The sequence below is a fragment of the Escherichia sp. 93.0816 genome (assembly GCF_013368855.2).
Taxonomy (GTDB): domain Bacteria; phylum Pseudomonadota; class Gammaproteobacteria; order Enterobacterales; family Enterobacteriaceae; genus Escherichia; species Escherichia ruysiae.
This window is the reverse complement of record NZ_JABWNC020000002.1, coordinates 57,672-115,342: the sequence shown is the minus strand read 5'-3', so window position 1 is coordinate 115,342 and position 57,671 is coordinate 57,672. Positions and strand designations below refer to the sequence as shown.

The following is a 57,671-nucleotide window of genomic DNA, read 5'->3' as shown; positions in this document are numbered from 1 at the left end:
ATGGCCTGCACCAGGCCGTTGAAGCGAAAGAAGGTGTGCAGATCCAGAACGAAAACCAGACGCTGGCTTCGATCACCTTCCAGAACTACTTCCGTCTGTATGAAAAACTGGCGGGGATGACTGGTACTGCTGATACCGAAGCATTCGAATTCAGCTCAATTTACAAGCTGGATACCGTAGTCGTTCCGACCAACCGTCCGATGATTCGTAAAGATCTGCCAGACCTGGTCTACATGACTGAAGCGGAAAAAATTCAGGCGATCATTGAAGATATCAAAGAACGTACTGCGAAAGGCCAGCCGGTACTGGTGGGTACTATCTCCATCGAAAAATCGGAGCTGGTGTCAAACGAACTGACCAAAGCCGGTATTAAGCACAACGTCCTGAACGCCAAATTCCACGCCAACGAAGCGGCGATTGTTGCTCAGGCAGGTTATCCGGCTGCGGTGACTATCGCAACCAACATGGCGGGTCGTGGTACTGACATTGTGCTCGGTGGTAGCTGGCAGGCAGAAGTTGCCGCGCTGGAAAACCCGACCGCAGAGCAAATTGAAAAAATCAAAGCCGACTGGCAGGTACGTCACGACGCGGTACTGGCGGCAGGTGGTCTGCATATCATCGGCACCGAACGTCACGAATCTCGTCGTATCGATAACCAGCTGCGCGGTCGTTCTGGTCGTCAGGGGGATGCCGGTTCTTCCCGTTTCTACCTGTCGATGGAAGATGCGCTGATGCGTATTTTCGCCTCTGATCGCGTTTCCGGCATGATGCGTAAACTCGGGATGAAACCAGGCGAAGCCATTGAGCACCCGTGGGTGACCAAAGCGATTGCTAACGCCCAGCGTAAAGTTGAAAGCCGTAACTTCGATATTCGTAAGCAACTGCTGGAATATGATGACGTGGCTAACGACCAGCGTCGCGCCATTTACTCCCAGCGTAACGAACTGCTGGATGTCAGCGATGTGAGCGAAACCATCAACAGCATTCGTGAAGATGTGTTCAAAGCGACCATCGATGCCTACATTCCGCCACAGTCACTGGAAGAAATGTGGGATATTCCGGGTCTGCAGGAACGTCTGAAAAACGATTTCGACCTCGATTTGCCAATTGCCGAGTGGCTGGACAAAGAGCCTGAACTGCATGAAGAGACGTTGCGTGAACGTATTCTGACGCAATCCATTGAAGTGTATCAGCGTAAAGAAGAAGTGGTCGGCGCTGAGATGATGCGTCATTTCGAGAAAGGCGTGATGTTGCAAACGCTCGACTCCCTGTGGAAAGAGCACCTGGCGGCGATGGATTATCTGCGTCAGGGTATCCACCTGCGTGGCTATGCGCAGAAAGATCCGAAGCAGGAATACAAACGTGAATCGTTCTCCATGTTTGCAGCGATGCTGGAATCGCTGAAATATGAAGTTATCAGCACGCTGAGCAAAGTCCAGGTGCGTATGCCGGAAGAAGTTGAAGAGCTGGAACAACAGCGTCGTATGGAAGCCGAGCGTTTAGCGCAAATGCAGCAGCTTAGCCATCAGGATGACGACTCTGCAGCCGCAGCTGCGCTGGCGGCGCAAACTGGCGAGCGCAAAGTAGGACGTAACGATCCTTGCCCGTGCGGTTCTGGTAAAAAATATAAGCAGTGCCATGGTCGCCTGCAATAAAAGCTAACAGTTGACATAAAAGGCGCAGGATTCTGCGCCTTTTTTATAGGTTTAAGACAATGAAAAAGCTGCAAATTGCGGTGGGTATCATTCGCAATAAAAACAACGAAATTTTTATTACTCGTCGTGCCGCAGATGCGCACATGGCGAATAAGCTGGAGTTTCCTGGCGGTAAAATTGAAATGGGTGAAACACCGGAACAAGCGGTGGTGCGTGAACTTCAGGAAGAAGTCGGGATTACCCCACAACATTTTTCGCTATTTGAACAACTGGAATATGAATTCCCGGACAGGCATATCACTCTGTGGTTCTGGCTGGTCGAAAGCTGGGAAGGGGAGCCGTGGGGTAAAGAAGGGCAACCCGGTGAGTGGATGTCGCTAGTCGGTCTTAATGCCGATGATTTTCCTCCAGCCAATGAACCGGTAATTGCGAAGCTTAAGCGTCTGTAGGTCGGATAAGGCGTCACGCCGCATCCGACATTTGCACAAGATGCCTGATGCGACGCTGGCGCGTCTTATCAGGCCTACGTGCGGCATCAGACAAAATGTTACTGCTTTGGCTCTTCGCTCCAGTCATCACTCTCAGAAAGATCGCCGCTGCTGGGGATCCGTTTTTCTTCAGCAGCCCATTCTCCGAGGTCGATCAACTGACAACGTTTGCAACAAAATGGCCGAAACGGGCTGATTTCACCCCACACCACAGTTTTCCCGCAGGTTGGGCAATTCACCGTAATAGTTTCTGACATCGTAACTCCTTAGCAGCAAGCCAGTTCAAAATCCAGGCGCTCTGGCACCAGACCATTTTCACTGTCCAGCGGCATAAAACGAATCGCAAAACGGCTTTTATGACCGGAAATTTGCGGATAAAGCTGTGAATCAAGCGCCAGATTCAGCCGCAGCAGATCAGCGTCTTCGCCATTATCCTGATAAAAACCGTTCAGGCTGGTTTGTTTACGAAAAGGAGCCGACTGGCGAATCAGATCCAGCACCATGGTAAGTGCCTGGGTGAGTGGATTCAGGCTGGCAATCCAGGTTTCTACCTGGTTGTCACGCTGTGACTGAGGTAAATGTAGCCAAATATGCAAAGTGGGCAAATCAAAGCTACAACAGCCGCCAGGTATGCTCAGACGCTGACGCACTAAGGCAATCAGCCTGTCTTCACGCAGAAATTGCCCGATACGCGGCGCAGAAATCAACACGCTACCCGCTGCTTTTAACTGCTGAATTAATGCTTCAATACGGCTCTGATCAACGCCTGGCACGCCAATCCAGGTTTGAAGTTTACGTTGCTGGCGGTCAAGCTCTTTCAATAGCTCAGTGCGCACTTCTCCGCGCTCGAAAACATCCAGCAATTCACTGACATTACGGAAGAAATGCAGAGCGCCAGCGTAGTCAACAATGGGTAAATTTACGGTGAGTTGTTGAATTAAAAACTCAATGCGCAGCCATGTACGCATTTTTTCATTTAGTGGATGTTCAAAAAGGACCTGGGTCTGCATTACGGTTTTTCCTGTGAGACAAACTGCGACGCAAGCTGCAAATAGTGTGCGTGCAGGCGGGCAACATCCGATGCAATAGCATCCGGTGCGCCGTTATTATCAATGACGTCATCTGCCACGGCAAGACGGGCTTCGCGCGTTGCCTGGGCAGCAAGAATTTGTTCGACATGCTCGCGAGTAACATCATCGCGCTGCATGGTACGCTTAAGTTGCGTTTCTGGGCTGACATCCACCACCAGCACACGATTCGCTTTTTTATACAGTGAGTTTTCTACCAGCAATGGCACAACCCACAGTATATAGGGGGAGGTTGCCTGCTGGATCTGACGTTGCGTCTCCTGCTGAATCAGCGGATGCAGCAGGGCGTTAAGCCAGTTTTTCTCTTTCGGGTTGGCGAAGATCCGCTCGCGCAAGACCCGGCGCTGCAATGATCCATCAGCAGCAATCATGTCAGCGCCAAAGTGTTCAGCAATGGCACGTAGCGCAGGTGCACCTGGTTCAACCACCTGACGCGCAATAATATCGGCATCAATGACGTTAATTCCGAGGTCTGCAAACGCATTTGCAACGGTACTCTTGCCACTGCCAATGCCTCCCGTTAAGGCAACTATATACCTCATAATTTATATTCCCGGGAATTCATCATGATTATCAAAACGTTAAAAATGAGCGTACAAAAGCGAAATTGATGGAACGTTCGCTCATTATTTACCAGGTAAATTTATGGGATTGTAGCGTAAAAAAAGACAATTTCGCAGTCTTGCGCCACATCGATTAGTGCGTATGATAGCGTCACTGGAGTTGCGCTCTTATCCTTATAGCCATTAACCCCAGGAATCCGCACATGCGTATTGAAGAAGATCTGAAGTTAGGTTTTAAAGACGTCCTCATCCGTCCTAAACGTTCTACTCTTAAAAGTCGTTCCGATGTTGAACTGGAGCGTCAATTCACCTTCAAACATTCAGGTCAGAGCTGGTCCGGCGTGCCGATTATCGCCGCGAATATGGACACCGTAGGCACTTTTTCCATGGCCTCTGCGCTGGCTTCTTTTGATATTCTTACCGCTGTGCATAAACACTATTCTGTCGAAGAGTGGCAAGCGTTTATCAACAATTCTTCCGCTGATGTGCTGAAACATGTGATGGTTTCTACCGGCACGTCTGATGCGGATTTCGAAAAAACCAAACAAATTCTCGACCTGAACCCGGCATTAAACTTCGTTTGTATTGACGTGGCGAATGGTTATTCCGAACACTTCGTGCAGTTCGTTGCGAAAGCGCGTGAAGCGTGGCCGACCAAAACCATTTGTGCTGGCAACGTAGTGACTGGAGAAATGTGTGAGGAGCTTATCCTCTCCGGTGCCGATATCGTTAAAGTTGGTATTGGCCCAGGTTCTGTCTGTACAACTCGCGTCAAAACAGGCGTCGGTTATCCGCAACTTTCTGCGGTAATCGAATGTGCCGATGCTGCGCACGGTCTGGGCGGGATGATCGTCAGCGATGGTGGCTGCACCACACCGGGCGATGTCGCGAAAGCCTTTGGCGGCGGTGCTGATTTCGTGATGCTCGGCGGTATGCTGGCAGGCCACGAAGAGAGTGGTGGTCGCATTGTAGAAGAGAACGGTGAGAAATTTATGCTGTTCTACGGCATGAGCTCCGAGTCTGCGATGAAACGCCACGTTGGCGGCGTTGCAGAATATCGCGCTGCAGAAGGTAAAACCGTTAAGCTGCCGCTGCGTGGCCCGGTTGAAAATACCGCGCGTGATATTTTAGGCGGTCTGCGTTCAGCTTGTACATACGTTGGGGCTTCACGCCTGAAAGAGCTGACCAAGCGCACCACGTTTATCCGTGTGCAGGAACAAGAAAACCGCATCTTCAATAACCTGTAATCTCCCAATGCTGGCGTGGATCACCACGCCAGCGTTATCCCATCCCACTCATCGCATCGCCTAAATGGAAAATTGGCAGATACATTGCCACCACCAGCGTACCGATAATTCCTCCTGTAATGACCAGCAACGCCGGCTCCAGTAAGGCTGCAAGATTATCTGCCAGCGCCAGCGTGTTATCCCGATGATGGTGGGCGAGATTCTCCAGCATGAGATCCAGCGAGCCGGATGACTCTCCTGTTCTCACTAATTGCAAACAGAGTGGGCTAAACTCACCGGCATTTTTTAGCGCCAGCCAGATGGGCTGACCGTTACTGATATCGTGCTGGATTTGTGTCAGAAGTTGCGCCCAGTACGGGCAGCGCATTGTTTCTCTGACGCTCTCAACCCCTTGTAAAAAAGTAATTCCTGCACTTTGTGTCAGCGCCAGAATCGTAAAAATCTGCGTGAGTTTTTGTCCCCGCATCAGGGAACCCATAATTGGGATGCGTAACAGCAATTTCTGTCGCACGATAAGCCAGGCCGGGCGACGTATCAGCAACTTATTGGCTATCGTCAGCAGAAAGCCGAACAACACCAGCAACCAGCCCCATTCACTACTAAAGTCTGCCAGCGTCATGATCCCCTGCGTTAGCGCCGGTAGTGGGGTATTAAAGGTCTTATAGATAGCGGCAAACTCCGGCAGAACAAAATGCAGCATTGCCATAACCACCATGATTGCCATCGCTAAAATGATGATGGGATAACGCAATGCTGATTTCACTTTGTCGGCCAGCTGACGCTGGGCTTTTTGCTGACGCGCCAGTTCAAAGCAGCATTCATCCAGCTTGCCGGTCAGTTCACCCGTGCGGATCATCGCCTGATAGAGCGGCGGGAAAACTTCTGACCAGGGTAATAAGGCATTGGAAAAGGCAACGCCCTGTTCGAGATCGTGCGCCAGCGATTGCAGCAATACTTGCCATTGCTTACTGGGATGCTGTTCCGCCAGCAGCGCCAGCCCTTCAGAAAGGGTTAACCCGGCTTTGAGTAGCGTCGCCAGTTGATGAATGACTTCCGCGCTTTTATCTCCTCGCCACTGTGCAGGATTGATGGCGATTCGCTTCAGACGCAGTGGGGTAACCGTCTGTTGCTGTAGCGCAAAAATCAACAAAGTACGGCTTTCTGCCCATAGCATCCCATCTTGCATATTGCCGTCGCCGGTTATGCCATGCCAGCGCCAGAGTTGCTTACTCGCCATGCGGCATCCCCAATACGCGGATTAACTCTTCAAAGGTGGTTAAGCCTTGCTCCACGGCCAGGCAGCCGTTTTCAAAAAGCGTGCGCATACCCGCCTGTCGGGCGTGTGTTTCCAGCGATTCAACGTCGGTATTAGCGGAAATAAGCTGACGTATGACCGGTGTTATAGGCAGAACTTCAAACAAGGCCGTGCGACCATAAAAACCGTGGTAGCAGTGTCTACAACCGGGTGCTTGCCAGCGGGGTAGCGGCGATGTCCATACATTGTCCGGAAGACGGAGCGGTTCTTCTGGCTGCTGGCGACAATGCGGGCAAAGTTTGCGTACCAGCCGCTGGGCTATCACCAGCGTGAGCGCCGATGAAAGCATCCAGCGAGTAACGCCCATTTGCTGTAAACGCACCAGAGTTTCGCAGGTGGAATTAGTGTGTAGCGTGGACAATACCAGATGACCCGTTTGCGCGGCTTTAATGGCGATTTCTGCCGTTTCGCCATCGCGGATCTCTCCGATCATGATGACATCGGGATCCTGGCGTAATAACGCGCGCAAAACGCCCTGAAAGGTAAGACCGGCACGTGGATGGATTTGCGTCTGGTTTAGCCCGGCGATGGGGATCTCAACGGGATCTTCGACGCTACAAATATTAATATCAGCGGTATTCAGCGTTTGCAGGGCGCTATAAAGCGTGACGGTTTTTCCGCTTCCGGTTGGCCCAGTTACCAGTACCAGTCCCTGTGGTTGCTGTAGGGCATGAGTAAAGTCCGCCAGTTGTAACGGCTGCATTCCTAGCGTGTTGACATCCAGCGCCTGGTTTACCTGCTGTAACAACCGTAATACCACCTTTTCACCGCCCCGACATGGCAATGTCGCAATACGAAATGAGACGGCGTTCCCTGCCAGTTCGACAGTGAATTGCCCGTCCTGCGGCAGGCGATGTTCCGCAATATCCAGGCTTCCCAGCACTTTTAATCTGGCGATTAATGCGGCTCCGGCATCCCGTGGAACATCTGGTAAAGGATGCAGCACGCCGTCGATACGCAAGCGGATACGGTAGGCGCTGTTCGCTGGTTCGATATGAATATCAGAAGCGCGTTGTTCCAGCGCAGATTGTAACGTTTGGGTCAGCAACTCTGCCTTGAGCTGATGCTTCTCCTGAACGGCTACGGGCAATGTCTGTTGTGAGCGACTGGCATGGCCTTCCATTTGCTGGCGCGTCCAGCAGGTGATCTCAATGCGTTTAGTGGTGGCAAAATGTAAGGCATCGAGGAATTCATGCGAAGGCGCATCGACCACCGCCACATGAACCACCTCTTCGCTGGCATCCAGCAAGACTCCCTGATAACGCAGACACAGGGCGGTGAGCTGTGAAATATTCATTGCCGCTCCTTAGTTAGCGTCATCAAAACGGAAGACATCTTCGCAGGCTTGCTGTAATGCGCTGTCACTTTGAATATTGCAGTTGCGCGTCCAGCCGGTGACGCCGTTTGCGTTATCCCAACCCGGTGTCATGACGATGCTTAGCCCATTGAGGCTCTCTTGCCCGGTCAGCGACACCACGCCCTTCGCCACGCTCATGGCAGAGACATAGCGAGTGGTGGTGGGCGAGGGGATGCCATTGCTACCGCCGTCACAGGTATCTAATCCACCATGTTCCAGCGCGCACAATTCTACGGCAGTACGGTAAGGCACAAAGGTTTGTAGCATGTCGGTGAGTGCTGCTTTGCGCAGGTAGTTCTGATAAGCGGGAATGCCGATGGCGCTTAAAATGGCAATAATGCCAATAACCACCATCAGTTCGATAAGTGTAAAACCGCGTTGCTTGTCCATCTGTTTCGCTCCTTGATTTCGTTGGCGCTACTTTGGCAAACGCCATCGGTACAGGCGAGGGGCAAAAAACGAAACGGGAAGGCGGCTTCCGGGGTTTTTTATTACGTTGCAGCGAAAGACAAGAAATTTGCGAGGCGTTACGAAGAAAGTTGGGGAAGGGAAGATTATCCGCCCGCTACGGAGCGGATAAATCTGTCAGGAATTAGCGAAAACGCATTGAGAGATCGAGTGCCTGTACGTGTTTAGTTAGCGCACCGACGGAGATAAAGTCCACGCCCGTTTCGGCAAATTCGCGCAGTGTTTTGTCGGTGACGTTGCCAGACACTTCCAGTAGCGCCTTGCCGTTGGTGCGTTTGACGGCTTCGCGCATCTGTTCTGTTTCGAAGTTATCAAGCATGATGATATCGGCACCTGCTTTCAGGGCTTCCTCAAGTTCTTCCAGATTTTCTACTTCGACTTCTACTGGCGCATCAGGGTGCAGCCAGGACGCTTTTTCGACCGCCTGACGCACTGAGCCGGAGGCAATAATATGGTTTTCTTTGATCAGGAAGGCGTCAGAAAGCCCCAGACGGTGATTCGCTCCGCCGCCGCAAAGTACCGCGTATTTCAGAGCCGAACGCAGACCCGGCAAGGTTTTGCGCGTATCCAACAACTGCGTGTTGGTGCCTTCCAGTAATTCGACATAGTGGCGAACCTTACTGGCAACCCCGGAAAGAGTTTGCACAAAATTGAGCGCCGTGCGTTCGCCCGTTAACAGCACGCGGGATGGGCCTTCAAGTTCGAACAAGGGTTGATTGGCGTGGATGAGTTCGCCGTCATCCACATGCCAGATAATGGTGACATCGTCGCCTGCCAGTTGAATAAACACCTCTTCAACCCAGCGTTTGCCGCAAAATACGCCATTTTCGCGGGTGATCACCGTGGCATGAGAGCGAGAATTTTCCGGTAAAAGTTTTGCCGTAATGTCGTTGTTGGCATCGACTGTTCCGCCTAAATCTTCTCGCAGCGCCTGAGCCACCGCGCCGGGGATATCGAGATTAATGCGTTCCAGCAGCTCGTCACGTCGGGTGTCAGGGTTATAGCGGCGAGGCGGCATGTTAAAACTCCAGATAGCTAACGAATCATAAGGTAGAAACATGCTACTCTGAACCGGGTATTAGCACCACATATAAGGAGATCCCGCATGTTGTTAGAACAGGGGTGGCTGGTCGGCGCGCGCCGCGTTCCCTCACCACATTACGATTGCCGCCCGGATGACGAAACACCCACCCTGCTGGTGGTGCACAATATTAGCCTGCCGCCAGGTGAGTTTGGCGGTCCGTGGATTGATGCATTATTCACCGGAGCTATTGATCCGCAGGCACATCCCTTCTTTGCTGAGATCGCCCATTTGCGCGTTTCCGCCCACTGTTTGATTCGCCGTGATGGTGAAATTGTCCAGTATGTTCCTTTCGATAAACGCGCCTGGCACGCGGGGATATCTCAGTATCAAGGTCGCGAACGCTGTAATGATTTTTCTATTGGGATTGAGCTGGAAGGCACCGACACGCTGGCTTATACCGATGCGCAGTATCAGCAACTGGCGGCGGTTACGCGGGCGCTGATTCATCGCTATCCAGATATCGCTAATAACATGACGGGGCATTGCGATATTGCGCCGGATCGTAAAACCGATCCTGGTCCTGCATTTGATTGGGCACGGTTTCGTGCGCTGGTCAGCAAGGAGACAACATGACGCTATTCACAACCTTACTGGTGTTAATTTTTGAGCGCCTGTTTAAGTTGGGCGAGCACTGGCAGCTTGATCACCGTCTTGAAGCGTTCTTTCGGCGGGTGAAGCATTTTTCGCTGGGGCGCACGTTAGGTATGACCATGATTGCGATGGGGGGGACTTTTTTGCTGTTGCGCGCGTTGCATGGGTTATTGTTCAACGTCCCGACGCTGCTGGTATGGCTGTTGCTTGGTTTACTGTGTATTGGCGCGGGTAAAGTGCGTCTCCATTATCATGCATATCTGGCAGCCGCTTCACGTAACGATAACCATGCCCGCTCCACGATGGCTGGCGAACTCACTATGATTCACGGCGTCCCAGCAGGCTGCGATGAACGTGAATACTTGCGTGAACTGCAAAATGCACTGCTGTGGATTAACTTTCGTTTTTACCTGGCACCGCTGTTCTGGTTGATTGTAGGGGGAACCTGGGGGCCAGTTACGCTGATGGGTTATGCGTTTTTGCGTGCATGGCAATACTGGCTGGCGCGTTACCAGACGCCGCATCATCGTTTACAGTCCGGTATTGATGCCGTGCTTCATGTGCTGGATTGGGTGCCGGTTCGCCTTGCGGGCGTGGTATATGCCTTGATCGGTCACGGAGAGAAAGCATTACCAGCCTGGTTTGCTTCGCTGGGTGATTTCCATACTTCGCAATATCAGGTGTTAACGCGTCTGGCGCAGTTCTCTCTGGCGCGTGAACCGCATGTTGATAAGGTGGAGACGCCGAAAGCAGCGGTTTCAATGGCGAAGAAAACTTCGTTCGTGGTTGTGGTGGTGATTGCGCTACTGACGATTTACGGAGCGTTAGTGTAAAAATTGTAGCCCTCACCCAGCGCGGGTGAGGGCGTAGAGAAATTAATGCGCTTTTACGGCTTTTGCGGTTTTCTCTTTAAACAGATAGCCGATGCCTAACACGAGCAGCCATACCGGGATCAGATAAACCGAAATCGCCATTCCCGGCGTCATCAGCATAATCACCAGAACCGCCGCCATAAACAGCAGGCAGATCCAGTTACCCAGCGGATAGAGCAGAGCAGGGAAGCGGGTAGCCACACCTTGTGCTTGTTTGGCGCGACGGAATTTCATATGCGCCAGGCTAATCATCGCCCAGTTGATCACTAGTGCAGATACCACCAGCGCCATTAACAGTCCGAATGCGGACTCTGGGGCAAGGTAGTTAATCAGTACGCACAATGCCGTAACCAGCGCAGAGACCAGAATGGTGTTTACCGGTACGCCGCGTTTATCGACGGAAGCGAGTATTTTCGGTGCGTTCCCCTGTTGTGCCAGACCGAACAGCATACGGCTGTTGCAGTAGACGCAACTGTTGTAAACCGAAAGCGCCGCCGTCAACACCACGATATTCAGGGCGTTAGCGACAAAAGTATCGCCCAACTCGTGGAAGATCAGCACAAACGGACTGGTATCGGCGGTAACGCGCGTCCACGGCATCAGGGAGAGCAGAACGGCTAAGGAACCAATGTAGAAAATCAGGATGCGGTAGATAACCTGGTTAGTCGCTTTGGGAATACTTTGCTCCGGGTTATCTGCTTCTGCTGCGGTGATGCCCACCAGTTCCAGACCGCCGAACGAGAACATGATAATCGCCATCATCATTACCAGCCCGGTGAAGCCGTGCGGCAGGAAGCCACCTTGATCCCACAGGTTGCTAACGCTCGCCTGCGGGCCACCGTTGCCGCTGAACAGCAGCCAGCCACCGAAGATGATCATCGCCACCACCGCGATAACTTTGATAATGGCAAACCAGAACTCCATCTCGCCAAACACTTTAACGTTGGTCAGGTTGATGGCGTTGATCACCACAAAGAATACGGCGGCCGAAGCCCAGGTGGGGATTTCCGGATACCAGAACTGAATGTATTTGCCGACGGCAGTAAGCTCTGCCATGGCAACTAAAACGTACAGTACCCAGTAGTTCCAGCCAGAGGCGAAACCAGCAAAACTGCCCCAGTATTTATAAGCAAAGTGGCTGAAGGAGCCTGCTACCGGTTCTTCGACCACCATTTCACCTAACTGACGCATGATCAGAAAGGCGATAAAACCGGCAATAGCGTAACCCAGGATAATCCCTGGCCCTGCGGACTGTATTACGGAGGCGCTTCCCAGGAATAGTCCTGTCCCTATCGCGCCACCCAGCGCGATAAGCTGGATATGGCGGTTTTTAAGGCCGCGCTTTAGCTGCTCGCCGTGCTGTTGACCTTCCATCATGAAACCTCGTGCGGTGATTGTTTTTTTGATCTACGCAGTGATGCGTGTGTAAGTTTGCAATTCCGTTTGTTGTATTAATTTGTTTACATCAAAGGTGTTTGAATTGTTACAAAGGGACTTCCGTCAGATCAAGAATAATGGTATGTGCCAGTGAATGCACTCGCTTTATGCCAGGTTGAAGATGAGTTGCCTAAAAAGAAATCGTTTGTAAAGGAAAGCCCCGAAACACCCCATCGCAATAAATGAATATAAATTCATTTTAATGGCATTAAAAATCGAAAAATTGGTAAGTGAATCGGTTCAATTTGGATTTTTATAGTTTAATAAACGTTAAAAAAACCATTGCTCACGTAAAGTCTACATTTGTGCATAGTTACAACTTTGAAACGTCATATGTGTCAAGTTGTTAAAATGTGCACAGTTTCATGATTTCAATCAAAACCTGTATGGACATAAGGTGAATACTTTGTTACTTTAGCGTCACAGACATGAAATTGGTAAGACCAATTGACTTCGGCAAGTGGCTTAAGACAGGAACTCATGGCCTACAGCAAAATCCGCCAACCAAAACTCTCCGATGTGATTGAGCAGCAACTGGAGTTTTTGATCCTCGAAGGCACACTTCGTCCGGGCGAAAAACTCCCACCGGAACGCGAACTGGCGAAACAGTTCGACGTCTCCCGTCCCTCCTTGCGTGAGGCGATTCAACGTCTCGAAGCGAAGGGCTTGTTGCTTCGTCGCCAGGGTGGCGGCACTTTTGTCCAGAGCAGCCTCTGGCAAAGTTTCAGCGATCCGCTGGTGGAGCTGCTCTCCGACCATCCTGAATCACAGTATGACTTGCTCGAAACACGACACGCCCTGGAAGGTATCGCCGCTTATTACGCCGCGCTGCGTAGTACCGATGAAGACAAGGAACGCATCCGTGAACTCCATCACGCCATAGAGCTGGCGCAGCTGTCTGGCGATCTGGACGCGGAATCAAACGCCGTACTCCAGTATCAGATTGCCGTCACCGAAGCGGCCCACAATGTGGTTTTGCTTCATCTGCTAAGGTGTATGGAGCCGATGTTGGCTCAGAATGTCCGTCAGAACTTCGAATTGCTCTATTCGCGTCGCGAGATGCTGCCGCTGGTGAGTAGTCACCGCACCCGCATATTCGAAGCGATTATGGCCGGTAAGCCGGAAGAAGCGCGCGAAGCATCACATCGCCATCTGGCCTTTATCGAAGAAATTTTGCTCGACAGAAGCCGTGAAGAGAGTCGCCGTGAGCGTTCTCTGCGCCGTCTGGAGCAACGAAAGAATTAGTGATTTTTCTGGTGAAAATTAGCCAGAAGATGTTGTAAATCAAGCGCATATAAAAGCGCGGCAACTAAACGTAGAACCTGTCTTATTGAGCTTTCCTGCGAGAGTTCAATGGGACAGGTTCCAGAAAACTCAACGTTATTAGATAGATAAGGAATAACCCATGTCAGAACGTTTCCCAAATGACGTGGATCCGATCGAAACTCGCGACTGGCTCCAGGCGATCGAATCGGTCATCCGTGAAGAAGGTGTTGAGCGTGCTCAGTATCTGATCGACCAACTGCTTGCTGAAGCCCGCAAAGGCGGAGTCAACGTAGCCGCAGGCACCGGCGTCAGCAACTACATCAACACCATCCCCGTTGAAGAACAACCGGAGTATCCGGGTAATCTGGAACTGGAACGCCGTATTCGTTCAGCTATCCGCTGGAACGCCATCATGACGGTTCTGCGTGCATCCAAAAAAGATCTGGAACTGGGCGGCCACATGGCATCCTTCCAGTCTTCCGCAACCATTTATGATGTGTGCTTTAACCACTTCTTCCGTGCACGCAACGAGCAGGATGGCGGCGACCTGGTTTACTTCCAGGGTCACATCTCTCCGGGCGTTTACGCACGTGCTTTCCTGGAAGGTCGTCTGACTCAGGAGCAGCTCGATAACTTCCGTCAGGAAGTTCACGGCAATGGCCTCTCTTCCTATCCGCATCCGAAACTGATGCCGGAATTCTGGCAGTTCCCGACTGTATCTATGGGTCTGGGTCCGATTGGTGCTATTTACCAGGCTAAATTCCTGAAATATCTGGAACACCGTGGCCTGAAAGATACCTCTAAACAGACCGTTTACGCGTTCCTCGGCGACGGTGAAATGGACGAACCGGAATCCAAAGGTGCGATCACCATCGCTACCCGTGAAAAACTGGATAACCTGGTCTTCGTTATCAACTGTAACCTGCAGCGTCTTGACGGCCCGGTCACCGGTAACGGCAAGATCATCAACGAACTGGAAGGCATCTTCGAAGGTGCTGGCTGGAACGTGATCAAAGTGATGTGGGGTAGCCGTTGGGATGAACTGCTGCGTAAAGATACCAGCGGTAAACTGATCCAACTGATGAACGAAACCGTTGACGGCGACTACCAGACCTTCAAATCGAAAGATGGTGCGTATGTTCGTGAACATTTCTTCGGTAAATATCCGGAAACCGCAGCACTGGTTGCAGACTGGACTGACGAGCAGATCTGGGCACTGAACCGTGGCGGTCACGATCCGAAGAAAATCTACGCTGCATTCAAGAAAGCGCAGGAAACCAAAGGCAAAGCGACGGTAATCCTTGCTCATACCATTAAAGGTTACGGCATGGGCGACGCGGCTGAAGGTAAAAACATCGCGCACCAGGTTAAGAAAATGAACATGGACGGCGTGCGTCACATCCGCGACCGTTTCAATGTGCCGGTGTCTGATGCAGATATCGAAAAACTGCCGTACATCACCTTCCCGGAAGGTTCTGAAGAGCATACCTATCTGCACGCTCAGCGTCAGAAACTGCACGGTTATCTGCCAAGCCGCCAGCCGAACTTCACCGAGAAGCTGGAGCTGCCGAGCCTGCAAGACTTCGGCGCGCTGCTGGAAGAGCAGAGCAAAGAGATCTCTACCACTATCGCTTTCGTTCGTGCCCTGAACGTGATGCTGAAGAACAAGTCGATCAAAGATCGTCTGGTGCCGATCATCGCCGACGAAGCGCGTACTTTCGGTATGGAAGGTCTGTTCCGTCAGATTGGTATCTACAGCCCGAACGGTCAGCAGTACACCCCGCAGGACCGCGAGCAGGTTGCTTACTATAAAGAAGACGAGAAAGGTCAGATTCTGCAGGAAGGGATCAACGAGCTGGGCGCAGGTTGTTCCTGGCTGGCAGCGGCGACCTCTTACAGCACCAACAACCTGCCGATGATTCCGTTCTACATCTATTACTCGATGTTCGGCTTCCAGCGTATCGGCGATCTGTGCTGGGCGGCTGGCGACCAGCAAGCGCGTGGCTTCCTGATCGGCGGTACTTCCGGTCGTACTACCCTGAACGGCGAAGGTCTGCAGCACGAAGATGGTCACAGCCACATTCAGTCGCTGACTATCCCGAACTGTATCTCTTACGACCCGGCTTACGCTTACGAAGTTGCTGTCATTATGCATGACGGTCTGGAGCGTATGTACGGTGAAAAACAAGAGAACGTTTACTACTACATCACTACGCTGAACGAAAACTACCACATGCCGGCAATGCCGGAAGGTGCTGAGGAAGGTATCCGTAAAGGTATCTACAAACTCGAAACCCTTGAAGGTAGCAAAGGTAAAGTTCAGCTGCTGGGCTCCGGTTCTATTCTGCGTCACGTCCGTGAAGCAGCACAGATCCTGGCGAAAGATTACGGCGTAGGTTCTGACGTATATAGCGTGACCTCCTTCACCGAACTGGCGCGTGATGGTCAGGATTGTGAACGCTGGAACATGCTGCACCCGCTGGAAACTCCGCGCGTTCCGTACATCGCTCAGGTGATGAACGACGCTCCGGCAGTGGCATCTACCGACTATATGAAACTGTTCGCTGAGCAGGTCCGTACTTACGTACCGGCTGACGACTACCGCGTCCTGGGTACTGATGGCTTCGGTCGTTCCGACAGCCGCGAGAACCTGCGTCACCACTTCGAAGTTGATGCTTCCTATGTAGTGGTTGCGGCGCTGGGCGAACTGGCTAAACGTGGCGAAATCGATAAGAAAGTGGTTGCTGACGCAATCGCCAAATTCAACATCGATGCAGAAAAAGTTAACCCGCGTCTGGCGTAAGAGGTAAAAGAATAATGGCTATCGAAATCAAAGTACCGGACATCGGGGCTGATGAAGTTGAAATCACCGAGATCCTGGTCAAAGTGGGCGACAAAGTTGAAGCCGAACAGTCGCTGATCACCGTAGAAGGCGACAAAGCCTCTATGGAAGTTCCGTCTCCGCAGGCGGGTATCGTTAAAGAGATCAAAGTCTCTGTTGGCGACAAAACCCAGACCGGCGCACTGATTATGATTTTCGATTCCGCCGACGGTGCAGCTGACGCTGCACCTGCTCAGGCAGAAGAGAAGAAAGAAGCAGCTCCGGCAGCAGCACCAGCGGCAGCGGCGGCAAAAGACGTTAACGTTCCGGATATCGGCAGCGACGAAGTCGAAGTGACCGAAATCCTGGTGAAAGTGGGCGATAAAGTTGAAGCTGAACAGTCGCTGATCACCGTAGAAGGCGACAAGGCTTCTATGGAAGTTCCGGCGCCGTTTGCGGGCACCGTTAAAGAGATCAAAGTGAATGTTGGCGACAAAGTGTCTACCGGCTCGCTGATCATGGTCTTCGAAGTTGCGGGTGAAGCAGGTGCGGCAGCTCCGGCTCCGGCGGCTAAACAGGAAGCAGCTCCGGCAGCAGCACCTGCGCCAGCGGCTGGCGTGAAAGAAGTTAACGTTCCGGATATCGGCGGTGACGAAGTTGAAGTGACCGAAGTGATGGTGAAAGTGGGCGACAAAGTTGCCGCTGAACAATCACTGATCACCGTAGAAGGCGACAAAGCCTCTATGGAAGTTCCGGCTCCGTTTGCAGGTGTTGTGAAGGAACTGAAAGTCAACGTTGGCGATAAAGTGAAAACTGGCTCGCTGATTATGATCTTCGAAGTTGAAGGCGCAGCGCCTGCGGCGGCTCCGGCGAAACAGGAAGCGGCAGCGCCGGCTCCGGCAGCAAAAGCTGAAGCTCCGGCAGCAGCGCCGGCTGCGAAAGCCGAAGGCAAATCTGAATTTGCTGAAAACGATGCTTACGTTCACGCGACTCCGCTGATCCGTCGTCTGGCACGCGAGTTTGGCGTTAACCTGGCGAAAGTGAAGGGCACAGGCCGTAAAGGTCGTATCCTGCGCGAAGACGTTCAGGCTTACGTGAAAGAAGCTATCAAACGTGCAGAAGCGGCTCCGGCTGCGGCTGGCGGCGGTATCCCGGGCATGTTGCCGTGGCCGAAGGTGGACTTCAGCAAGTTTGGTGAAATCGAAGAAGTGGAACTGGGCCGTATCCAGAAAATCTCTGGTGCGAACCTGAGCCGTAACTGGGTGATGATCCCGCATGTTACCCACTTCGACAAAACCGATATCACCGAGCTGGAAGCGTTCCGTAAACAGCAGAACGAAGAAGCAGCGAAACGTAAGCTGGATGTGAAGATAACCCCAGTTGTCTTCATCATGAAAGCCGTTGCTGCGGCACTTGAGCAGATGCCTCGCTTCAACAGTTCTCTGTCGGAAGACGGTCAGCGTCTGACCCTGAAGAAATACATCAACATCGGTGTGGCGGTGGATACCCCGAACGGTCTGGTTGTTCCGGTATTCAAAGACGTCAACAAGAAAGGCATCATCGAGCTGTCTCGCGAGCTGATGACCATTTCCAAGAAAGCGCGTGACGGTAAGCTGACTGCGGGCGAAATGCAGGGCGGTTGCTTTACCATCTCCAGCATCGGTGGCCTGGGTACTACCCACTTCGCGCCGATTGTGAACGCACCGGAAGTGGCTATCCTCGGCGTTTCCAAGTCCGCGATGGAGCCGGTGTGGAATGGTAAAGAGTTCGTGCCGCGTCTGATGCTGCCGATTTCTCTCTCCTTCGACCACCGCGTGATCGACGGTGCTGATGGTGCCCGTTTCATTACCATCATTAACAACACGCTGTCTGATATTCGCCGTCTGGTGATGTAAATAAAAGAGCCGGCCCAACGGCCGGCTTTTTTCTGGTAATCTCATGAATGTATTGAGATTATTAGCGAATAGACAAATCGGTTGCCGTTTGTTGTTTAAAAATTGTTAACAATTTTGTAAAATACCGACGGATAGAACGACCCGGTGGATAATGGGCGTCATAAAAAAAACGTCAGACCCGCCGGAGATAAATATATAGAGGTCATGATGAGTACTGAAATCAAAACTCAGGTCGTGGTACTTGGGGCAGGCCCCGCAGGTTACTCTGCTGCCTTCCGTTGCGCTGATTTAGGTCTGGAAACCGTAATCGTAGAACGCTACAACACCCTCGGCGGTGTTTGCCTGAACGTCGGCTGTATCCCTTCTAAAGCACTGCTGCACGTAGCAAAAGTTATCGAAGAAGCCAAAGCTCTGGCTGAACACGGTATCGTCTTCGGTGAACCGAAAACCGATATCGACAAGATTCGTACCTGGAAAGAGAAAGTGATCAATCAGCTGACCGGTGGTCTGGCTGGTATGGCGAAAGGCCGCAAAGTAAAAGTGGTCAACGGTCTGGGTAAATTCACCGGGGCAAACACCCTGGAAGTTGAAGGTGAGAACGGTAAAACCGTGATCAACTTCGACAACGCGATCATCGCAGCGGGTTCTCGCCCGATCCAACTGCCGTTTATTCCGCATGAAGATCCGCGTATCTGGGACTCCACTGACGCGCTGGAACTGAAAGAAGTACCAGAACGCCTGCTGGTTATGGGTGGCGGTATCATCGGTCTGGAAATGGGAACCGTATACCACGCGCTGGGTTCACAGATTGACGTAGTTGAAATGTTCGACCAGGTTATCCCGGCTGCTGACAAAGACATCGTTAAAGTCTTCACTAAGCGTATCAGCAAGAAATTCAACCTGATGCTGGAAACCAAAGTTACTGCCGTTGAAGCGAAAGAAGACGGTATTTATGTGACGATGGAAGGCAAAAAAGCACCGGCTGAACCGCAGCGTTACGACGCCGTGCTGGTAGCGATTGGTCGTGTGCCGAACGGTAAAAACCTCGACGCAGGCAAAGCTGGCGTGGAAGTTGACGACCGTGGCTTCATCCGCGTTGATAAACAACTGCGTACCAACGTACCGCACATCTTTGCTATCGGCGATATCGTCGGTCAGCCGATGCTGGCACACAAAGGTGTTCACGAAGGTCACGTTGCCGCTGAAGTTATTGCCGGTAAGAAACACTATTTCGATCCGAAAGTTATCCCGTCCATCGCTTATACCGAACCAGAAGTTGCATGGGTGGGTCTGACCGAGAAAGAAGCGAAAGAGAAAGGCATCAGCTACGAAACCGCTACCTTCCCGTGGGCTGCTTCTGGCCGTGCTATCGCTTCCGACTGCGCAGACGGTATGACCAAACTGATTTTCGACAAAGAGTCTCACCGTGTGATCGGTGGTGCAATTGTCGGTACTAACGGCGGTGAGCTGCTGGGTGAAATCGGTCTGGCAATCGAAATGGGTTGTGATGCTGAAGACATCGCACTGACCATCCACGCGCACCCGACTCTGCACGAGTCTGTGGGTCTGGCGGCAGAAATATTCGAAGGTAGCATCACCGACCTGCCGAACCCGAAAGCGAAGAAGAAGTAATTCTTCGTGTGCCGGAACATCCGGCAAATTAAGAAGCGGCTATTCTGGCCGCTTCAGATTGTTGACAAAGTGCTCGTTGTTGATGCCGGATGCGGCGTAAATGCCTTATCCGGCCTACAAAATCATGCAAATTCAATACATTGCAGGTGCCGTGTAGGCCCGATAAGCTTGCGCATCGGGCGATTCGATGTTTGTCATCAGTCTTAAGCGGCTAACAACGCCGCTTTTTTTACGCCTGCAATTTACCTTTCCAGTCTTCTTGCTCCACGCTCAGACAACCGTTCACGTACCGCTGACCGCTGCTCGTTATTCAGCCTGGCAGTATGGTTACTGTCGTTTAGACGTTGCGGGCGGTTCTCCTGAACTTTCTCCCGAAAAACCTGACGTTGTTCAGGAGATGCCGATTGAATACGCTGGCGGGCGTTATCACGCTGTTGTTGGTTCAATGGGCGCTGCTCAGGTGAAGCAGAGTCAATACGCTCACGCGCTGCATCTCTTCGCTGCTGGTTCTGCGGGTTAGTCTGCATTTTCTCGCGGACTGCCTGGCGCTGCTCAGGTGAAGCGGACTGAATACGCTGACGCGCCGCCTCTCTTCGCTGCTGGTTCTGCGGGTTGGTTCGCATTTTCTCGCGTACCGCCTGGCGCTGCTCAGGTGACGCAGACTGAATACGCTCACGCGCCGCCTCTCTTCGCTGCTGGTTCTGCGGGTTAGTCTGTATTTTCTCGCGGACAGCCTGGCGCTGCTCAGGTGAAGCGGACTGATAACGCTGACGAGCGGCATCCTTTTGCTGCTGGGTCATTGGTTGGCGACGGCTGAAGTCGCGGAAGTCGTCATAGCTCCCATAGTGTTCAGCTTCATTAAACTGCTGTGCCGCTGCCTGACGTTGGGTAACTCGTGTAATGACTGGTGCGGCGTGTGTTCGTTGCTGAAACTGGCTTGCCGCCGCCTGACGCTGACTGTCGCGCGACGGTGCAGGAAGCGGCGTGGCGCTCATGCCGCCACTGACATCGGTTTGATGAAACCGCTTTGCCATATCCCTGTCATGATAAGGCACACCATCTCGATAGTTTGGGTTGTGCCGCCATGCCATATTCTTATCAGTAAGATGCTCACCGGTGATACGGTTGAAATTGTTGACGTCAATATTGATGTTGTCACCGTTGTGTTGCCAGCCGTTGCCGTCACGATGACCGCCATCGTGATGGTAATCATCATCGTCATGATGATGATGGTCATGATCGTCGTCATCCCAGTCGATGCTGCTGAATAACGCGTATGTAGTGGCGACGCCCATACTGTAGCCGAAACCGCGCACAAAGCTGTCAACAAAAGGTTCTCCGGCTGGCGGCGGCAGGTAAACCGGCGGATACGCGGTATTGGCCCAGTTCCCGTAAACCACGGTCGGATTATAGTTGGGAATATAAACCACATCCGGATTGGCGGGTTCAATGGAAATGACGGTTGGTGCAGGCTCTGCAATGACGGGGCTGGCTGTTGAAACGGTATTGGATTGTATGACGGGAGCCGTGACAGCCTGTTTTACCGGTACAGCTTTCTTCGTTGTCGTAATGACTTTCTGTTCGGTTGATGACTTCAGCGATCCGGTTTGTTGCGCCAGTTGACGCAAACGCTGTACCGAGTCCATCACGTCCTGCGGCTGCGCCAGAAACGCATCGCCGAGGTTTTGTACCCACTGCGGGTTTTCGCCCATCAATGCCATCAGCTGTGGAAACGCCACCAGTGATTTGACGCTGGCATCCCACGGCTGGTCAGCTACTGCCTGAATTGCAGCGTCACCTTGTTTAAGTGGATTATCGTGCGACCATTGCACTGCTTGCGCAACGTTTGCCGGATAGGTTGATGCCATTAACACTTGTGAAAGCAGAGAATCGGGGTACAGCGCGACAGGCGCGACCCATTGATCAATTTGTGCAGTACTGAAGGTAGATTTGACGACGGCGGGCGTTACTGGCGGCGCGGAAACCGTTGCAGGAAGCGTAGTTGTAGTGACAACAGGCACAGTTTGCGCTTCTACAGGCGTTTCCACAGAGCGGCTTTTTACATACAAAGCACCGGAAGCGGCACAAAACCCGGCACTGCAAATTAGCGCCAGCACATGGGGTTTAAACGGCAAAGTCATTTTCATAATTCGGATCTCAAGGAAATCGCAATGGTCGGCGAACTGCCACCCGCAGGTGCTGTGAATCCGAGTATAAAGAGGCGGTAGTTTAAATTTTGACTAATCTTGGGATTCGTTGAGAAAGGTGATTATCACCATGCGAATTAACGAGGTTTTTACGGAGGGAAACAATCTCTAGACCATCCTTAACGATTCAGCCACTTTTTTATGTTGCTTTTTTGTAAACGGATTAACACATCGTCAAAATCCTGCTATTCTGCCCGTTGCGGTACTGGGCATTTACCCTACAAACTGCTGTCTCACAGGAGCGTGAAGAGAATCGCCTGCCGCACTATGACAATGAGAGCGAGGAGAACCGTCGTGCTAGAAGAATACCGTAAGCACGTAGCTGAGCGTGCCGCTGAGGGGATTGCGCCCAAGCCCCTGGATGCAAACCAAATGGCCGCGCTTGTAGAGCTGCTGAAAAACCCGCCTGCGGGCGAAGAAGAATTCCTGTTAGATCTGTTAACCAACCGTGTTCCCCCTGGCGTCGATGAAGCCGCCTATGTAAAAGCTGGTTTCCTTGCTGCTGTCGCGAAAGGCGAAGCCAAATCCCCACTGTTGACTCCAGAAAAAGCCATTGAACTGCTGGGCACCATGCAGGGTGGTTACAACATTCATCCGCTGATCGATGCGCTGGACGATGCCAAACTGGCGCCAATTGCCGCCAAAGCACTGTCTCATACGCTGCTGATGTTCGATAACTTCTATGACGTAGAAGAAAAAGCCAAAGCAGGCAACGAATATGCGAAGCAGGTAATGCAGTCCTGGGCGGATGCCGAATGGTTCCTGAATCGCCCGGCGCTGGCTGAAAAACTGACCGTTACCGTTTTCAAAGTGACCGGCGAAACCAACACCGATGACCTCTCTCCGGCACCGGATGCGTGGTCACGCCCGGATATCCCACTGCACGCGCTGGCGATGTTGAAAAACGCCCGTGAAGGTATCGAGCCAGATCAGCCAGGCGTTGTTGGCCCGATCAAGCAAATCGAAGCTCTGCAACAAAAAGGTTTCCCGCTGGCTTACGTCGGTGACGTTGTGGGGACTGGTTCTTCGCGTAAATCCGCCACTAACTCCGTACTGTGGTTTATGGGCGATGATATTCCACATGTGCCGAACAAACGCGGTGGCGGACTGTGCCTCGGCGGCAAAATTGCACCAATCTTCTTTAACACGATGGAAGATGCCGGCGCACTGCCAATTGAAGTGGATGTTTCTAACCTGAATATGGGCGACGTGATTGACGTTTACCCTTACAAAGGTGAAGTACGTAACCACGAAACCAACGAACTGCTGGCGACCTTCGAACTGAAAACTGACGTACTGATCGATGAAGTACGTGCGGGTGGTCGTATTCCGCTGATTATCGGTCGTGGCCTGACCACCAAAGCGCGTGAAGCACTTGGTCTGCCGCACAGCGATGTCTTCCGTCAGGCGAAAGATGTCGCTGAAAGCAATCGCGGCTTCTCGCTGGCGCAGAAAATGGTGGGTCGTGCCTGCGGCGTGAAAGGCATTCGTCCGGGCGCTTACTGCGAACCGAAAATGACTTCGGTCGGCTCGCAGGACACCACCGGTCCAATGACCCGTGATGAACTGAAAGACCTGGCGTGCCTAGGCTTCTCGGCTGACCTGGTGATGCAATCTTTCTGTCACACAGCGGCTTATCCGAAGCCGGTTGACGTTAACACACACCACACGCTGCCGGACTTCATTATGAACCGTGGCGGTGTGTCGCTGCGTCCGGGTGACGGAGTAATCCACTCCTGGCTGAACCGTATGCTGCTGCCGGATACCGTGGGTACTGGCGGTGACTCTCATACTCGTTTCCCGATTGGTATCTCCTTCCCTGCGGGTTCTGGTCTGGTGGCATTTGCTGCCGCGACTGGCGTTATGCCGCTGGATATGCCGGAATCCGTTCTGGTGCGCTTCAAAGGCAAGATGCAGCCGGGCATTACCCTGCGCGATCTGGTACACGCGATCCCGCTGTATGCGATCAAACAAGGGCTGCTGACCGTTGAGAAGAAAGGTAAGAAAAACATCTTCTCTGGTCGCATCCTGGAAATTGAAGGTCTGCCGGATCTGAAAGTTGAGCAGGCCTTTGAGCTGACCGATGCGTCCGCTGAGCGTTCCGCTGCTGGTTGTACCATCAAGCTGAATAAAGAGCCGATCATCGAGTATCTGAACTCTAACATTGTCCTGCTGAAGTGGATGATCGCAGAAGGTTACGGCGATCGTCGTACTCTGGAACGTCGTATTCAGGGCATGGAAAAATGGCTGGCAAATCCTGAGCTGCTGGAAGCCGATGCGGATGCGGAATACGCGGCGGTGATCGACATCGATCTGGCTGATATTAAAGAGCCAATCCTCTGTGCACCGAACGACCCGGACGACGCACGTCCGCTGTCTGCGGTACAGGGTGAGAAGATCGACGAAGTGTTTATCGGTTCCTGCATGACCAACATCGGTCACTTCCGTGCCGCCGGTAAACTGCTGGATGCGCATAAAGGACAGTTGCCGACTCGCCTGTGGGTGGCTCCGCCAACCCGTATGGACGCCGCGCAGCTGACAGAAGAAGGCTACTACAGCGTCTTCGGTAAGAGCGGCGCGCGTATCGAGATCCCTGGCTGTTCCCTGTGTATGGGTAACCAGGCGCGTGTGGCGGACGGTGCGACGGTGGTTTCCACCTCTACCCGTAACTTCCCGAACCGTCTGGGTACTGGCGCGAACGTCTTTCTGGCTTCTGCGGAGCTGGCTGCTGTCGCGGCACTTCTTGGCAAACTGCCAACGCCGGAAGAGTACCAGACCTACGTTGCGCAGGTAGATAAAACTGCCGTTGATACTTACCGTTATCTGAACTTCAACCAGCTTTCTCAGTACACCGAAAAAGCGGATGGGGTGATTTTCCAGACTGCAGTTTAAAAAGTCAGCGCACGTGCTGCGCATAAACGAGACAATGCCCGGAGAATGTGATTCCCGGGCATTTTTTTATTTCTAAACCATCGCCGTTCCGCTGTTTTTCTCCGGTAAGGCTGCGATAATTACATCAATGGCGCAATGCGATTTCGGCGCATTGCCGGGAGCAGAGGAACACACTATGGATTACGAATTTCTGCGCGATATTACCGGAGTGGTAAAGGTGCGTATGTCCATGGGGCATGAAGTGGTCGGGCACTGGTTTAATGAAGAGGTAAAAGAAAACCTGGCCTTGCTTGATGAAGTGGAAGACGCCGCGCGCACGCTCAAAGGTAGCGAACGTTCCTGGCAGCGGGCAGGGCATGAGTACACGCTATGGATGGACGGCGAAGAGGTGATGGTTCGCGCCAATCAACTGGAATTCGCTGGCGATGAAATGGAAGAGGGGATGAACTACTACGACGAAGAAAGCCTGTCGCTGTGTGGCGTTGAGGATTTTCTTCAGGTGGTGGCGGCTTACCGCAATTTCGTGCAACAGAAGTAATTAAATCAGGCGGAGCCTCGGTGCTCCGCCTGAGCCGTTAAATAGCTGGCATATTGCGCCCGTAATAAATCTCGCGCATTTCCTTCCACAGCGCAGCGGTAATTTCTTTGCGCTCGCTGTCGGTTAAATCTTCCGGTTTGGTGTGGAACATGTAGTGCTTAAGGTCGAACTCTTTAAGCAACATCTTGGTATGGAAGATATTTTCCTGATAGACGTTTACATCCACCATGTCATACAGCGCCTTCATATCCTCGGACATAAAGTTCTGAATCGAATTAATCTCATGGTCGATAAAGTGCTTCATACCGTTAATGTCACGCGTAAAGCCGCGCACGCGATAATCAATAGTCACAATATCAGACTCAAGCTGGTGGATCAGGTAATTCAGCGCCTTCAGCGGGGAAATCACGCCGCAGGTGGAGACTTCTATGTCGGCGCGGAAGGTACATAAACCGCCTTCAGGATGGCTTTCCGGGTAGGTATGTACGCAAATATGACTTTTATCGAGATGGGCAACCACGGCTTCTGGCAGCGGGCCGGGGTGTTCTGTTTTGTCGATAAGTTTCGGATCGACCGGCTCTTCGCTCACCAGAATAGTGACGCTGGCACCCTGTGGTTCGTAATCCTGGCGGGCGATGTTAAGAATATTGGCTCCGATAATGGAACAGGTTTCTGACAGGATTTCGGTCAGACGGTTGGCATTATAGAGTTCATCGATATAAGCAATATAACCGTCGCGCTCTTCGGCGGTTTTGGCGTAGCAGATATCGTAAATACAAAAACTCAGACTTTTGGTCAGATTATTAAAGCCATGCAGTTTCAGTTTTTTCAATTTCTTATCTTCTCCTTAGGACGGCTGTGAAGCCAGTGCGTCTTGCAGATACTGGGGTAAGGCAAAAGCTGCCGTATGGACTGCCGGATTGTAATAACGGCATTTCAGGCCAGAAGCGAGAAAACGCGCCTGAATAATTTCGGTTGAGAGATGGCGTAAGGCGTCGTTATCTGTCGCCCATGCAAAGGTCATGATGCCGCCGTAATAAGTCGGGATCGCCGCCTGATAAAAGCCAACGTCGCTGAAGTAATGGCTGAGTTTGCGATGGCTGTCGATGGCCTCTTCCTGCTGTAAAAAGCAGACGCCGTTCTGCGCGACGAAGATACCGCCAGGATTCAGGCAGCGTTTGCAACCTTCATAAAATGCTGAGGTAAACAGGCTTTCGCCGGGACCGATGGGATCAGTACAGTCGGAGATGATCACGTCGAAGGTCTGGCTGGTTTGATTAACGAAATTGACGCCATCGTCGATCACCAGTTTAAAGCGCGGATCGTCGTAGCTACCGGCGTTATGGTTTGGCAGATACTGACGGCAGAACGACACGACACCCGCATCGATTTCCACCATCGTGATTGACTCAACGTTTTTATGTCGGGTCACTTCTCGCAGCATGGCACCGTCGCCGCCGCCGATGATCAGCACATGTTTCGCGTGACCGTGAGCCAGTAGCGGAACATGGGTCATCATCTCATGATAGATAAACTCGTCGCGCTCGGTGGTTTGTACTACACCATCCAGCGCCATCACGCGACCAAATGCGGCGTTCTCAAAAATGATCAGATCCTGGTGATCGGTCTTTTCATGATACAGAACGTTATCTACAGCAAAGTACTGCCCAAACTGGTCGTGTAGCGTTTCATGCCACCGTTTTTTTTCGGCCATGGGTTAATACCTCCTTTGTTAACACCCGTAAAAAAAGGGCGCAACATAATAGCTAACATTGACCGCAGATGCACGGTCAATATTTCTACAAAAAGGTATCAGGGATTATTTGACGTAGGCAAGCAGGCTTAAGGAATCGCGAGCCAGGGCTTTGCACTTTTTAGCGACGGGAATACCAATACCGCTGAGATCGCGGTAGCTGTCTTCACCGAGAGATTTCATGTCGAAGGTGTCGTAATTGCTGAGATCCCACTGGTTTTGCTGAGCGAAAAAGACCAGTGCGCGACGAATTTGCCCGTTAGGTAAGTTCTGGTAACCGCAATCGTTCTTCAGAAAAACAAAAACAGCCGTTAAATCGGCCATATCTTCGGCTTCAGACTCGCTGAGCGCGTAACTGTTTGCGCATACAGCCATCAGGCTGCCGAATAATACTGTTCTGAAAAACGTCTTCATTGCTTCTACCAGGACTTAAAGATGATAAACGTTAGCACACTGCGAGCGAGGCGACGACCATTATTGTGGATTAAATTGTGTCTGTGGCTTGACCTTCCTGTAAGGGGAAGGACTATGCTCAACGTTTGATTTTGTTTCGCCTGCTTAAGAATAAGGAAATAACTATGCAACGTCGTGATTTCTTGAAATATTCCGTCGCGCTGGGTGTGGCTTCGGCCTTGCCGCTGTGGAGCCGCGCAGTATTTGCGGCTGAACGCCCAACGTTACCGATCCCTGATTTGCTCACGACCGATGCCCGTAATCGTATTCAGTTAACTATTGGCGCAGGCCAGTCCAGCTTTGCCGGAAAAACGGCGACCACCTGGGGTTACAACGGCAATCTGCTGGGGCCAGCGGTGAAATTACAGCGCGGCAAAGCGGTAACGGTTGATATCTATAACCAACTGACGGAAGAGACGACGTTGCACTGGCACGGGCTGGAAGTGCCGGGGGAAGTGGACGGCGGCCCGCAGGGGATTATTCCGCCTGGCGGTAAACGCACGGTGACGTTGAACGTCGATCAACCTGCCGCTACCTGCTGGTTCCATCCGCATCAACACGGCAAAACCGGGCGTCAGGTGGCGATGGGGCTGGCAGGGCTGGTGGTAATTGAAGATGACGAGATCCTGAAATTAATGCTGCCGAAACAGTGGGGTATCGATGATGTCCCGGTGATTGTTCAGGATAAAAAATTTAACGCCGACGGACAGATTGATTATCAACTGGATGTGATGACCGCCGCCGTGGGCTGGTTTGGCGATACGCTGCTGACCAACGGCGCTATCTACCCGCAACATGCTGCTCCGCGTGGCTGGCTGCGTCTGCGCTTACTCAACGGCTGTAATGCCCGCTCGCTCAATTTCGCCGCCAGCGACAATCGCCCGCTGTATGTGATTGCCAGCGATGGTGGTCTGCTGCCTGAACCGGTGAAGGTGAGCGAGCTGCCGGTGCTGATGGGCGAGCGTTTTGAAGTGCTGGTGGAGGTTAACGATAACAAACCGTTTGATCTGGTGACGTTGCCGGTCAGCCAGATGGGGATGGCGATTGCGCCGTTTGATAAGCCGCATCCGGTAATGCGTATTCAGCCGATTGCCATTAGTGCTTCAGGTGCCTTACCTGACGCGTTAAGTAGCCTGCCTGTTTTACCTTCGCTGGACGGATTAACGGTACGCAAACTGCAACTCTCTATGGACCCGATGCTCGATATGATGGGTATGCAGATGCTAATGGAGAAATATGGCGATCAGGCGATGGCCGGGATGGATCACAGTCAGATGATGGGGCATATGGGGCACGGCAATATGAATCATATGAACCACGGCGGGAAGTTCGATTTCCACCATGCCAATAAAATCAACGGTCAGGCGTTCGATATGAACAAGCCGATGTTTGCGGCGGCGAAAGGGCAGTATGAACGATGGGTTATTTCTGGCGTTGGCGACATGATGCTGCATCCGTTCCATATCCACGGTACGCAGTTCCGTATCTTGTCAGAAAATGGCAAACCGCCAGCGACGCATCGCGCAGGCTGGAAAGATACCGTTAAGGTGGAAGGTAATGTCAGCGAAGTACTGGTGAAGTTTAATCACGATGCCCCGAAAGAACACGCTTATATGGCGCACTGCCATCTGCTGGAGCATGAAGATACGGGGATGATGTTAGGGTTTACGGTATAAAAATACGTATTCGAAAATATGCCCGGATCTCTCCGGGCATTATGGTTATTTCACATCATCCGGCAGCGCATAAGCCACAATATAGTCGCCCATCTTCGTACCAAATGAACCGTGACCGCCTGCGGAGATCACCACATACTGCTTACCATTCACTTCATAGGTCATCGGTGTTGCCTGACCGCCCGCTGGTAGACGACCCTGCCACAGTTTTTCACCGTTGCTCATGTTGTAAGCGCGCAGGTAGTTATCTGCCGTAGCAGCAATAAACAGCACGTTACCCGCCGTGGAGATTGGTCCGCCAAGCATCGGCATACCCATGTTGAACGGCACTGGAACGGGCATCGGGAACGGCATACTGTCCTGCGGTGTACCAATACGTTTCTTCCACACCACTTCGTTGGTTTTCAGATCCAGCGCAGAGATATAGCCCCATGCTGGCTGTTTACACGGCAGACCAAACGGTGAAAGGAACGGGTTGAGCGTGACGCCATACGGCACGCCGTACTGCGGCTGAATACCGGACTCCGTACCCGTGCCTTTGGCATCTTTCGGCTGTTCCATTGGGTTGCCAGGGCCGCGCGGGATCAGTTTCGAAACAAACGGCAGCGCCATTGGGTTGGCAATCGCCACTTCACGATTCGGATCAACGGAAATCCCGCCCCATTCGAACATCCCCAGGTTACCTGGGAATACCAGCGTACCCTGTTCAGATGGTGGGGTGAAAATGCCTTCATAGCGCATCTGGTGGAACATCACGCGGCACACCAGTTGGTCAAACATGGTGGCGCCCCACATATCCGCGCCGCTCAAATCTTTCGTCGGACGGAAGCTCAGTTCAGAGAACGGTTGGGTCGGAGTGACATAATCACCTTTCGCTGCGCCTTGTGGAACCGGTTTTTCCGGAGCCGGAACCACCAGTTCACCATTACGACGATCGAGCACAAAAATGTTGCCGGTTTTCGCCGGAGCATAAATGACCGGCACCTTTTGACCATTAACGGTGATATCCGCCAGCGTCGGCTGTGCCGGAAGATCCATATCCCACAGGTCATGGTGAACGGTCTGATAACTCCACGCCAGTTTCCCGGTAGTGGCATTCAGCGCCAGAATCGAGCTGGCATAACGTTCCTGTTCCGGTGTGCGGTTACCGCCCCAGATATCTGGCGTGGTCACGCCCATCGGCAGATAGACCAGATCCAGCTTCGCGTCATAGGCCGCAGGTGCCCACGAGTTTGGCGAGTTAAAGGTAAAGGTGTGTTCGTCAGACGGGATCGCGTTCGGATCTTTCGCGCCCGGATCAAAAGCCCACAGCAGCTTCCCGGTGTTGACATCAAAACCACGGATCACGCCAGACGTTTCGCGGGTTGAGAAGTTATCGGTGACTGAACCGGCCATTACGATGGTTTTATCGGTGATAATCGGCGGCGAAGTCGGCTCATACAGACCCGGCTTCGTGTCCGGCATATTGCTTTGCAGGTTGAGCACGCCTTTATCGGCGAAGGTTTCGCACAGCTTGCCGTTTTCAGCGTTAATCGCAATCAGGCGGCCATCATTCACCGGAAGAATGATACGACGCGGGCAATCCGCCATCACTTCCGGCGAAGCGGTTTCTGCTTTGGCTTCATGATAAGAGACGCCACGACAGGTTACGTGCTGGAAAGACTCGTTGGTTTTCAGCTCAGGATCGTAATGCCATTTCTCTTTGCCGCTGGCGGCATCGAGTGCAAACAGGCGCTGGTGAGCGGTGCACAGGTAAAGCGTGTCACCCACTTTAATCGGCGTCACTTCATTGGTGATTTCGCCCGGATCGTTCGGCTGTTTCACATCACCCGTGCGAAATACCCAGGCTTCTTTCAGGTTGTGGACGTTATCGGCGTTAATCTGTTTCAGAGGCGAAAAGCGTTGGCCTTCCTGATTGCGGCCATAGGCAGGCCAGTCCTGATCGGCAACGGGGGAGATGGCTTCTGCTGGTGTGGCATCGGCGCTTAAGGTGCCATTGATTTCCTGCGGATCGTTAAATCCCGCCCAGGTGAGGATTCCGCCGCTAATCAGCAACGCCACCACCAGCGCGGCAACTGCGCCACTGGAAGGAATGACCAGTCGATGCCAGACAAACGGCAGGATCAGCCAGATGCCGAAGAAGACCAGAATATCGCTGCGCGGAGTCAGTGCCCAGAAATCAAAACCGACTTCCCAGACGCCCCAAATCATGGTGCCGAGCAGCAGAGCCGCGTACAGCCAAAGCGCGGCGCGTTTACTGCGCCACAGCATCCAGGCGACGCCGAGCATCACAAGGCCTGCAATAGGATAGTACCAGGAGCCGCCAATCGCGACCAGCCAGCCTCCGCCAATGAGAAGATACAGCCCGCAAAGAGCTGCAAAAAGAGCTGTTAGCGTGACGAGTAATCGTCGCGAGCCGGTATTGTTAATTGCCATAAAGAAACACCATTTCAATTCATTAATATTTTAGTAGCAATTAATTATAGGTTTTAACATGTGTGATCGTCATCACAATTTGAGCTTTATTAACAGATTCCGCCAATGAATAGTTTTACTGGTATACTGCGTGTCTTGCGCTTTGCTGCGGTGCCGAAGCCAGCCCGTGCGAAGTGATTTGTTTTTAAATCATATGGTTAGAGATATGAAACATACTGTAGAAGTAATGATCCCCGAAGCGGAGATTAAAGCGCGTATCGCCGAACTGGGTCGTCAGATTACTGAGCGTTACAAAGACAGCGGCAGCGATATGGTGCTGGTAGGCCTGCTGCGTGGCTCATTTATGTTTATGGCGGACCTGTGCCGTGAAGTTCAGGTATCTCATGAAGTCGACTTTATGACCGCCTCCAGCTACGGTAGCGGCATGTCCACCACCCGTGATGTGAAAATCCTCAAAGATCTGGATGAAGATATCCGTGGCAAGGACGTGCTGATTGTTGAAGATATCATCGACTCGGGTAATACACTGTCGAAAGTGCGTGAAATCTTAAGCCTGCGCGAACCGAAGTCGCTGGCGATTTGTACGCTGCTGGATAAACCGTCCCGTCGTGAAGTGAACGTCCCGGTAGAATTTATCGGTTTCTCGATCCCGGATGAGTTTGTGGTGGGTTACGGTATTGATTACGCACAGCGTTACCGCCATCTGCCGTATATCGGCAAAGTGATTCTGCTGGACGAGTAAGTGCGGATTTGCCGGATGTGTTGCATCCGGCATGGCGAATTTATTTGTGATTGATGTGCTTCAGCTTGAGGTTGGAAATCCCGTGACGGTAACGTTGCTCCAGGGTTTCGCGGTTGGTGGCTGTGACATCCAGGTCACGCAGTAAGCCGTCGTGAATGCCGTAAGCCCAGCCGTGAATGGTGACTTTCTGCCCGCGTTTCCACGCTGATTGCATAATGGTGGAGTGACCCAGGTTATACACCTGTTCCATGACGTTCAGTTCGCACAGGGTATCCAGACGACGTTCCGGCGGCATTTCGCCGAGCAATGAGCTATGTTTGAACCAGATATCGCGGATGTGCAGCAGCCAGTTGTTGATAAGCCCCAGTTCCGGGTTTTCAACTGCAGCTTGCACGCCGCCGCAACCATAGTGGCCACAGATAATAATGTGTTCAACTTCGAGAACATCCACTGCATACTGAACCACGGAGAGGCAGTTTAGATCGGTGTGAATGACCAGGTTAGCAACATTACGGTGAACAAAGAGTTCGCCCGGCTCAAGACCGGTTAAACGTTCTGCAGGAACGCGACTGTCGGAACATCCAATCCATAGAAAGCGCGGTTTTTGCGCTTGTGCCAGTTTCTCAAAAAACCCGGGATCCTCTTCCACCAGCATTTTTGACCATAGTGCATTATTGCTGATGAGTGTATCTATGTCTTTCATGGAGGTTAACGACCTGTAACCAAATAATTACGTTTGGCTAATATAGGGCAACTCCGGGACGATTTAAACCACAGATAAAGTGTAAGAACGTAAGGTAAGTAAAAATTTATGACCATTGCACTGGAACTTCAACAGCTTAAAAAAACCTATCCAGGCGGCGTTCAGGCGCTTCGTGGAATAGATTTGCAGGTCGAGGCGGGTGATTTTTATGCGCTTCTGGGGCCGAACGGGGCCGGGAAATCGACCACTATCGGTATTATCAGCTCGCTGGTAAATAAGACCTCCGGGCGCGTCAGCGTATTTGGTTACGATCTTGAAAAAGATGTCGTCAACGCCAAACGGCAGTTGGGGCTGGTGCCGCAGGAATTTAACTTCAACCCGTTTGAAACCGTACAGCAAATTGTGGTGAATCAGGCGGGGTACTACGGCGTAGAGCGCAAAGAAGCGTACATCCGCAGCGAAAAGTATCTTAAACAGCTCGATCTATGGGGAAAGCGTAACGAACGTGCGCGTATGTTATCTGGCGGGATGAAGCGCCGTTTAATGATTGCCCGTGCGTTAATGCATGAACCTAAATTGCTGATTCTTGACGAGCCAACGGCAGGTGTGGATATCGAACTTCGCCGCTCAATGTGGGGCTTTTTGAAGGATTTAAACGACAAAGGCACCACCATCATTCTCACCACGCACTACCTGGAAGAAGCAGAAATGCTGTGTCGCAATATCGGCATTATTCAGCACGGTGAACTGGTGGAGAACACCTCGATGAAGGCGCTGCTGGCGAAGCTGAAATCGGAAACCTTTATTCTCGATCTGGCACCGAAAAGCCCGTTGCCGAAACTCGATGGCTATCAGTATCGACTGGTAGATACCGCCACGCTTGAAGTTGAAGTGCTGCGTGAGCAGGGGATCAACAGTGTGTTTACGCAGTTAAGCGAGCAGGGCATTCAGGTATTAAGTATGCGTAACAAAGCCAACCGTCTGGAAGAGCTGTTTGTTTCACTGGTTAATGAAAAACAAGGAGATCGCGCATGATGCATCTTTACTGGGTGGCGCTAAAAAGCATCTGGGCGAAAGAAATTCATCGCTTTATGCGTATCTGGGTGCAGACGCTGGTGCCGCCGGTCATCACCATGACCCTTTACTTTATTATCTTCGGCAACCTGATTGGTTCTCGCATTGGTGATATGCATGGCTTCAGCTATATGCAGTTCATCGTACCGGGGCTGATCATGATGTCGGTGATCACCAATGCCTACGCCAACGTCGCGTCATCATTTTTTGGTGCCAAGTTCCAGCGTAATATTGAAGAGTTGCTGGTCGCTCCGGTTCCAACGCACGTGATTATCGCCGGATATGTCGGCGGTGGTGTTGCGCGCGGGTTGTTTGTTGGCATTCTGGTGACGGCGATCTCGCTGTTCTTTGTGCCGTTTCAGGTGCATTCGTGGGTATTCGTTGCTTTAACGCTGGTGCTCACAGCGGTGTTGTTCTCCCTTGCGGGTTTGCTGAACGGTGTGTTTGCCAAAACATTCGATGACATCAGCCTGGTGCCAACCTTTGTGTTAACGCCACTCACGTATTTGGGCGGGGTCTTTTACTCCCTGACTTTGCTGCCGCCGTTCTGGCAGGGGCTGTCGCATCTGAACCCGATCGTTTATATGATCAGTGGTTTCCGCTACGGCTTCCTCGGCATTAATGATGTGCCGCTGGTCACTACTTTTGGCGTGCTGGTTGTTTTTATTATTGCGTTTTATCTGATCTGCTGGTCGCTGATCCAGCGTGGGCGCGGCTTGCGTAGCTAAGTCTATCTCCTCTCCTCCGGATGCGGGGGAGGGGAGTTTTGACGGCTATCACCCTTTATCAACACTGGTCAGGGTAGACTGATTTTCGGCTAAGGAGGAAAGCGATGTTAGGTTGGGTTATTACCTGTCACGACGATAGGGCGCAAGAGATACTGGATGCGCTGGAAAAAAAACATGGCGCACTTATCCAGTGCCGGGCAGTGAATTTCTGGCGCGGGTTAAGTTCAAATATGCTTAGCCGCATGATGTGCGATGCTCTGCATGAAACTGATTCTGGCGATGGGGTGATTTTTTTAACCGATATAGCAGGCGCTGCACCTTATCGCGTTGCGTCGTTATTAAGCCACAAGCATTCTCGTTGCGAAGTCATTTCTGGGGTGACGTTACCGTTAATTGAGCAGATGCTCCCCTGTCGGGAGACAATGTCCAGTGCGGCATTTCGAGAGCATATCGTGGCATCAGGAGCGCCTGAAGTCAGTAGCCTCTGGCATCAGCAACAAAAGAATCCCCCTTTTGTCCTCAAGCACAATTGGTTCGAGTATTAAATCGCATTCTGATTTTGCTACACTAACTGCGTTGTTTCTCGCCTGGTAGTTTCCTCATGATTAAAAAGATAATTTTCCTGGTGCTGCTGGTTTCATCTGCTGTCAGCGCAGCACTTCCCACGCGTTATATGCAAACCACTCAGGATGCGACTATCTGGGGAAAAATTGGCGACAATACGGTAACTGTCGGTAACATTCGTGCCGGGCAGATTATTTCGGTCATCCCAACCGCTGCCGATTATTATGAATTCAATTTTGGTTTTGCTACGGGGTATATTGATAAAGGCCATCTTGAACCTGTACAAGGGCGGCAAAAAGTTGAAGATGGTCTGGGCGATCTGAATAAACCACTGAGCAACCAAAATCTTATTACCTGGAAAGATACGCCGGTATATAACGCGCCCGATGCAGGCAGTGCGCCATTTGGCGTGCTGGCCGATAACTTGCGTTATCCCATTATCAATAAATTGAAAGATCGCCTGAATCAAACCTGGTATCAAATTCGTATTGGCGAACGTCTGGCCTATATCAGTGCGCTGGATGCGCAGCAGGATAATGGTATTCCTGTATTGACCTACCATCATATTTTACGTGATGAAGAGAATACCCGTTTTCGCCATACTTCGACCACGACCTCGGTACGAGCATTCAATAACCAGATGACCTGGTTGCGCGACAGGGGATATACCACATTGACTTTGTATCAACTGGAAGGATATCTGCGTAATTCGATGAATCTGCCCGCTCGCGCGGTTGTGCTGACGTTTGATGATGGTTTGAAGTCGGTGATTCGTTATGCATATCCCATTCTGAAAGGATACGGTATGAAGGCGACGGCATTTATTATTACCTCGCGTATTAAACGCCATCCACAAAAATGGAATCCACAGTCATTACAGTTTATGAGTATTTCTGAACTGCATGATGTCAGCGATGTTTTTGATTTCCAGTCACATACCCATTTTTTACATCGGGTTGATGGTTATCGCCGACCCATATTACTTAGCCGCAGTGAGCATAATATTTTGTTTGATTTTGAACGTTCACGTCGGGCGCTGACGCAATTTAATCCGCATGTATTGTATCTTTCTTATCCGTTTGGCGGATTTAATGACAAAGCGGTTAAAGCGGCAAATGATGCCGGGTTTCATCTGGCGGTGACGACCATGAAAGGTAAAGTTAAACCGGGGGATAATCCCTTGTTGCTAAAACGGCTTTATATCTTAAGAACGGATTCGCTGGAGACGATGTCGCGGCTGGTGAGTAACCAGCCGCAGGGATGATTATCAGGCAACCTGAACCGGGATCGCTTTCGCGGTACGTTTCATTTCATTGTCGCCTTCAAAGTAGGCAACGTTGGGGCGCCAGGCGCGGGCTTCGGCATCTGGCATAGTGACGAAGCTGGCGATGATGACAATATCGCCGACGCTGGCGCAGTGAGCCGCCGCGCCGTTGACAGAAATAATTCTCGAACCGCGCTCTGCCGCGATGGCGTAGGTGGAGAAACGCTTGCCGTTGGTGACATTCCAGATATCAATGGCTTCGTTTTCGAGAATACCGGCTGCGTCAAGAAAATCCTGGTCAATGGCGCAAGAACCTTCATAGTGCAGGTCCGCATGAGTCACTTTCACGCGGTGGAGTTTGCCCTGCAGCATCGTGCGAATCATAACTTCTACCTTTCTACCCTGTCGTTAACGAAGCAGGCGGAGCCTGCTTTGAGAAAATTCTCACGCAGTATTGCCCGATTTTTGTTTAGTGTCTACTCATCTGACGGCATTTGCATCAGCAGTTTGCGTACCGCGCCGAAGCCCGCCATGCAACGCCTGTAACCGATTGAAATTTCTCTGAACGCTGCTCGGTAAACAACAAAGAGGCGGCTGACGACTGCGCGCCTTGACTGGATACTGCCTTCACGCAAGACAACACGGAAGGCCGGTAAGATGGACGCACCAAGTACCACGCCGCATGACGCGGTGTTTAAACAATTTTTAATGCATGCGGATACCGCTCGCGACTTCCTCGACATACACCTGCCTGAGGAATTGCGTGAGATCTGCGATCTCAACACGCTGCATCTGGAGTCGGGAAGTTTCATCGAAGAGAGCCTGAAAGGGCACAGCACCGACGTGCTCTATTCCGTGCAAATGCTGGGTAATCCCGGCTATCTGTATGTCGTGATTGAGCATCAAAGCAAGCCGGACAAAAAAATGGCCTTTCGCATGATGCGCTACTCTATTGCCGCCATGCACCGACATCTGGAGGCTGACCACGATAAGCTGCCGCTGGTGGTGCCGATTCTGTTTTATCAGGGCGAGGCAACACCTTACCCGCTCTCAATGTGCTGGTTTGATATGTTTTACTCACCGGAACTGGCGCGACGCGTCTACAACAACCCTTTCCCGCTGGTGGATATCACCATCACGCCGGATGACGAGATCATGCAACATCGGCGGATTGCGATCCTCGAACTGCTGCAAAAACATATTCGCCAGCGCGACTTAATGTTATTGCTGGAGCAACTGGTCACGCTGATTGACGAAGGGTACACTAGCGGAAGTCAGTTAGTTGCCATGCAAAACTATATGCTGCAACGCGGTCATACTGAACAAGCGGATTTGTTTTACGGTGTGGTGAGAGACAGGGAATCGGGAGGGGAGTCTATGATGACGTTGGCGCAGTGGTTTGAAGAGAAGGGGATTGAGAAGGGAATTGAGAAGGGGATTCAGCTGGGAAGACAGGAAGGGAGACAGGAGGCAAGACAAGAGGAAAGGCAGGAATTCGCCAAGCGTCTTTTGAGTAAAGGGATGTCTCGAGACGATGTTGCAGAGATGGCAAATTTATCTCTTGCTGAGCTTGATAAGCTGATTAACTAAGTTGCCTGCGATATGAATAATTGCTTACAGACGTCATCGCCATGACGTGGGCAAATGAATAACTGGCGCCATCAGCCGTAGCGCCAGTTAAGTATTACGCCAGTTCGACCATTTTATTGTCGATCAGGCGAGCGTCGCCAAGCCAGGCTGCTACCAGAATCACGGCGCGTTTACTGTTTTCAGTGACTTCCAGCAACGTGTCAGCATCACGAATCTGAATATCATCGGCGCGGAAACCTTTTTCATTCAGTTCTTGCCCTGCAATGGCAATAATCTCATCGAGATCCCGCTCTCCAGCCTGCAATTTGTCTGCAATCGAACATAAAACCTTGTACAGACCTGGCGCAATTTTGCGTTGCTCTGTCGTCAGATAACCGTTACGAGAACTGAGCGCCAGACCGTCTTTGGCGCGCATAATCGGCACACCGACAATCTCAATATCAAAGCCCATATCGGCAACCATTTTGCGGATCAGCGCCAGTTGCTGAAAATCTTTTTCACCGAAGCAGGCGATGTCCGGCTGGACAAGGTTGAACAACTTGCTAACGATGGTTGATACGCCGCGAAAATGTCCCGGACGGCTGGCACCTTCCAGCATGGTGGAAAGACCGGGAACATCAACATAGGTGTGGGTTTCTGTACCGTTCGGGTAGATCTCTTTTACTGATGGAGCGAAAACCAGATCCACTTTACGTTTGTTTAGCTTCTCGCAGTCTTCCTGCAAGGTGCGTGGATAGCGAGCCAGGTCCTCCGGGCGGTCGAACTGCATCGGGTTAACGAAAATACTGACGACGACCACATCGGCGCGGGCTTTGGCTTCATCGACCAGCCTCATATGGCCATCGTGCAGGTTACCCATGGTAGGCACCAGCGCCACGCGCTTGCCTTCCATACGCAGGCGGCGAATTTGCTGGCGCAGCAGCGGCAGGGTTTCGATAATTAACACAACGTCACTCCTTAATGGAAACTGTGCTCTTCGCCCGGGTAAACGCCGGACTCCACTTCAGCCATATACTGCCGTACAGCAGCGCGGATGTCGCCCGCTTCGGCAAGGAAATTTTTGGCGAATTTAGGGATGTGACCGCCGGTAATGCCGAATGCGTCGTGCATTACGAGGATTTGTCCGTCGGTTACATTCCCCGCGCCAATACCGATAACCGGAATCGCCAGCGCCTCGGTAATACGTTTTGCCAGCTCAACCGGTACGCATTCCAGCACCAGCAATTGTGCGCCTGCGGCTTCTAATGCTAATGCGTCATTGAGTAAACGGTCACCTGCATCGCCGCGCCCTTGCACTTTATAACCGCCGAAAATATTCACCGACTGCGGCGTTAAGCCCAAATGCCCACACACCGGAACGGCACGTTCGGTCAGCATTTGAACTGTTTCTACCAGCCAGGCACCGCCTTCGATTTTGACCATATTCGCACCCGCGCGCATGACAGTTGCGGCGTTTTCAAATGCTTGTTCAGGAGTGGCATAGGCCATAAATGGCAGGTCAGCCAGCAGTAGACAGTTTGGCGCACCGCGACGAACGGCGGCGGTGTGGTAGGCGATATCTTCCACGGTGACGGGGAGAGTGGAGTCATGGCCCTGAACCGTCATTCCAAGGGAATCACCCACCAGCATGACGTTAATTCCTTCATCGGCAAACAATTTTGCAAAGCTATAGTCGTAAGCAGTGATGGTGGCGAAGCGTTTTTTTTCCTGTTTACATTTTTGCAGCAGGGAAATGGTAGTCGGTTTCATAACGTGTCCTGATGGCTAATGTCAGATCTGTTGGCATTCTATCAGGCGGAGAAGGGGGGGCAATCGTTTTAGTGGGGCACATCGTCAGTTGCCTGGCGATGTGCCTTATGTGAATCAAGGGTAGGTGATCTGAAATCTGCCGGTGGCTTCGAAATCGCCTGCTTTTATCGTACTGTTCCCGTCTTGCTTCAATGTCGCCTGAAATTCAAGGGGTTGTGTTGTACCCTGGCCCTTTCCGGGATAAATCCCCCCTGATGAATCAATCTCGCTTTCATACGCTTTATAAACAGATGTTCCTACGTTAGGTTCAAGAACCATTTTTTCATTGACACTGTTTTTTAACCCTTCAATAAGTACGCCGACGCCCTCTGCTGCACCGTTACCTTGTAAAGTATTGCCGAGTAACTTTTTATTCTGTTTCCCTATTTTTGCAGAGGTCATTTTGGTTTCAATATTTTGTACTCGAATACAGTTTTGCAATGTTATCTGAAAAGGCACAGGCTTTGCGCCATTTTTAATCTGACTGAATTCGTAGCTCCCCAATGCGACAGTTGATTTCTGAACAGTATCTCCCGTTACAACTGAAGAAAAACATGTAGGAAGTGATAATTTGACATTACTTAAGTTAAAGTTGATATAGATAGGTCCGCTGTATCCTTGAATCGTTGAGCCGGCGTTTTCGGCTTTAAAACGATAAATATAATCACTTGTACTCAGTAATGTGATATTTTGGGTTGCTGTAGGCGCAAACGTGGCATCTGTATAAAATTCAACGGTAAACGTCTGGAATATTCCCCCTAACCCCCAAAATTCTGGATAGTCATTATTCATGCTTTTACATCTTCTTTCCATATCGGTGTCATGGAACACAAAGTGAAATTTTTGTGCATCTGTATCCCCGATATATATTTCAGAAACATCTGCTCTTGTATTATAAGCTGACCATATTGCTGAAATTTTTAATGTGTAATAAAGTCCGGTAACGGATGTTTTGAATAATTTATGTCCTCCATAAGAGAGTCCGGAGTCGACCATTGCATTTCTGATCGTCATCGGGCCACCTGAGGCGCTCTTATGTGCTGTGCAATAAAGAGTACCATTAGAAGCTGTATCCTGACCCTCCCAGTATAATTGTACCCCCGTAGGCCCCAACTTTGTCGGGCGGTAAAACACCAGACTATTATTTCCGGGATACATAAAATTTACGCGACCATCTCTGTCAGGTGGAGTTGCACCCGCGCCAACAATAAAATCAATTGTTGCGCAACAAACAGAGCTGAATAAAAAAATGATACTAAAAATAACAATATGTGAAACTGTTTTCATATTCACTCCTTTAAATATATTCATTGTATGAGTGCATAATAATTTTTCTTACTAAAGAATAGCTGGCATAGCTAATCAGGGGCGTTCGTTCAGGTAGTAGTGAAATTGTGCTTGCCAGTTGCACGTGTCCGTTGAAAATATCTAATTGTGTTATAACCATAGGTTCCATCCTGAGTTTTCCATTACCTTGCGCTGGTTATTCGTACCAGGCATCGACCAGTACGCTGGTTGTCACTTTGCCACTGCCAACGCTCGTAGCGTTATTGACTTTTTGCATTCTGGTATAAAAATTCCAGCGGGAGTTATTCATTTTATCAGCGTCGATGGTGTATACAGACCGGGAAACTCCTGCAGGAGACCAGACATTAAACTTATTATTACTGTCATTAACTGAAAAAATGACTATCCCAATATTACTGGCTCCGTTGATGTCCTCGTTGGGGAATATCTGCGATGAGCCAGGTGCAAAAGAGCCCGTCTTGGGTTTAAAGTCCAAATGTAACTGTTTTGTTCCGGTTAATGCTGTACCGGAACAGCCAGATAACAGAATGGAGAAGTTTTTGCCGCCCGTATAATATTGTTCAGCTGTCGCGCTGCTGGCGAAATAATCCAGCCCTACAGTGGCTAAATTAATGATACCGTTATTGTCGATTTCCATTTTGCAAGTTGAACTGAGAACTTTAGCATTAAAATCAACATTAAGCTCCGCATAGGCAGCGGAACTCATCAAGGCTATGTTTATCATTAAAGCGGCAAATAAATTATGTTTTTTCATAACATCACTTTTGCACTGGCTACGTCAAAATTTACTGGTAAGTGATGTTAAACACCGCAGGGGTGTTAAAATCACCGGCTCTGACGTCAGTATCTGCTTTGCCACTGTCGCGTACCAACCGTGCGCTAAGCGGAAACACTTTGGCATTATTCGTCATGTTCACAGTGGTCGAGTTTTTAGCTTTACACTCAATTTGCTTACCACTGTCTGGTGTCGCAGAGTCCCAAACTTCGACGGCTACCGCTTCCGCTTTATTGGTCGATGCTGCGTTAGCAAATGCTTTCCCGTTGCCGTTGCCATCACAAGTTGCGCCATTTCCCGGGCTTAGGGTAAATACAGCCTGATTCTGTGGCAGACCATCACAGCCGCTAAATGCCAACTGGAATTTTTGCACTTTTGCTTTGCTGATCACTTCGGGAATATAGACGTTCTGGAAATTGACGGTGTCAATCTTTGCACTACCCGTGTCCTGTAGCTCAACTTTACAGGTCCCGGCAGTGATATTGGTAACAATAGTCAAATCTAATGCGTCGACGGTCGCGTACACCGGGTTGATACCAAGAGTAGCGCAGGTCAAAACACTTGCGACACACCAGGCTAATTTTACTTTTTTCATTAGATTACCCCGTTACTCATAGGTGAAATTAAACGTGACTTTGGCATCAAATGGGCCGATCGTGCCAGTATTGGGCGTAACTTCACGCATGGCTGCGCTTAAGTTTAATCCTTTACTCATTTCATCGGCCGTCCATACAATGGTGGTGTTATTATTTAAGCCAAAGTAGACATCGTCCGATGATGACTGGCGGCGGAAAGCAACACCAATGTTTGAGGCTTTGCCAGTGGCTGAAGACGGTATGGCTAACACGGGTTGTTCGGTAGACGTTTTTTCCGCTTTTATTGTCGTTTTCAGTCCTGTAAGCCCATTACAGTTAGCAGGCTTCAATGTAAAGTTTGCCTGGCTCTCGGCACCTTTAGCACGCAATTGATCGAGGCGAATATCGGGAATAGTTAGCTTATAGGCATTCGTTCCTGCATTACTGATGTTTGAACCGCCATAGGGGATGACCGACATATCACAGGTTGGCTGTACGATTGTGGCGATGAACTTTACATCGACATCAACAGCGAACACCGGAGCGGTTAGCATAAGTGCGCCTAAAGCAAAGGGAATACATGTCCGTCTCATAGCTTTTCCAAAATTTGCGGATTTAGCGAGTCACAGATACCGTACACAGTACGTTATCCAACGACAGGGACCGGTTGCCACTTTCTTCAGTAGCAGTCATCGGAACCTGATAATGAGCAAGGCAATGCTGAGCTTGTCTGTTCTCATCGAACCAGTTCACCCGCAACACCCCTTGATCTTCTATACCTCTGATAAAGGCCCGGTTACCCTGGCCGATATAACCAAGGACATTACCTTGTTCATCGGTGACATCTGCGGCAAACGGCAATGGCTGGCCGTCATTGCGGTGTAGGGTCACCATTGCTGAGCGCCCCTGGTCAGTTTCAAAGTTGGTCAGTGTGATAGCTCCGTAGCGCGGTACGGTGCGGGAACTGGTACTTTTTAGCTCGACATCGTTTTCCAGGCCTTTAATGTCCAGGCTGATGTTATTTTCCTTATAAGGCGATGCGGAAGATGAGATGCCATATCCCCAGCGGTCGATGGTATTGTTACCATAGTTAATTCGTGCGCCTTCAGCGCCAGGGGCTTTTACCAGAACCAATGTATCGCTGTCGCTGAAGCTGTTGCCAGAAAACGTAAGCCCCCCCTGATGCAGAACAAAACCGCCGTCAGTGCTTAATGACATCTGACGGTTACTGTCAGTGTCTGCGCTTGCGGAAGCAGATAATGTTCCCCAGGGCGATTCGTAACTTATGTAGCCCCCGATATCAGCCAGATCGGTACTGTTTTTATTGATGCTGTAATCAGTACTCACGCTGTAGCTGTATTTACCATCACCGCTGGCACCGTTGGTGCTGGCACTGAAAGCGTGGCTGCCGTTAAAGTCGGTGTTCATTCGTGCGTCAACGTACTGGAAGCCGCTTTCACGTCGTTTACCACCAAACAATTTTTCGACAGGAAGACTGACGCTCAGATAGAAACTATCATCCTGCTTGCCATCTTCATTCCAGGTACGCTGAATGGAAGCACTCCAGGAGCCCCAATCCGTCCCTTTGCTGTAGCCCATTGAGTAGTAGCTCCGGCTGCTACTTCCGCCCCAGTAATCTGTCCAGCTACCGTTCAGATAAAAAGAACCATAATCTATCTCTTTGAATTTCAACGGTTGGTTGAGGCTGATCGTAAACTGGTTGCGCAGACGCTGGTAATTGTTCATCGTCTGCTGTTCGTTGGCGGGTAGATGTTTGGCATCATCCTGTAGATTCAGTGCGTCATTGAGCCCCAGGTAGTTGCTGGTGGAGTAGCGATAAGCGGCAAGGTTTAAAGACGTATTGGTCTCATTAAACATTTTGTTCCATGAAACACGGTAGCTCTGCCCTGTGTAGGTCTTGTCTTCATATATCCTGGCCTGAGATTGCGTCACATCAAACGACACGGCGCCGATTGACGTGTTTACCCCGACCCCTAACAGGAAGGCCTGGTAATCAGCATCGGTGAGTTGAATGCCGGTGTAGCCCGTAAAGGTGTTGTTAATGCCGTAATACCATGTACCTTGTAGAAGATTGTAATCATCGCGAAGATCGTCGCGATCAATCTGCCCACCGCTGATATCCCAGCGACCCACGCCAGGGCGCAGCATCTGAATAACGGACGAGAAAGGCTGAGAGAAAGTGCGACGCGAACCATCTGCTTCCTCGATAGTGACTAACAGGTCGTTGCCGTAGCCGGAAGGGGAAATATCGTCGATGGCGAACTCGCCCGGAGGAACGGTACCTTCATAAATTTTGTAGCCGCCCTGTGTTACGGTGACCTTAGCGTTGCTGTTAGCAACACCACGGATAACAGGCGCAAATCCGGTCATTGACGGTGGCAACATGCGGTCGTCGCTATACAGTCGTACCCCTTTTATACTAACGGAGTCGAAAGTTTCCCCGGTTGTATAGGTTTCCCCGACCACTAATTGCGAGCGAATAAATGGCAGTTCACGCTGAAGATAGCTGTTCTGGAAATCCAGATTACTGCCAATATCCTGCTGCCAACTGTAGTTACCGTTGCTTCTCAGATGCCAGTTTCCGAGGTTAATACCGGTATTAAAAGCGGTATAAAAAGTCTGGTTTTCGTCGTCATGCTGCGTGTTGCGCCAGGCATTCATACGATAGGAGAGCATGGCTGCATTTATACCATCCTCCCATAGTGAAGGATCGACATAGCCCTGGTAATTACGCATGATCCAGACTTGCGGAACTGTCAGTTCCAGTTTTTGATCGTTAGTATCGAAATAAACCTGTGACTGTGGAATAGCTTTTGCGATATCAAGGCAATCATCTGTGCTTTCATTGCGCTTTTGTAATACTGCTTCTCCGTCCCGGAGATCAGGTTGTTTTATATGAAGCTGACTCAGTATTTTTCGCGAAATACAGGCTTCGGCGTTTCTCTTGCCCACATCAATCATTTCGATGTTCAGGCTGCTGGCGGAAATATTATTGACGTAAACCTTTACGTCATAATTTCCCGGCATTGCCGGGTTGCCATCAGAATAGCGCGATAAGTCTATTCCTCTGGCGGAAGAGCCCATGAGAAAGCTTGGGTCGTACTCAATCGTCTCTGTTGCATTCGTGCTTTGGGCATAAATGCAGGATAAGATAATAGCGATCCTTGTTAATTTATAATGAGCCATCTTTTTTTTATACTCGTATCGCAAAAAAATCATCAATAAAATCAGGTTTAAAGATTGCTTTCACCTTTAATTTCACTGCCATAATCACTAATTGCTGAATAACGTAATTTTGCGCCGCCTATAGATGTTTGTAGCCCTTGCACACTAAAATCGCTATTGCTATTTGGCGCTATCATAGAAGTATTTACAACATAAGACTTCGTGCCTGATACAACATCCACGGCTGAAAATGAGACATAGTATGGAGTAGGATTAGTTACTTTGATTTTATTACCGCTCCATTGCCATTTTAATTGGGATGGAGCCGTAAACGGATCACCACTTAACCCCTCCGGGCGGTAAAATAATTTAATGCGCGTACGGAAAGCCAGTTGTAGAAGATTTTTATTTTCAGCTTCTTTATCTTGTACTTTTGGCGGTACTTCCAGCACATTAAACCAAAAGACACTTTCGCGATCTTTTGGTAACGCCTGGCTATTCGTATAAGTGATTGTCACCGTCTGACCGCGTTTTGGGTCTATACGTGAAACTGGTGGGGTTGCGTTAAACGGTACTTGAATGGTCGCCGGGTCGGCATTATCGTCACCCGTATCCAGCCATGACTGGACCAGTAATGGGCGCGAGCCTTTATTTTCCAGGCGCATAGTGACATTCTTGTCTTTTTCTTTATAAATAACGCGCGTTCCGTTAATGACAATATCTGCCTGCGCAACTGATGCGAAAACAGATACAGTACTTGCAAGTAATAAAGGGATAATTTTCTGATAAATCTGCATCTCTTCTCTCCTTGAAAAACGCAAAGTCATGAATAAGAGGCTGCAAGCACAGCCTCTTAATACAATTAACTCAACTCCAATGAAAATTAATTGTAAGTTAAGGTATAGGTGCTGTTAGTTTTCACATGACCAGAGGTCACGGTGGCATTAGCATCAGACTTCACATAAGATGCTTTTAAATGGAAGTTCGCAACATGAGTGGTGGTGTCGAATGCTTCAGTGATCTGGTTGCTCGGGTTATTCACTTCGACCAGATTCAGTGCGCCAGTATTATTTACATGGTGCAGAGCAATATCGACATTACCAGCTGGGTCCTGGACCGAGCCGTCATTACTCAAAGTACCCTGGTTAGAGTTATGGTACATAGAACTGAAACTCATGACTGCGTTTTGAGCAGTTGCATTACCTGTTGCACAGTCAACTTTAATATTAATATCTTCCGGGAAACCACCTGCAGCCGTTTTGCTCATTGCCGGGACATCAGCAATTTGTGCAGTTTGTAGCATAACCGTAACGTCTTTACCGCCACCATTTATTGTAGTTACACAAGTACCAGCGGTAACAAAACCACCGATATTCAACTGACCACCGTCAACACCAGCCATTACTGAACCGGCTGAAAGGGAAGATGCTGCTAATACGATGGCAAGTAGCTTTTTGTTCATTAAAATTCTCCATAAAAAAAAGAGAGACGAATCAATAACAAATATTAATTTATTGTTATTCTACGTCTTCCAAAAACGCGGCAGAGACTAGCAATATAAGGATGGAAATAAAAATTGATGATGTGAATGATTTGGGGTGATTTATTGATTTATCTTCTCTTACATTCATTATTTGAATAGCTATTTATTTTAGAGCAATCGGTTAGGTGAGAATAAGAGTGTTTATAAGGGGGTTTTGTTGGTAAATGGTTGATTTTTTTAATTTTATTATTTTTGTTGTGATTGGTTATGGTGTGTCATTTTTATTATATATATATTTTAGTATGTCATTTTGTATGCATTAGTTTTTCTATATTTACATATTAGATAATCTTAATATAAAGTTTAATATTATTAATATATACGTTAATTTTCATGTGTTTTTTTTGCTCGTTTGTGCCTTTTTTGGGAGATCTCACTTTTTTTTGATCTTAATTATCTAAAAGAAGAAAGGAATTTTAACCATAAGGATTATGACTGGCATATCAGAGGCAGGAACCAGATGACTGATGCGTATTTCACTACACACGCTAGCTTGAATAATTAGCAGGGGGAGGGTGATTACCAGCGTGGTAAGGGACAAGAAGCATTGCTTGTTAATAAACTTTGCAATGTCTCTCCATCAGGGAAAATTAATTCCGGCGCAATCTCAAACAACGGCCACAGCATAAAGCCACGATTTTTCATATCGTAGTGTGGAACGATCAGGCGTTCGGTATTTATCACTTCATTACCAAACAGCATGATATCGAGATCCAGCGTGCGCGGTCCCCAACGTTCAGCTTTACGGACGCGACCTTGCTGCAATTCAATACGCTGTGTGTGATTGAGTAACTCTTCGGGCGCGAGAGTGGTTTCAAGTGCCACTGCCGCATTCAGATAATCAGGTTGATCTTGCGGCCCCAGCGGTGGGGTGCGGTAAAACGAAGAAACGGCAAGAATGCGGCTTTCAGGGATATCGCCTAATGCTTTCACGGCAGCATTGACCTGCTCCAGCGGAGAGGCCAGATTGCTGCCTATGGCAATATACGCCACTGTCATGCGGTGCCCTCACGACGCGGCGCGCGTTTGCGTGGGCGACGAGTACGACGACGAGCTGACGGTTCTTCATCCAGTTCGTTAAGCATCCCTTTTTGGTCTGGCGGCGCGGAAACCTGGAACTCACCCCACCATTTCACCAGACGTTGCAGTTCAGCGTTACGCTCAACTTCAGCTCGCAAGGCCAACAGGTCGTAAGCCGCACGGAACTTAGGATGCTCCAGCAGTTTCCATGCACGTTTACCCTGACGACGGGACATGCGCAACTGTAACTGCCAGATATCGCGGGTTAAAGTCGTCAGACGTTTCGGGATCGCCAGTGAACGGCAGGCTTCGTCCAGCACATCGTTCATCGCCAGCGCGAAAGCGTCGTGATAGGTCAGGCCGCTCTCCTGAGCAATTTTCTGTGCTGTTTCCAGCAGTGGATACCAGAACATGGCGGCAAACAGGAACGCCGGGTTCACACGCATATCGTTATGGATACGCGTATCGGTATTCTTCAGTACCTGCTCAATGATCCGCTCCATCGGGCTGTCGCCATTTTCCGTGAAGTAACGGGTAATGGTCGGGAACAGCGGCTGGAACAGATGATATTCACACAGCAGTTTATAGGTTTCGTAACCGTAGCCCGCTTGTAGCAGCTTAAGAGACTCTTCAAACAGGCGCGCTGGAGGAATATCGTTCAGTAGGGTAGCGAGGCGAGGGATCGGTTCTGCGGTTTCCGGGCTGATGCGCATCCCCAGTTTTGCCGCAAAACGTACCGCGCGCAGCATACGTACCGGATCTTCACGGTAGCGCGTTTCCGGGTTACCAATCAGACGGATAACGCCGTCTTTCAGATCCTTCATGCCGCCAACGTAATCACGGACGGTAAAATCTGCGACGCTGTAATACAGGCTGTTGATAGTGAAATCGCGGCGCTGGGCGTCTTCTTCGATGGAACCGAAAATGTTGTCGCGCAGCAACATGCCGTTTTGCCCGCGTTGGGAGGTCGTACGGTCGCTGACGTTACCTTCGTGGTGTCCACGGAAGGTTGCGACTTCGATAATCTCCGGGCCAAACATCACATGAGCAAGACGGAAACGGCGACCCACCAGGCGGCAGTTACGGAATAGTTTACGCACCTGCTCAGGCGTGGCGTTGGTGGTCACGTCAAAATCTTTCGGCTTTTTGCCAAGTAACAGGTCGCGCACGCCGCCGCCAACCAGCCAGGCTTCGTATCCCGCTTTATTGAGCCTGTACATTACCTTCAGGGCATTTTCACTGATATCTTTGCGGGAGATAGCATGTTGCTCACGCGGGATCACCGTCACCTGGGGACGGGCGGCAGCCTGTTCAGCCTCGCTTTCCTCGCGGCTTAGCACCTTGCGGCAAAAATTAGCGACTCGGGTAAAAATAGTACACCTCGGTAGTGTCAAACATCATTCAGGACAAAAAAATAGCGGCTAATCATAGCTCAGCATGACGCATTTGAGAATGTTGAATTTACAATTGCCGACTCAGGCACGGCGGTCAGCGTCCAGTTTTTGACGGCTGACTGAAGGATTTGCTCGACGCTGAAATCCTGCCAGTGTGTTTCTGCCTGCTGACCCAGAAATTGAAGCGCGGCGATTAACACCGGGCGAGGATCGCCTTTCGGCAACGCAGGCGCATGATTCTGCTTGGAAAGTTTAGCGCCTTGTGCGTTAAGCGCCAGCGGCAAATGAATGTAATCTGGCACCTGCCAGCCAAAAAGCTGGTACAGCGAGATTTGTCGCACCGTCGGTTCAATCAAATCTGCGCCACGGACAATTTCTGTCACGCCCTGGAAGTGATCGTCAACCACTACCGCCAGGTTATAGGCGAACAAACCGTCACGGCGATGAATAATAAAATCTTCCCGTGCCAGTTTTTCGTCGGCGTGAATAATACCGCGCAGCTGATCGGTAAACTGGGTGACCGGATGCTGCTGGCGGATGCGTACTGCGGCGTTTTCTGGGGAATGATGTAATTCACGGCAATGACCGTCGTAAATACCGCCAATGCTGTGAATACGCGCACGCGTACAGGTGCAGTAATAACTTAGCCCTTGCTCACGTAACCAGGCGAGTGCTTCGCGATAGGCGTCATGACGTTGCGATTGCCAGAGGACATCGCCGTCCCAGTGCAGACCGTAATGTTCCAGCTGGCGCAGGATTGTCTCTGCGGCACCGGGAACTTCACGAGGCGGGTCGATATCTTCAATGCGTACCAGCCAGCGACCTTGCCGGGCGCGTGCCTGTAGATAGCTACCAAGCGCGGCAATCAGAGAGCCAAAATGAAGCTCGCCGGAAGGAGAGGGGGCGAAGCGACCAATATAGTGTGTGTCTGTCATCTCGTTGAACAAAAAATAAGGCGGGAGCATTTCCCGCCTGTGGTAAACGTGATGGAACGGCTGTAATTAGCCAGCCATCTGTTTTTCGCGAATTTCAGCCAGCGTTTTGCAGTCGATGCACAGATCGGCTGTCGGGCGCGCTTCCAGACGACGAATACCAATTTCAACACCGCAGGATTCGCAGTAGCCGAAATCTTCGTCTTCCACTTTTTTCAGCGTCTTCTCGATCTTTTTGATCAGCTTACGCTCGCGATCGCGGTTACGCAGTTCGAGGCTGAACTCTTCTTCCTGGGCTGCACGGTCTACCGGGTCCGGGAAGTTGGCTGCTTCATCCTGCATATGTGTAACGGTGCGATCGACTTCATCCCTGAGTTGATTACGCCATGCTTCCAGAATACGACGGAAGTGCGCCAGCTGGGCTTCATTCATATACTCTTCGCCCGGCTTCTCCTGATATGGTTCCACCCCAGCGATGGCGAGAATACTCAGGGACGATGTTTTACGGTTTTGCCCTTCTTGCATGTTGCTTCTCCTTAACACGCACTATCGATCCCCATGTTCGGGGGAAAAATGAGGCCGCTATAAATAGCAGATGCTTTTCCGGATAGCAATTATCTAAACGTAACACTTGACAACTGTGTGAGGAAAAGCGTATTTGCGCACGCGACCAGAATGTAAATTAACCAGTTACTTACTTTACTACAATGTAACCGGCAGTGATTTTTTAAGAGCCATGCCTTCAGCAGAAAGTTCCGCTTTATAAGCCAGAATTTCTACCCCCTTCTGTTGAGCCTCTGACAATAGTTGCGCGTATTTCTCATCGATGTGGCGCGCGGGTGAAAACCGTGTAATGGCTGAATGCAGCACGGCAAAAAAAATCACTGCACGCTGACCTTCAGCTGCTACGCTCATCAACTCCCGAAGATGTTTCTGACCTCGTTCAGTGACTGCATCGGGAAAGTATCCCTGTTCATTTTCCGCTAACGTAACCGATTTCACTTCAATATAGCAGTCAGGTCGAAACCTCGCCTGTAACATGAAGTCAATACGACTGCGCTCGGCGCCGTATTTTACTTCGCTTTTCAGCGAGCTATAGCCTGACAGTTCCGAAATATCCCCATTGAGGATAGCCTCTTTCGTCAACCTGTTTGCCCAAAGTGTATTGACGCAAATAAATGCACCGCTTTGGCTTTGGGTCAATTCCCAGGTGTGTGGATATTTCCGTTTTGTGTTGTCGGAAGTGGAATACCAGACGGTATCGCCAGGCGTTGCACAACCGGTCATCGCACCTGTATTAGGGCAGTGTAGCGTTAATTCGCGGCCATCGGGTGTGATCACATCGGCTAAAAAGCGTTTATAACGCTGAACCAGCGTGGCGCGTTGTAGAGGGGGTGAAAATTTCATTGTGACAACCCTTGTTATTGCGTCAGTGTCCAGCGTTTTAGCGGCGTGTAGCGTGTGCGCCCACGGGCAAACGAGGAGGCGTAGAGGGTAAACTCCGTCACCGCATATGACCAGTTAAAACCAGGCGGCGGGATTGTCACCGCCTCGCTGGCGTCGCGCAATAAGGTGATATGCGGATGAAACGGTCGATTGCTTTGAAAACAACCACTGCGAGCGGCCTGCGAACGGAGCATATTTGCTAACTGGATTAAGCCGCGCGGTGGCTGGCGCATCCCTAACCACACCACGCGCGAACGCAGCCACTGACCGGCGTCATCAAGCGTCAGAGTGAAGCCCGGTTGACGAATCCGTCCGGCTAAAAGAGAAAGCGCCTTCTCTTTCTCTGCGCTCACTTCGCCTAAAAACGCCAGCGTCAGATGCAAATTTTCGGCGGCAACCGGACGCCCCGCTTCTGGCGGAAATTGTGCGGCGCGCCAGTGGATAATCTGTTCGCGAATTTCTGCGGGTAAGTCGATGGCAAAGAACAGCCGTTGCGGTTCAGACATGTGAGGCACTCGGTTATGAATTACCGCGATGCTACAATGTGGCGCGAAGAATGTTAACCCTCAGGAGCGTTTTGTGTCGTCGTTGCCCGTTGCTGCCGTCTTACCTGAATTACTTGCTGCTCTCGATACCGCACCGCAGGTGTTATTAAGCGCGCCGACCGGAGCCGGGAAATCGACCTGGCTGCCGCTACAACTGCTGGCGCATCCAGGCATTAACGGAAAAATTATCCTGCTGGAGCCACGGCGTCTGGCGGCACGTAACGTTGCGCAACGACTGGCGGAGCTTCTTAACGAAAAGCCTGGTGACACGGTTGGCTACCGGATGCGTGCGCAAAATTGCGTGGGGCCGAATACCCGACTGGAAGTCGTTACTGAAGGTGTACTGACGCGCATGATCCAACGCGACCCGGAACTAAGCGGCGTCGGTATGGTGATCCTTGATGAATTTCATGAACGCAGCTTGCAGGCTGATCTGGCGTTGGCGCTATTGCTGGACGTGCAACAAGGGCTGCGCGATGACTTAAAGCTGCTGATTATGTCGGCTACGCTGGATAACGATCGTTTGCAACAGATGCTGCCAGAAGCGCCGGTTGTTGTTTCTGAAGGACGTTCTTATCCGGTTGAACGCCGTTATTTGCCGCTGCCTGCTCATCAACGCTTTGACGAAGCCGTCGCGGTTGCTACCGCCGAATTGCTGCGTCAGGAAAGCGGATCATTACTGTTATTTTTACCCGGCGTCGGAGAAATTCAGCGCGTTCAGGAACAACTGGCTTCGCGCATCGGCAGTGATGTGCTGCTCTGCCCGCTGTATGGCGCGTTGTCGCTGAACGATCAGCGAAAAGCGATCCTCCCCGCACCACAAGGAATGCGCAAAGTGGTGCTGGCGACCAATATTGCTGAAACCAGTTTAACTATTGAAGGTATTCGTCTGGTGGTAGACAGCGCCCAGGAGCGTGTAGCGCGCTTTGATCCGCGCACGGGGCTTACGCGACTGATTACTCAACGCGTTAGTCAGGCATCAATGACGCAACGTGCCGGGCGTGCCGGGCGTCTGGAGCCGGGGATCTGTCTGCATTTAATCGCCAAAGAGCAAGCAGAACGCGCTGCCGCGCAAAGTGAACCGGAGATCTTACAAAGCGATCTCTCCGGTTTGCTGATGGAGTTATTGCAATGGGGATGCAGCGATCCAGCTCAGATGAGCTGGCTGGATCAACCGCCAGCGGTGAATCTACAGGCGGCGAAACGTCTGTTACAAATGCTGGGGGCGCTGGACGGTGAACGGCTAAGCTCGAAAGGGCAAAAAATGGCGACGCTGGGTAACGACCCGCGTTTAGCGGCAATGCTGGTTAGCGCGAAGAACGACGACGAAGCCGCTACCGCCGCAAAAATTGCCGCCATTCTCGAAGAGCCGCCACGGATGGGGAATAGCGATCTGGGTGTGGCGTTTTCGCGCAATCAACCGGCCTGGCAGCAACGCAGTCAGCAACTGTTAAAACGCTTAAATGTGCGTGGTGGCGAGGCAGACAGTTCGCTTATCGCGCCGCTTCTCGCCAGGGCGTTTGCCGATCGTATTGCTCGCCGCCGTGGGCAAGAGGGGCGCTATCAACTGGCGAACGGCATGGGAGCAATGCTGGACAGCGATGATGCCTTAAGCCGCCATGAATGGCTGGTCGCGCCGTTATTATTGCAGGGCAGCGCCTCGCCGGATGCGCGAATTTTACTGGCGCTACCGGTCGATATTGATGAGTTAGTGCAACGCTGCCCGCAGTTGGTACATCAATCTGACACAGTTGAATGGGACGATGTGCAAGGCACACTAAAAGCCTGGCGTCGGCTGCAGATTGGTCAGCTCACAGTAAAAGTACAGCCGCTGGCGAAACCATCGGAAGATGAATTACATCATGCAATGCTCAACGGTATTCGCGATAAAGGTCTAAGCGTACTTAACTGGACGCCGGAAGCGGAACAGCTACGTTTGCGTTTGCTGTGTGCTGCGAAGTGGCTACCGGAATATGACTGGCCAGCAGTTGATGAGGCAAATTTGCTGGCGACGCTGGAAACGTGGCTGCTGCCACATATGAGCGGTGTGCATTCACTGCGAGGCCTGAAATCACTCGATATTTATCAGGCGCTGCGCGGATTACTTGATTGGGGAATGCAGCAACGGCTGGATAGTGAACTTCCTGCGCATTACACTGTGCCGACGGGAAGCCGGATGGCCATTCGTTATCATGAAGATAACCCCCCTGCGCTGGCGGTGAGAATGCAGGAGATGTTTGGCGAAGCCACCAATCCGACGATTGCCCAGGGGCGCGTGCCGCTGGTGCTGGAGCTGCTTTCACCCGCCCAAAGGCCGCTGCAAATCACGCGTGACTTGAGCGCCTTCTGGAAAGGGGCGTATCGCGAAGTGCAAAAAGAGATGAAAGGGCGTTATCCCAAACATGTCTGGCCGGACGACCCCGCCAACACCGCGCCGACGCGCCGGACGAAAAAGTATTCGTAAAACGGGTATGGGCAGTCCCCTCGCCCCTATGGGGAGAGGGATAGGGTGAGGGGTAATGTGCGTGCTGATGCCCTCACCCCGGCCCTCTCCCACAGGGAGAGGGAGAAAAGCAATTTTGAGAGATATCTTCTTCTGTCTTGCAACGGAAGAACAGAAAATCGGGCTTTTGCGCCTGAATATTGCGGAGAAAAAGTATGGCCGGGAATGACCGCGAGCCAATTGGACGCAAAGGGAAACCGACGCGTCCTGTCAAACAAAAGGTAAGCCGTCGTCGTTACGAAGATGACGATGATTATGATGACTATGAGGATGAAGAACCGATGCCGCGCAAAGGTAAAGGCAAAGGGCGTAAGCCTCGTGGTAAACGCGGCTGGCTCTGGCTGCTACTGAAACTGGGCATCGTATTTGCGGTGTTAATCGCCGTTTACGGGGTTTATCTCGATCAAAAAATTCGCAGCCGTATTGATGGCAAGGTCTGGCAATTGCCAGCGGCAGTTTATGGTCGGATGGTAAACCTTGAGCCAGACATGACCATCAGCAAGAACGAGATGGTGAAACTGCTGGAGGCGACCCAGTATCGTCAGGTGTCGAAGATGACCCGCCCTGGCGAATTTACCGTGCAGGCTAACAGCATTGAGATGATCCGCCGTCCGTTTGATTTCCCGGATAGTAAAGAAGGGCAGGTGCGTGCGCGCCTGACCTTTGATGGCGATCATCTGGCGACCATCGTCAATATGGATAACAACCGTCAGTTCGGTTTCTTCCGCCTTGATCCGCGACTGATAACGATGATCTCTTCGCCAAACGGCGAGCAACGTCTGTTTGTGCCGCGCAGTGGCTTCCCGGATCTGCTGGTGGATACCTTGCTGGCGACGGAAGACCGGCATTTCTACGAGCATGACGGTATCAGCCTCTACTCCATCGGACGTGCGGTTCTGGCAAACCTGACCGCCGGACGCACGGTACAGGGAGCGAGTACGCTGACGCAACAGTTGGTGAAAAACCTGTTCCTCTCCAGCGAACGTTCTTACTGGCGTAAAGCGAACGAAGCCTACATGGCGTTGATTATGGATGCGCGTTACAGCAAAGACCGCATTCTTGAGCTTTATATGAACGAGGTGTATCTCGGTCAGAGTGGCGACAACGAAATCCGTGGTTTCCCGCTGGCGAGCCTGTACTACTTTGGGCGTCCGGTGGAAGAGTTGAGCCTTGATCAGCAGGCGCTGCTAGTTGGTATGGTGAAAGGTGCGTCAATTTACAACCCGTGGCGCAACCCGAAGCTGGCACTGGAGCGGCGTAATCTGGTGCTGCGATTGCTGCAACAACAGCAGATTATTGATCAAGAACTCTACGACATGTTGAGCGCGCGTCCGTTGGGCGTACAGCCGCGCGGTGGGGTAATCTCTCCACAGCCTGCTTTTATGCAACTGGTACGTCAGGAGCTGCAGGCAAAACTGGGCGATAAAGTGAAAGATCTCTCCGGCGTGAAGATCTTCACTACCTTTGACTCGGTGGCTCAGGACGCCGCAGAAAAAGCCGCCGTGGAAGGTATTCCGGCACTGAAGAAACAGCGTAAGTTGAGCGATCTGGAAACGGCGATTGTGGTCGTCGACCGCTTTAGTGGCGAAGTTCGTGCGATGGTCGGTGGTTCGGAACCGCAATTTGCGGGTTATAACCGTGCGATGCAGGCGCGTCGTTCGATTGGTTCACTGGCAAAACCGGCGACTTATCTGACGGCATTAAGCCAGCCGAAAATCTACCGCCTGAATACGTGGATTGCCGATGCGCCCATCGCGCTGCGTCAGCCGAACGGCCAGGTCTGGTCACCGCAGAACGATGATCGTCGTTATAGCGAAAGCGGCAGAGTGATGCTGGTGGATGCGCTGACGCGTTCGATGAACGTGCCAACGGTAAATCTGGGGATGGCGCTGGGGCTGCCTGCGGTTACGGACACCTGGATTAAGCTGGGCGTGCCGAAAGATCAGCTGAATCCGGTTCCGGCGATGCTGCTGGGGGCGTTGAACCTGACACCAATCGAAGTGGCACAGGCATTCCAGACTATCGCCAGCGGCGGTAACCGCGCACCGCTTTCTGCACTGCGTTCAGTGATTGCTGAAGATGGTAAAGTGCTCTATCAGAGCTTCCCGCAGGCGGAACGCGCTGTTCCGGCACAGGCGGCGTATCTGACACTATGGACCATGCAACAGGTTGTGCAGCGTGGTACGGGTCGTCAGCTTGGGGCTAAATATCCAAATCTGCATCTGGCAGGGAAAACAGGGACTACCAACAACAACGT

The 57,671-nt window shown here is 51.1% G+C and carries 51 protein-coding genes (2 of these 51 cut by a window edge); 21 read left to right on the top strand and 30 right to left on the bottom strand.

Features of this window, described 5'->3' with window-relative positions; translation table 11 throughout:
• Positions 1–1,655 carry the 3' portion of a preprotein translocase subunit SecA gene (gene secA, locus HEM79_RS03315; RefSeq protein ID WP_000905811.1) on the top strand. It extends 1,051 nt beyond the left edge of the window, so only the last 1,655 of its 2,706 coding nucleotides appear in the window; the start codon falls outside the window, past its left edge; its stop codon occupies positions 1,653–1,655.
• A 59-nt stretch (positions 1,656–1,714) separates the two neighbouring features.
• Positions 1,715–2,104 carry an 8-oxo-dGTP diphosphatase MutT gene (gene mutT / locus HEM79_RS03310; protein ID WP_176241783.1) on the top strand — a complete coding sequence of 130 codons (390 nt, stop codon included), beginning with the start codon at positions 1,715–1,717 and terminating at the stop codon, positions 2,102–2,104.
• Between the two features lie 98 nt (positions 2,105–2,202).
• On the opposite strand, the gene yacG is transcribed toward mutT, so the two are convergent.
• Genes yacG through coaE form a run of 3 tightly spaced genes read right to left on the bottom strand, consistent with a single transcriptional unit; the run spans position 2,203 to position 3,773 of the window.
• Entirely contained in the window at positions 2,203–2,400 is a 198-nt protein-coding gene (gene yacG / locus HEM79_RS03305) for a DNA gyrase inhibitor YacG (RefSeq protein ID WP_000005033.1), read from the bottom strand.
• Between the two features lie 9 nt (positions 2,401–2,409).
• Positions 2,410–3,153, bottom strand: coding sequence for a cell division protein ZapD (gene zapD, locus HEM79_RS03300; protein ID WP_176241782.1), 744 nt, complete (start codon positions 3,151–3,153; stop codon positions 2,410–2,412).
• Positions 3,153–3,773 carry a dephospho-CoA kinase gene (gene coaE / locus HEM79_RS03295; RefSeq protein ID WP_176241781.1) on the bottom strand — a complete coding sequence of 207 codons (621 nt, stop codon included), beginning with the start codon at positions 3,771–3,773 and terminating at the stop codon, positions 3,153–3,155. Before coaE ends, zapD begins: the two co-directional genes overlap by 1 nt.
• Positions 3,774–3,797: 24 nt before the next feature.
• Here coaE and HEM79_RS03290 point away from each other — a divergent pair, with 24 nt between their 5' ends.
• Together HEM79_RS03290 and guaC are read left to right on the top strand one after the other, a co-directional pair.
• Positions 3,798–3,842 carry a hypothetical protein gene (locus HEM79_RS03290; protein WP_176241868.1) on the top strand — a complete coding sequence of 15 codons (45 nt, stop codon included), beginning with the start codon at positions 3,798–3,800 and terminating at the stop codon, positions 3,840–3,842.
• A gap of 155 nt (positions 3,843–3,997) precedes the next feature.
• Positions 3,998–5,041, top strand: a complete 1,044-nt coding sequence (gene guaC, locus HEM79_RS03285; protein ID WP_001217338.1) for a GMP reductase — start codon at positions 3,998–4,000, stop codon at positions 5,039–5,041.
• A gap of 34 nt (positions 5,042–5,075) precedes the next feature.
• Here the strand turns inward: guaC and hofC are convergent, their stop codons facing one another.
• The 4 genes from hofC to nadC form a co-directional block, all read right to left on the bottom strand.
• Positions 5,076–6,278 (bottom strand): protein transport protein HofC, encoded by a 1,203-nt coding sequence (hofC, locus tag HEM79_RS03280; RefSeq protein ID WP_176241780.1) that lies wholly within the window; start codon positions 6,276–6,278, stop codon positions 5,076–5,078.
• Positions 6,268–7,653, bottom strand: coding sequence for a type II secretion system protein GspE (gene gspE, locus HEM79_RS03275; protein ID WP_176241779.1), 1,386 nt, complete (start codon positions 7,651–7,653; stop codon positions 6,268–6,270). The genes hofC and gspE overlap by 11 nt, the downstream gene beginning before the upstream one ends.
• A 9-nt stretch (positions 7,654–7,662) precedes the next feature.
• Entirely contained in the window at positions 7,663–8,103 is a 441-nt protein-coding gene (gene ppdD / locus HEM79_RS03270) for a prepilin peptidase-dependent pilin (RefSeq protein ID WP_130204940.1), read from the bottom strand.
• Positions 8,104–8,305: 202 nt separating this feature from the next.
• Positions 8,306–9,199, bottom strand: a complete 894-nt coding sequence (gene nadC, locus HEM79_RS03265; RefSeq protein WP_176241778.1) for a carboxylating nicotinate-nucleotide diphosphorylase — start codon at positions 9,197–9,199, stop codon at positions 8,306–8,308.
• Between the two features lie 87 nt (positions 9,200–9,286).
• Between nadC and ampD the strand changes: the two genes are divergently transcribed.
• Together ampD and ampE are read left to right on the top strand one after the other, a co-directional pair.
• The gene (gene ampD / locus HEM79_RS03260; RefSeq protein ID WP_176241777.1) at positions 9,287–9,838 is read left to right on the top strand and encodes a 1,6-anhydro-N-acetylmuramyl-L-alanine amidase AmpD; all 552 of its coding nucleotides are present in this window, start codon (positions 9,287–9,289) and stop codon (positions 9,836–9,838) included.
• Positions 9,835–10,689: a beta-lactamase regulator AmpE gene (gene ampE, locus HEM79_RS03255; RefSeq protein ID WP_176241776.1), complete on the top strand. Its 855-nt coding sequence runs from the start codon at positions 9,835–9,837 to the stop codon at positions 10,687–10,689. The genes ampD and ampE overlap by 4 nt, the downstream gene beginning before the upstream one ends.
• A 42-nt stretch (positions 10,690–10,731) precedes the next feature.
• On the opposite strand, the gene aroP is transcribed toward ampE, so the two are convergent.
• The gene (aroP, locus tag HEM79_RS03250; RefSeq protein ID WP_176241775.1) at positions 10,732–12,105 is read right to left on the bottom strand and encodes an aromatic amino acid transporter AroP; all 1,374 of its coding nucleotides are present in this window, start codon (positions 12,103–12,105) and stop codon (positions 10,732–10,734) included.
• Between the two features lie 540 nt (positions 12,106–12,645).
• Between aroP and pdhR the strand changes: the two genes are divergently transcribed.
• From pdhR to lpdA, 4 genes are all read left to right on the top strand, one after another.
• On the top strand, positions 12,646–13,410 hold the full coding sequence (pdhR, locus tag HEM79_RS03245) for a pyruvate dehydrogenase complex transcriptional repressor PdhR (protein WP_176241774.1): 765 nt from the start codon (positions 12,646–12,648) through the stop codon (positions 13,408–13,410).
• Positions 13,411–13,570: 160 nt separating this feature from the next.
• The gene (gene aceE, locus HEM79_RS03240) at positions 13,571–16,234 is read left to right on the top strand and encodes a pyruvate dehydrogenase (acetyl-transferring), homodimeric type (RefSeq protein WP_176241773.1); all 2,664 of its coding nucleotides are present in this window, start codon (positions 13,571–13,573) and stop codon (positions 16,232–16,234) included.
• A gap of 14 nt (positions 16,235–16,248) precedes the next feature.
• On the top strand, positions 16,249–18,147 hold the full coding sequence (gene aceF, locus HEM79_RS03235) for a pyruvate dehydrogenase complex dihydrolipoyllysine-residue acetyltransferase (RefSeq protein WP_176241772.1): 1,899 nt from the start codon (positions 16,249–16,251) through the stop codon (positions 18,145–18,147).
• 207 nt (positions 18,148–18,354) lie between these two features.
• Positions 18,355–19,779, top strand: a complete 1,425-nt coding sequence (gene lpdA, locus HEM79_RS03230; protein WP_000102484.1) for a dihydrolipoyl dehydrogenase — start codon at positions 18,355–18,357, stop codon at positions 19,777–19,779.
• Positions 19,780–20,021: 242 nt separating this feature from the next.
• Here lpdA and HEM79_RS03225 read toward each other — a convergent pair whose 3' ends face one another.
• A complete protein-coding gene (locus HEM79_RS03225; RefSeq protein ID WP_176241771.1) occupies positions 20,022–21,926 on the bottom strand; it encodes a DUF3300 domain-containing protein in 1,905 nt (634 codons plus the stop codon).
• Positions 21,927–22,280: 354 nt separating this feature from the next.
• On the opposite strand from HEM79_RS03225, the gene acnB reads away from it, so the two are divergent.
• Positions 22,281–24,878: a bifunctional aconitate hydratase 2/2-methylisocitrate dehydratase gene (acnB, locus tag HEM79_RS03220; protein WP_176241770.1), complete on the top strand. Its 2,598-nt coding sequence runs from the start codon at positions 22,281–22,283 to the stop codon at positions 24,876–24,878.
• A 175-nt stretch (positions 24,879–25,053) separates the two neighbouring features.
• Complete coding sequence (yacL, locus tag HEM79_RS03215; RefSeq protein WP_000384304.1) at positions 25,054–25,416, top strand: protein YacL; 363 nt, start codon at positions 25,054–25,056, stop codon at positions 25,414–25,416.
• 37 nt (positions 25,417–25,453) lie between these two features.
• Here the strand turns inward: yacL and speD are convergent, their stop codons facing one another.
• The 3 genes from speD to HEM79_RS03200 form a co-directional block, all read right to left on the bottom strand.
• Complete coding sequence (speD, locus tag HEM79_RS03210) at positions 25,454–26,248, bottom strand: adenosylmethionine decarboxylase (RefSeq protein WP_000734283.1); 795 nt, start codon at positions 26,246–26,248, stop codon at positions 25,454–25,456.
• A gap of 15 nt (positions 26,249–26,263) precedes the next feature.
• Positions 26,264–27,130, bottom strand: a complete 867-nt coding sequence (speE, locus tag HEM79_RS03205; RefSeq protein WP_000818482.1) for a polyamine aminopropyltransferase — start codon at positions 27,128–27,130, stop codon at positions 26,264–26,266.
• A 105-nt stretch (positions 27,131–27,235) separates the two neighbouring features.
• The gene (locus HEM79_RS03200) at positions 27,236–27,583 is read right to left on the bottom strand and encodes a YacC family pilotin-like protein (protein ID WP_000846617.1); all 348 of its coding nucleotides are present in this window, start codon (positions 27,581–27,583) and stop codon (positions 27,236–27,238) included.
• A gap of 164 nt (positions 27,584–27,747) precedes the next feature.
• Between HEM79_RS03200 and cueO the strand changes: the two genes are divergently transcribed.
• Positions 27,748–29,298 carry a multicopper oxidase CueO gene (gene cueO, locus HEM79_RS03195; protein ID WP_176241769.1) on the top strand — a complete coding sequence of 517 codons (1,551 nt, stop codon included), beginning with the start codon at positions 27,748–27,750 and terminating at the stop codon, positions 29,296–29,298.
• Between the two features lie 45 nt (positions 29,299–29,343).
• Here cueO and gcd read toward each other — a convergent pair whose 3' ends face one another.
• Positions 29,344–31,734, bottom strand: a complete 2,391-nt coding sequence (gcd, locus tag HEM79_RS03190; protein WP_176241768.1) for a quinoprotein glucose dehydrogenase — start codon at positions 31,732–31,734, stop codon at positions 29,344–29,346.
• Positions 31,735–31,939: 205 nt separating this feature from the next.
• Between gcd and hpt the strand changes: the two genes are divergently transcribed.
• The gene (gene hpt, locus HEM79_RS03185) at positions 31,940–32,476 is read left to right on the top strand and encodes a hypoxanthine phosphoribosyltransferase (RefSeq protein WP_000683335.1); all 537 of its coding nucleotides are present in this window, start codon (positions 31,940–31,942) and stop codon (positions 32,474–32,476) included.
• Between the two features lie 40 nt (positions 32,477–32,516).
• Here hpt and can read toward each other — a convergent pair whose 3' ends face one another.
• Entirely contained in the window at positions 32,517–33,179 is a 663-nt protein-coding gene (gene can, locus HEM79_RS03180; RefSeq protein ID WP_000651596.1) for a carbonate dehydratase, read from the bottom strand.
• Positions 33,180–33,287: 108 nt separating this feature from the next.
• Here can and HEM79_RS03175 point away from each other — a divergent pair, with 108 nt between their 5' ends.
• From HEM79_RS03175 to HEM79_RS03160, 4 genes are all read left to right on the top strand, one after another.
• Entirely contained in the window at positions 33,288–34,214 is a 927-nt protein-coding gene (locus HEM79_RS03175) for an ABC transporter ATP-binding protein (protein ID WP_000150637.1), read from the top strand.
• A complete protein-coding gene (locus tag HEM79_RS03170; protein ID WP_000972201.1) occupies positions 34,211–34,981 on the top strand; it encodes an ABC transporter permease in 771 nt (256 codons plus the stop codon). The genes HEM79_RS03175 and HEM79_RS03170 overlap by 4 nt, the downstream gene beginning before the upstream one ends.
• A 104-nt stretch (positions 34,982–35,085) precedes the next feature.
• Positions 35,086–35,526, top strand: coding sequence for a PTS sugar transporter subunit IIA (locus HEM79_RS03165; RefSeq protein WP_000901973.1), 441 nt, complete (start codon positions 35,086–35,088; stop codon positions 35,524–35,526).
• Between the two features lie 56 nt (positions 35,527–35,582).
• Complete coding sequence (locus HEM79_RS03160; protein WP_176241767.1) at positions 35,583–36,809, top strand: polysaccharide deacetylase family protein; 1,227 nt, start codon at positions 35,583–35,585, stop codon at positions 36,807–36,809.
• A gap of 3 nt (positions 36,810–36,812) precedes the next feature.
• Here the strand turns inward: HEM79_RS03160 and panD are convergent, their stop codons facing one another.
• Complete coding sequence (gene panD / locus HEM79_RS03155; RefSeq protein WP_176241766.1) at positions 36,813–37,193, bottom strand: aspartate 1-decarboxylase; 381 nt, start codon at positions 37,191–37,193, stop codon at positions 36,813–36,815.
• A 273-nt stretch (positions 37,194–37,466) separates the two neighbouring features.
• On the opposite strand from panD, the gene HEM79_RS03150 reads away from it, so the two are divergent.
• Complete coding sequence (locus HEM79_RS03150; RefSeq protein ID WP_176241765.1) at positions 37,467–38,399, top strand: Rpn family recombination-promoting nuclease/putative transposase; 933 nt, start codon at positions 37,467–37,469, stop codon at positions 38,397–38,399.
• Between the two features lie 94 nt (positions 38,400–38,493).
• Here the strand turns inward: HEM79_RS03150 and panC are convergent, their stop codons facing one another.
• The 15 genes from panC to thpR all read right to left on the bottom strand — a co-directional run bounded on the left by panC (position 38,494) and on the right by thpR (position 52,872).
• On the bottom strand, positions 38,494–39,345 hold the full coding sequence (gene panC, locus HEM79_RS03145; RefSeq protein ID WP_176241764.1) for a pantoate--beta-alanine ligase: 852 nt from the start codon (positions 39,343–39,345) through the stop codon (positions 38,494–38,496).
• Between the two features lie 11 nt (positions 39,346–39,356).
• Positions 39,357–40,148 carry a 3-methyl-2-oxobutanoate hydroxymethyltransferase gene (panB, locus tag HEM79_RS03140; protein WP_176241763.1) on the bottom strand — a complete coding sequence of 264 codons (792 nt, stop codon included), beginning with the start codon at positions 40,146–40,148 and terminating at the stop codon, positions 39,357–39,359.
• 114 nt (positions 40,149–40,262) lie between these two features.
• Positions 40,263–41,474, bottom strand: coding sequence for a fimbrial-like adhesin (locus HEM79_RS03135; RefSeq protein WP_176241762.1), 1,212 nt, complete (start codon positions 41,472–41,474; stop codon positions 40,263–40,265).
• A 196-nt stretch (positions 41,475–41,670) separates the two neighbouring features.
• Positions 41,671–42,249 carry a fimbrial-like protein gene (locus HEM79_RS03130; RefSeq protein ID WP_176241761.1) on the bottom strand — a complete coding sequence of 193 codons (579 nt, stop codon included), beginning with the start codon at positions 42,247–42,249 and terminating at the stop codon, positions 41,671–41,673.
• Positions 42,250–42,280: 31 nt separating this feature from the next.
• Complete coding sequence (locus tag HEM79_RS03125; RefSeq protein WP_176241760.1) at positions 42,281–42,865, bottom strand: fimbrial protein; 585 nt, start codon at positions 42,863–42,865, stop codon at positions 42,281–42,283.
• Positions 42,866–42,877: 12 nt separating this feature from the next.
• The gene (locus tag HEM79_RS03120) at positions 42,878–43,399 is read right to left on the bottom strand and encodes a fimbrial protein (protein WP_000954399.1); all 522 of its coding nucleotides are present in this window, start codon (positions 43,397–43,399) and stop codon (positions 42,878–42,880) included.
• A 61-nt stretch (positions 43,400–43,460) separates the two neighbouring features.
• Entirely contained in the window at positions 43,461–46,085 is a 2,625-nt protein-coding gene (locus tag HEM79_RS03115) for an outer membrane usher protein (RefSeq protein WP_404864670.1), read from the bottom strand.
• A gap of 14 nt (positions 46,086–46,099) precedes the next feature.
• Entirely contained in the window at positions 46,100–46,828 is a 729-nt protein-coding gene (locus tag HEM79_RS03110; protein WP_176241757.1) for a fimbrial chaperone, read from the bottom strand.
• An 86-nt stretch (positions 46,829–46,914) separates the two neighbouring features.
• Entirely contained in the window at positions 46,915–47,493 is a 579-nt protein-coding gene (locus HEM79_RS03105) for a fimbrial protein (RefSeq protein ID WP_001035567.1), read from the bottom strand.
• Between the two features lie 600 nt (positions 47,494–48,093).
• Positions 48,094–48,573, bottom strand: a complete 480-nt coding sequence (gene folK / locus HEM79_RS03100) for a 2-amino-4-hydroxy-6-hydroxymethyldihydropteridine diphosphokinase (RefSeq protein WP_176241756.1) — start codon at positions 48,571–48,573, stop codon at positions 48,094–48,096.
• Positions 48,570–49,967, bottom strand: a complete 1,398-nt coding sequence (pcnB, locus tag HEM79_RS03095) for a polynucleotide adenylyltransferase PcnB (protein ID WP_206748363.1) — start codon at positions 49,965–49,967, stop codon at positions 48,570–48,572. The genes folK and pcnB overlap by 4 nt, the downstream gene beginning before the upstream one ends.
• 59 nt (positions 49,968–50,026) lie before the next feature.
• On the bottom strand, positions 50,027–50,923 hold the full coding sequence (gluQRS, locus tag HEM79_RS03090; RefSeq protein ID WP_176241755.1) for a tRNA glutamyl-Q(34) synthetase GluQRS: 897 nt from the start codon (positions 50,921–50,923) through the stop codon (positions 50,027–50,029).
• 66 nt (positions 50,924–50,989) lie between these two features.
• Positions 50,990–51,445, bottom strand: a complete 456-nt coding sequence (dksA, locus tag HEM79_RS03085; protein WP_001155227.1) for an RNA polymerase-binding protein DksA — start codon at positions 51,443–51,445, stop codon at positions 50,990–50,992.
• 177 nt (positions 51,446–51,622) lie between these two features.
• On the bottom strand, positions 51,623–52,327 hold the full coding sequence (gene sfsA, locus HEM79_RS03080) for a DNA/RNA nuclease SfsA (protein WP_000672746.1): 705 nt from the start codon (positions 52,325–52,327) through the stop codon (positions 51,623–51,625).
• Between the two features lie 14 nt (positions 52,328–52,341).
• Complete coding sequence (gene thpR / locus HEM79_RS03075) at positions 52,342–52,872, bottom strand: RNA 2',3'-cyclic phosphodiesterase (protein WP_001294671.1); 531 nt, start codon at positions 52,870–52,872, stop codon at positions 52,342–52,344.
• A 73-nt stretch (positions 52,873–52,945) separates the two neighbouring features.
• Between thpR and hrpB the strand changes: the two genes are divergently transcribed.
• Together hrpB and mrcB are read left to right on the top strand one after the other, a co-directional pair.
• On the top strand, positions 52,946–55,375 hold the full coding sequence (gene hrpB / locus HEM79_RS03070) for an ATP-dependent helicase HrpB (RefSeq protein ID WP_176241754.1): 2,430 nt from the start codon (positions 52,946–52,948) through the stop codon (positions 55,373–55,375).
• 194 nt (positions 55,376–55,569) lie between these two features.
• Positions 55,570–57,671: the 5' portion of a bifunctional glycosyl transferase/transpeptidase gene (gene mrcB / locus HEM79_RS03065; protein ID WP_000918199.1), read on the top strand. The gene runs 403 nt beyond the window's last position; 2,102 of the gene's 2,505 nt are visible here — the first part of the coding sequence; it begins with the start codon at positions 55,570–55,572; its stop codon lies off the right edge, out of view.

Excerpts from the sequence above, each read along its gene's own strand:
- HEM79_RS03150 (WP_176241765.1), top strand. The coding sequence starts at position 37,467 with ATGGACGCACCAAGTACCACGCCGCATGACGCGGTGTTTAAACAATTT.
- mutT (WP_176241783.1), top strand. The coding sequence starts at position 1,715 with ATGAAAAAGCTGCAAATTGCGGTGGGTATCATTCGCAATAAAAACAAC.
- dksA (WP_001155227.1), bottom strand. The coding sequence starts at position 51,445 with ATGCAAGAAGGGCAAAACCGTAAAACATCGTCCCTGAGTATTCTCGCC.
- HEM79_RS03170 (WP_000972201.1), top strand. The coding sequence starts at position 34,211 with ATGATGCATCTTTACTGGGTGGCGCTAAAAAGCATCTGGGCGAAAGAA.
- panB (WP_176241763.1), bottom strand. The coding sequence starts at position 40,148 with ATGAAACCGACTACCATTTCCCTGCTGCAAAAATGTAAACAGGAAAAA.
- nadC (WP_176241778.1), bottom strand. The coding sequence starts at position 9,199 with ATGCCGCCTCGCCGCTATAACCCTGACACCCGACGTGACGAGCTGCTG.
- ampE (WP_176241776.1), top strand. The coding sequence starts at position 9,835 with ATGACGCTATTCACAACCTTACTGGTGTTAATTTTTGAGCGCCTGTTT.
- HEM79_RS03110 (WP_176241757.1), bottom strand. The coding sequence starts at position 46,828 with ATGCAGATTTATCAGAAAATTATCCCTTTATTACTTGCAAGTACTGTA.
- ppdD (WP_130204940.1), bottom strand. The coding sequence starts at position 8,103 with ATGGACAAGCAACGCGGTTTTACACTTATCGAACTGATGGTGGTTATT.
- zapD (WP_176241782.1), bottom strand. The coding sequence starts at position 3,153 with ATGCAGACCCAGGTCCTTTTTGAACATCCACTAAATGAAAAAATGCGT.
- sfsA (WP_000672746.1), bottom strand. The coding sequence starts at position 52,327 with ATGAAATTTTCACCCCCTCTACAACGCGCCACGCTGGTTCAGCGTTAT.
- yacG (WP_000005033.1), bottom strand. The coding sequence starts at position 2,400 with ATGTCAGAAACTATTACGGTGAATTGCCCAACCTGCGGGAAAACTGTG.
- HEM79_RS03175 (WP_000150637.1), top strand. The coding sequence starts at position 33,288 with ATGACCATTGCACTGGAACTTCAACAGCTTAAAAAAACCTATCCAGGC.
- guaC (WP_001217338.1), top strand. The coding sequence starts at position 3,998 with ATGCGTATTGAAGAAGATCTGAAGTTAGGTTTTAAAGACGTCCTCATC.
- panD (WP_176241766.1), bottom strand. The coding sequence starts at position 37,193 with ATGATTCGCACGATGCTGCAGGGCAAACTCCACCGCGTGAAAGTGACT.
- gspE (WP_176241779.1), bottom strand. The coding sequence starts at position 7,653 with ATGAATATTTCACAGCTCACCGCCCTGTGTCTGCGTTATCAGGGAGTC.
- aceE (WP_176241773.1), top strand. The coding sequence starts at position 13,571 with ATGTCAGAACGTTTCCCAAATGACGTGGATCCGATCGAAACTCGCGAC.
- coaE (WP_176241781.1), bottom strand. The coding sequence starts at position 3,773 with ATGAGGTATATAGTTGCCTTAACGGGAGGCATTGGCAGTGGCAAGAGT.
- HEM79_RS03105 (WP_001035567.1), bottom strand. The coding sequence starts at position 47,493 with ATGAACAAAAAGCTACTTGCCATCGTATTAGCAGCATCTTCCCTTTCA.
- HEM79_RS03165 (WP_000901973.1), top strand. The coding sequence starts at position 35,086 with ATGTTAGGTTGGGTTATTACCTGTCACGACGATAGGGCGCAAGAGATA.
- aceF (WP_176241772.1), top strand. The coding sequence starts at position 16,249 with ATGGCTATCGAAATCAAAGTACCGGACATCGGGGCTGATGAAGTTGAA.
- folK (WP_176241756.1), bottom strand. The coding sequence starts at position 48,573 with ATGACAGTGGCGTATATTGCCATAGGCAGCAATCTGGCCTCTCCGCTG.
- speE (WP_000818482.1), bottom strand. The coding sequence starts at position 27,130 with ATGGCCGAAAAAAAACGGTGGCATGAAACGCTACACGACCAGTTTGGG.
- cueO (WP_176241769.1), top strand. The coding sequence starts at position 27,748 with ATGCAACGTCGTGATTTCTTGAAATATTCCGTCGCGCTGGGTGTGGCT.
- gluQRS (WP_176241755.1), bottom strand. The coding sequence starts at position 50,923 with ATGACAGACACACACTATATTGGTCGCTTCGCCCCCTCTCCTTCCGGC.
- can (WP_000651596.1), bottom strand. The coding sequence starts at position 33,179 with ATGAAAGACATAGATACACTCATCAGCAATAATGCACTATGGTCAAAA.
- gcd (WP_176241768.1), bottom strand. The coding sequence starts at position 31,734 with ATGGCAATTAACAATACCGGCTCGCGACGATTACTCGTCACGCTAACA.
- HEM79_RS03130 (WP_176241761.1), bottom strand. The coding sequence starts at position 42,249 with ATGAAAAAACATAATTTATTTGCCGCTTTAATGATAAACATAGCCTTG.
- HEM79_RS03225 (WP_176241771.1), bottom strand. The coding sequence starts at position 21,926 with ATGAAAATGACTTTGCCGTTTAAACCCCATGTGCTGGCGCTAATTTGC.
- thpR (WP_001294671.1), bottom strand. The coding sequence starts at position 52,872 with ATGTCTGAACCGCAACGGCTGTTCTTTGCCATCGACTTACCCGCAGAA.
- HEM79_RS03135 (WP_176241762.1), bottom strand. The coding sequence starts at position 41,474 with ATGAAAACAGTTTCACATATTGTTATTTTTAGTATCATTTTTTTATTC.
- HEM79_RS03120 (WP_000954399.1), bottom strand. The coding sequence starts at position 43,399 with ATGCTAACCGCTCCGGTGTTCGCTGTTGATGTCGATGTAAAGTTCATC.
- HEM79_RS03125 (WP_176241760.1), bottom strand. The coding sequence starts at position 42,865 with ATGAAAAAAGTAAAATTAGCCTGGTGTGTCGCAAGTGTTTTGACCTGC.
- ampD (WP_176241777.1), top strand. The coding sequence starts at position 9,287 with ATGTTGTTAGAACAGGGGTGGCTGGTCGGCGCGCGCCGCGTTCCCTCA.
- HEM79_RS03160 (WP_176241767.1), top strand. The coding sequence starts at position 35,583 with ATGATTAAAAAGATAATTTTCCTGGTGCTGCTGGTTTCATCTGCTGTC.
- hofC (WP_176241780.1), bottom strand. The coding sequence starts at position 6,278 with ATGGCGAGTAAGCAACTCTGGCGCTGGCATGGCATAACCGGCGACGGC.
- hpt (WP_000683335.1), top strand. The coding sequence starts at position 31,940 with ATGAAACATACTGTAGAAGTAATGATCCCCGAAGCGGAGATTAAAGCG.
- lpdA (WP_000102484.1), top strand. The coding sequence starts at position 18,355 with ATGAGTACTGAAATCAAAACTCAGGTCGTGGTACTTGGGGCAGGCCCC.
- HEM79_RS03200 (WP_000846617.1), bottom strand. The coding sequence starts at position 27,583 with ATGAAGACGTTTTTCAGAACAGTATTATTCGGCAGCCTGATGGCTGTA.
- pdhR (WP_176241774.1), top strand. The coding sequence starts at position 12,646 with ATGGCCTACAGCAAAATCCGCCAACCAAAACTCTCCGATGTGATTGAG.
- aroP (WP_176241775.1), bottom strand. The coding sequence starts at position 12,105 with ATGATGGAAGGTCAACAGCACGGCGAGCAGCTAAAGCGCGGCCTTAAA.
- HEM79_RS03115 (WP_404864670.1), bottom strand. The coding sequence starts at position 46,085 with ATGATTTTTTTGCGATACGAGTATAAAAAAAAGATGGCTCATTATAAA.
- yacL (WP_000384304.1), top strand. The coding sequence starts at position 25,054 with ATGGATTACGAATTTCTGCGCGATATTACCGGAGTGGTAAAGGTGCGT.